A 55644-nucleotide genomic window follows, 5' to 3' on the forward strand; every position below is an offset into this window, starting at 1 on the left:
CCCGGCGGTTCTCGGCGATGATCTTGTAATTCGGGTCGGATTTCGTGGCCATGATGGGTTTCAGATAGGGCCGGGCGGCGCGTCTGTAAAGGTGCCAGGGTGGCTTCGTCGCGTGGCGCGCCGCGGCTTTTCTGGGGGCGCGCTACTTGCGGCGGCTCCACCAGACGCCAGTCAGGATCAGCGCGACGCCGGCAAGACGCATCACCGTGCTGCCCGGGGTGGCGCGCAAAAGATCCATCGCGACACCCGAGAGCATCTGGCCCGCGACCAGAAGCCCGCTGGTCAGCGCCGCGCCCAGACGCGGGATGACCCAGCTGCCCCCCGCGATGAAGGCCACGCCGACCATGCCGCCAAGCCAGGCATAAAGCGGCGCCTCAGACGCGCCCTCGGGCCAGAAACTGCCCGCAACCAGCGTATAGGCCGCGAGCACCACCAGCCCGACCGCATGGTTCCAGAAGGACGAGGTCAGCGCCGTGCTCGACAGCGCCAGCCTGCCGTTGAGCTGGCGCGATAGGCTGACCAGCATTCCGGCGGCGAAGGCAAAGAGGATGAACATGCCCATGGTCAGCCCCGCGCGAAGATGATGAGAAGCGTGCCCGCGACGATCAGCGCCAGCGCGACCAGCTCGTTTTTCGAGGGTCGGCGGCGGGCCAGACCCATCATGCCGGTGGCGTCGAAGATCAGCGCCAGCACCAATTGGCCGACCAGCCCCAAAGCGAGCGTCCCGGTCAGCGCCAGCGCCGAATTCGCCGCGGCCGAGGTCAGAACCACCGTGATCGCACCCGAAACCCCGCCGAGATAGGCCCAAAGAGGTGCGCGCCTGCGGCCGGGTTGCGGCGTGCTCGCCGGGCGCGCCAGCCTCAGCGCGATCAGGGCAAGAACGGCGGTCAGCGTGCCGACGGCATGGGCGGTCAGCGATGAGAAAAGCGGGCTCGTCGCCCGGGCCATAGCGCTGTTTGACAGCAGCATCACCGTCAGCAGCGCGCCGGTTGCCAAAGCGGCGGTCAGCTCGAGCGGGCGCGGCGCGCGTGCGGCGCGTGCCGGGGCAGGGCTTGTCAAAACGGGATCAGCCGGGCGCGGATCGCGATTGGTCATGGCACATCCTTCAATCAGCCGCATCTGAACGCGCAAACCGGGCGAGAGGCAAGGGCTCGCTGACGCGTCAGGCGTTGTCATCGCGGGGCAGAACCGGCTAGCCATGAGGCGAAGCAGGGAGAGGCGATCATGCGGCACGGCGGGCAGATTCTGGTTCAGGCGCTGAAAGACAATGGCGTCACGCGGGTCTTTTCGGTTCCGGGCGAAAGCTTTCTCGCGGTGCTCGACGGGCTTTATTCTTCGGGAATCGAGAATATCGTCTGCCGTCAGGAAGGCGGCGCGGCGATGATGGCCGAGGCGGCGGGCAAGCTGACCGGGCGTCCCGGCATTGCCTTTGTCACGCGCGGGCCGGGGGCCACCAATGCGAGCGCGGGTGTGCATGTCGCCAAGCAGGATTCGACGCCGATGATCCTCTTCGTCGGCCAGATCGCGCGCGGTGATCGCGACCGCGAAGCTTTCCAAGAGGTCGATTATCGCGCGTTTTTCGGCGGGATCGCGAAATGGGTGGCGGAGATCGACCAGACCGAGCGCATCCCCGAATATCTCGCCCGCGCCTTCCAGCTTGCGACCAGCGGGCGGTCCGGCCCGGTGGTGCTGGCTTTGCCCGAGGATATGCTCTCGGCCCGCGCCGAAGTCGCCGATCTTGCCCCGGCGCGCGCGCCTTTGCCCGCGGTGGCTGACAGTTCGGTCACCGCGATTGCCGAGGCTTTGGCCGGGGCCGAGCGCCCGCTGGTCGTGCCCGGAGGCTCGGTCTGGTCGCAGCAGGCGGCGGATGATCTGGCGGCTTTCGCGGCGAGATGGGGCCTGCCGGTCGCGGTGCCCTTCCGCCGCCAAGGCCATATGGACAATGACCACCCGAATTATGTCGGCGATCTTGGGGTGGGGATGAACCCGGCCTTGGGGCAGGCGCTCGCGCGTGCCGATTGCATCCTCTCGCTTGGCTCGCGCCTCGGCGATACGCTCACGCGCGGCTATGAGCTGATGACCCCCGCGCGCGCCCATGCCCGGGTCATCCATGTCCATCCCGCGCCAGACGAGCTTGGCCATCTCTGGCGGCCCGACCCCGGGCTGGTCGCCGATCCGCAGGCGGTCCTGCGCGCCTTGGCCACGCTGCCCGCGCCCGAGGCCCGGCGCTGGGACGGCTGGACCCGCGACCTTCGCGCCAATTACGAGGCCTGGCAAAAGCCCAAAGCCACCCCCGGCGCGGTGAAGATGGAAGAAATCGTGCTCTGGCTTTCGGCCAATCTGCCGCCCGATACGATCGTGACGAATGGCGCGGGCAATTATGCCGCGTTCCTGCACCGCTATTACCGCTTCCGCCGCTTCGGCACGCAGCTTGCGCCGACCTCGGGCTCGATGGGTTACGGTCTGCCCGCCGCGATTTCGGCCAAGATCGCCCATCCCGAGCGGGTCGTCGTCTGCCTTGCGGGCGATGGTTGTTTGCAGATGACGGTGAACGAGCTTTCGACCGCGGCGCAATATGGTGCGGCGGTGATCGTGATCGTTGCCAACAACGGGCGCTACGGCACGATCCGGATGCATCAGGAAAAGCACTATCCGGGCCGCGTCTCGGGGACCGATCTCGCCAATCCCGATTTCGCGGCGCTCGCCCGCGCCTATGGCGGGCATGGCGAGAGGGTCGAGAATGGCGCGGATTTCGAGGGCGCTTTCGCGCGGGCGCAGGCGGCGGGCACGCTCGCGCTGATCGAGCTGCGTCTCGATCCCGAGGCTCTGACCACCGGCGCGACGCTTGCCGAGACGCGCGCGCAGGGCGAGGCCGCGCAGAACCGCGCCTGAGCCTAGCCGATCACCCAGGCGAGGGCTGCGGCCAGCGCGGCTGCCGCTGGCACGGTGATCAGCCAAGCGCCGAAGACCGTGCGCATATGCGAGCGGCGCACCAGATTGCGGCGGCGGCTTTCCTCGAGCGGCAGCGGCGCGCGCAGCTTGGCCAAGCGGCGGTCGCGCCATTCGCGGTAAAAGCCGACGCCGAAGACGCCGCCAATCGCGACATGGGTGGTCGAGACTGGCAGCCCGGCCAAGGAGGCGCCCAGCACCGTGATCGCGGTCGCGACCGAGACGCAAAGCGCGCGGTTCGGGTTCAGCCGCGTGATGCTGCTGCCAACCATATGGACCAGCCTGCGCCCGAAGAGCACGGCGCCGGCGGCGATGCCAAGCCCGGCCAGCAGCGGCGTCCAGCTGGCGGCCTGCGCACCGGGCCCTTCGGCATTCGCGAGAATGGCGGTCAAGGGCGCGACGATATTCGAGGCATCGTTCGAGCCATGGGCAAAGCCCATCATCAGCGCGGCTGCGGCCAGCGGCAGGCCCAAAATGACCTTGAGCGCCACGCGAGAGCCGGTGTGCAGCGCGATCTGGCGCGCGACGGAATGGCGCGCATAGCCTGCCGCCACCAGCGCAATCGCGCCCGAAATCGTCAAGGCAATCGGCAGATCAAGCCGCAGCGGCAGCGTGATCATCAGCCCGAACAAAAGCCCCATGACCGCGAGAATACCCGGCAACCACAGCCGCGCGGCCTCTAGCCGGTCGGCGCGGTCGTAGATCACCGCCCGAAACAGCGCGAGCAGCAGCGCGGCGAGAACGCCCGACACCACCGGCGAGATGATCCAGCCCGCCGCAATCATCGCCATGCCCGACCAATGCACCGACTGCCAGCCATAGACCGTGATGCCCGCGCCCATGATCGCGCCGACGATCGAATGGGTCGTGCTGACCGGGGCATTGGCCCAGGTGGCAAGGCTGATCCAGGTCGCCGCCGCCAGAAGCGCGGCCAGCATGATATGGGCCGAGGCATTTCCATCCGGGCCAAGCGCGGGCAGGATGATGCCATCCGCCAGCCGATCCGTGACCGGCGCTCCGGCCAGCACGGCGCCGAGGATCTGCATCAGCCCGACCAGCAACAGGCCGGAGGTCATGCCGATCGCGCCCGCGCCCACGGCGGGGCCAAGCGAGTTCGCCACGTCATTCGCGCCGATCGACAGCGCAAGATAGGCCGCAACCGCAACTCCCGCGACGATCAGCCCAAGCGAGGGATGGTTGCCGAAGACCCCGAATGTGATGACGGCGGCCACCGCGATGAACAGCGCAGCCGCCCCCAGCCGGATCACCGGCCGCACCGAGACAAGGCTGGCGTGTTCCGCGTAGGTGACGCGGCCGAGGTCCTTGTCCAGAACACGGAATTCACGTTTCTCTTTCGTCATTCCAGGATGTTACCGCGACGGGCTGAAAACCGGGAGCGACAAAAGCAGCTTCTTGAGACCGGATTCATCGACGAGCGCCGCAGCATGTTCTGGCGTGAACCAGTCGCGATTGCGCTGATCGGCCTCGGGGAATTTGCGGCGGAGCGCGTCGACATCAATGCGGAAAACCTTGACCTCGACCGGAATGGCGAAGCCGCGATCTTGCAGCTTGTCATAGCGATACGAGCCGATTTCATCTGGGCTCAGCGTGCCGCGAACTCCGGCCTCTTCCCAGGCTTCCTGCGCCGCCGCTTCGCCAAGCGTGCGGCCCTCCATCGGCCAGCCCTTGGGGATGATCCAGCGCCCGGTCCCGCGCGAGGTGATGAGCAGGACCTTCCCGGTCGCGGGATCGACGCAAAGCGCCGCCACCTGCAACGAGGAGGGCCGCCGCCCCAGCATCCGCCCCAGCTTTTCGCGCAGCTGGTCCATCATTCGACCGGATCCCCCGAGGTCGGGATGCGGCCGCGCATGGATTTCACCTGTCCGCGAATCGTCTTGCCGTCGAGCCGGCGGCGCTGGCTGCCAAGCGTCGGGCGGGTGGCGATGCGGCGTTTCGGGGCTTTCAGCGCCTCGCGGATCAGCTCGGCCAGACGTTCACGCGCCAGCTCGCGGTTGCGGGTCTGCGAGCGGGTTTCCTGCGCCAGAATCACGATGGCCCCGTCCAGCGTCCAGCGCCGCCCGGCCAGACGGCGCAGGCGGGTCTTGACGGCGGGGCTCAGATGCGGCGAACGCTCGGCCTCGAACCGCAGCTCGACTGCGGTCTCGACCTTGTTCACATTCTGCCCGCCCGGTCCCTGAGACCGGGTGAACTGCTCGCTGAGCTCCCATTCCTGAATGGTGATCTGATCGTCGATGCGCAACATGAACCGAATATGTAGCGATTTTCCCTCAAGGAAAGGTTAAAGCGACATTGCACGCGTGTTTGATCGCTTAGTGAAGCCGGATTGCCGCGCTCGCCGAGGCTCCATCGGCGTCAATGACCGTCAGACGTGCAAAACCCGGCCCCGGATTCGCAATGCTTGCACTCGGTTGCATTTGCGCAACCGCAGCGGGTGCTCCGTTGACAAGGAACGTATAGGGCGCGCGTCCGCCCCGCGCCTTGGCGGTGATTGCAGCGGTCGTGTCCAGCTCGGCCCCGTCCGGCGGGAAGGTGAATTGCAGCGCATCGGGCGCCGAGGGCCGCGCGGCGGTGGCGCTGGCCTGACCGGCCTGCGCAAAGCGGCGCAGCGGCAGCGGCAAAGCGGCATTCGGCACAGTGAGCGTCTCGGGCGGCGGCGGGGGCAAAGCGATCACCGGCAGAATGTCGAAGAGATCGAAGAGCACCGGCGCGGCCAATTCGCCGCCAAAGGCACCCGGCACCGGCGTGCCATCGGGGCGCCCCATCCAGACCGCCGCGACATAGCCGCCGTTATAGCCCACCGCCAGCGCATCGCGGTTGCCGTAAGAGGTGCCGGTCTTCCAGGCGACGCGGCCTGAAGGCGTGCCGGTCGGCGGCAGGCCCTGCGACATGATATTCGTGACCTGCCAGGCGGCGACGCGACCAAACATCGGCGTCAGCATCGGCTGGGACTGGCCCGGCTGGACCGAGAGCGTGATCCCGGTGCCGCCGCGCGCCAGCGCCGCATAGCCGGTCGCGAGCTCTTCAAGCGTGACGCCCGCGCCGCCAAGCGTGATCGCAAGGCCCGGGGTCGCGCCCTGCATCCGCAGATGGATGCCGCCGCGTTCAAGCGTCTGGGCAATGCGGACCGGGCCGACCTCTTGCGCGAGCTTCACCACCGGAATGTTCAGCGACCAGATCAGCGCCTGACGCAGAGTGACCGTGCCGCGAAACTTGTTGTCGAAGTTCTGGGGCTGCCAGCTGCCGAAGGCGGTCGGGCGGTCTTCGATCAGGGTCTCGGGATGGGCAATGCCATCGTCAAAGGCCAGCCCATAGACGAAGGGCTTCAAGGTCGAGCCGGGCGAGCGCACCGCCTGAGTCATGTCGATGAAGCCCGCCGATTGCCCGGCGGTCCATTCGGCGGTGCCGACTTCGGCCAGAATCTCGCCGCTGCGGTGATCGGCCAGCACCAGCGCCGCCGAGACCTTCTGGCCCTGCGCGCGGGAGGCTTTCGCAATCAGCGCCTCGGCCCGGCGCTGGATGCGCGGATCAATCGTCGTCTCGATGCGAAGCGCGCCGGGATTGGCGCGCACCAGCCGCGCGGCCAGCAGCGGCGCGACCGAGGGGAAGGCACGCCGGATCGTCGGCACCGGCTCGGCCATCGCAGCCTCGGCATCGCCTTGGCTGATCACCCCCGCCTCGGCGGCCGTCGCCAGCACCCGGTCGCGTGCGATCTTGGCCAGCTCGGGGCGGCGGTCGGGGCGACGGCGCTCGGGCGATTGCGGCAGCGCGACCAGAAGCGCGGCCTGCGCCGGGGTCAGCCGTCGCGGCTCTTTGCCGAACCACAGAAGCGAGGCCGCGCGCACGCCTTCGACATTGGCACCATAGGGGGCGAGGCGCAGGTAAAGATCCATGATCTGCGCCTTCGACAGATGACGCTCCAGCGCCAAGGCCAGCCGCATCTGGCGCAGTTTGCCCTGCCATTCGCCGGTCGGGCCCTCTTCCAGCAGGCGCGCGACCTGCATGGTCAGGGTCGAGCCGCCCGAGACGATGCGGCCATGCGTCACCGCCTGCCCGGCGGCGCGCAGGATCGCCATGGGATCGACCCCGGCATGATCCTCGAAGCGGCGGTCCTCCCAGGCGGTCAGCATCTTGATGAGCAAGGGATCGACCGCGCCCGGCGCGAGCCGCCAGCGCCCATCCGCCACCTGAAACGCCCGCATGAGCGAGCCGTCGCGCGCCAGAACCTCGGTGCCGACCGCGACATCGAGCACCGGCAGCTCGGTCCGGTCGACCCAACCGTCAAAGGCATCGCGCAGCCCGCCCCCGAAAAACGCCACGGCGGCGAGGGCGAAAACGATGCGGGAAAAGCGGCGCGAATTGATCATATCCCCGCCGTGATAGCCCGAGCGGTCCGGGCAGGGTAGGGGCCTTTTGCGCCACCCCTTGCATCTCTTCGTGACCACGGGGCGGCGCGATGGGCCGCGCCCACAGCTTGGGGCTGCGGAGCTTATTCGTCGGGGCGGCGCGGGCGCGTGGGGGCGGGCGCGTCCTCGCCGAAAAGCCCCTTCAACCCGCGCGAAACCAGATTGCCGACGCGGGGCCGGGGCTGGTGGATGAAGGGCAGGGGACGGCAGACCTCCATCGCGGCGACGCCCACGCGCGCGGTCAGCGCGCCGTTCACCACGCCCTCGCCAAAGCGCTTGCTGACCTTGGCCAGCAGCCCGCCGCCGGCGACGGTATGGATCAGATCATCGCCCGCCGCGACCGCCCCTGTGGCAACCAGATGGGCCATGACCGTGCGCGCCAGACGCCAACTCCCGACCGCGCCGGCGCGCCCGCCATAGATCTCGGCCATGCGGCGGATCATGCGCAGGTTGGCCGCCAGCGCCGCGATCACATCGGCCAAAGCCAGCGGGATCAGCGCGGTGGCTGCGGCGACCGTGCGGGCGGCGGCCTCGATCTCGCGCCGGGCCTGCTGGTCGAGATCGGCGAGAAGCTGGGTCTCGGCCAGCGAAAGCAGGCTCTGGGCATCAAAGGATTCGCCCTGACGCTCGGCCAGATATTTGCGCCCGCCCGCGAGTTCGGGCCGGTTGACGTAAAGCGCCGAGAGATGGTTTGCCACCTTTTGCGCCGATTTCAGATCGCCGGTGGCGAGCGCCGCGACCGCCTCGCGGTTGACCTGATCGATGCGGGCAAAGCGGTGCCAGGCGCGGTATTCGCGCCAAGCCATCAGCAAGGCCGCCACGGCAAAGAGCGCAAACAGCGCGGTGCCGATCCAGCCGAGCAGCGGATAGGTGGTGAGCAGGTTCGAGATGAACCGCATCGCCGCGACCGAAAGGAGGAAGGTGAAGAGCGCGACCCCGGTGTTGAGGAAAAACCGCGTCAGCCGCGAGGGGCCGCCGCCGATGATCCGCGTCACCAGCTTCATCGTCTGGGGCTGAGGATGGTTATAGCCGCCATCGTCGATCTGGGGCGCGTCGGCGGGCGAGGGCAAGCTCGGCTCGGTTGGGCGCGGCGTGCGGCGGTGGCGCGTGTCGCGGTAATCGGCCCCCGGATCAGCGGGCTCGCCTGCGGCTGCCGGGGGCTCGGAGGCCTGCAAATGCGGCGCGCTGGTGGCGGGGCGGGGCGTGGGCTCGGCGGCGGGATGCTCGATCAGGACCGGGCCGCGCCGCTTGGGGGTGTCATCTGTCATCGCGCGGTCCTCAGATCCGGTCGCCAATCAGGAATTCCGCCGCCCGGTCCAGCCGGATATGCGGAGGCCCGTCGCCCGGGCGTAAGGTATTGGGGGCAGGCGCGAAATCCATGATCGCATAATCTGCATCCAGCCATTCCGAGGCGCCTTGCCGCGCCGGGGCGAGCAGCTCGGCGGGGTTGAGTGGCAGCTCGCCGGGATAGAAGGCGGCTTGGCGCCCGTCCATCAGCGTGCCGCGCACGGCGGGCAGCTCCTCGCCCGCTTGCGAGATCATCTCTTCGGTGGTGCAGCGCAGCGAGGCGATCGACATGGCCTCTGTCCGCGCGCCCGCGAAATCGGCGCGGTCACGGGCATCGCGCAGCATGGCCGAGGTGATATTCGTCAGGCGCGGGTGCTGGACATGGTTGAGATGGTCGGCCTTGGTCGCGGCAAAGAGAATGCGCTCGACCCGGCGCGTGCCCAGAAGCTGCGAGAGCCAGCCCGAGCGCCCAGGCCGGAAGGCCGAGAGGATATCGCCCATGACGCGGCGCATATCCTCGACCGCGCGCGGCCCGGCATGGATCGCGCCCAAGACATCCATCAACACCACCTGCCGGTCGAGCCGGGCGAAATGGTCGCGAAAGAAGGGCTTCACCACCCGCGCCTTATAGGCGGCATAGCGGCGCGCGAATTCGCGATAGACCGCGCCTTCCGCGAATTCATGGGGCAGGGGCGCAAAGGTCAGCGCGGGAGAGCCCACCATTTCGCCCGGCATGAGGAAGCGCCCCGGGGTGCAATCCGACCAGCCCGCCGCCCGCGCCGCGCGCAGATGATCGGTATAGCCGGTGGTCAGCCTCTGGGCGATCTCCTCGGAGAAGGGCACGCCCGGGCCGGTGGCGCGGACAAGGTCGAAGTAATCCTCGGCGCGGGGACGACCCTCCATCCGGTCGAGCACCTCGGCTGACCATTCGGGGAAGCTCTTGTCCATCAAGCGCAGATCCAGCAGCCATTCGCCGGGATAGTCGATGATGTCGAGATGCAGGTTCTGCTGGCCCCGCATCCCCGCGATCAGCCCGCGCGGCTGGACGCGCAGCGAGAGGCGCATCTCGCTGACATGGCGCGTGCCTTCCGGCCAATGCGGATCGGGGCCGGTCATCTCGGCGAGATGGCGCTCGAATTCGAAACGCGGGATGGTGTCATCGGGCTGGGGTTGCAGCCAAGCCGCCTTGATCGCGCCGTCCGAGGCCGCGCGCAGCCCCGGCATCCGCCCGCGGTCGAGCAGATTGGCGACGAGCGAGGTGATGAACACCGTCTTGCCCGCACGCGAGAGCCCCGTGACCCCCAGCCGCAGGACCGGATCGGAAAGGCCGAGGCCCTGCATCAGATCGTCGGCAATGCCCATCCTGTCCTCTCCGCTGTCCTGTGCCGCTAACTTACTGAGGAAACGCGGCTTGGGACAGATAGGTCCGGCGCGGGCAGAGTTTTAGGGGCTGCGCCGAACGAGACAGGGGAGCGCGCCTCAGGCGATGAAGCGCTCGAAGGGGTTGATGACGACATCCAGATCGCCCCGCGCCACCGGATTTCCGGCAAAGTCGGTGTAATACGTCTCGGTATCGCCTTGGAATTGGCTGACCTCGAGACCAAAGCGCAGGCCGGTCGCCCCTTCCAGACGCAGCACGGTTTCCCCGCCCAGCCGGATCTCGGTCGTGCCGTCCTGCTCGACGATGCCGAGATGGGCGAGGTCATTGGTGCCCGGCCCGGTGGTCGCGCCCAGATCCTCGGGACGGCAGTTGATGCGCAGCCAATCTTCGCCCGCAGTGAAGTCGGTCACGATGCTGGTGTGGCCCGCCTGCACGAAACCGTCGAGCGTATCCGCCCCCGCGCCGCCCGTGACCGTATCGGCCAGATCGAAGCGGATCAGATCATTGCCATCGCCGCCATCGAGGCGGTCATTGGTCGAGCCGATATGCCATTCAAAGCGATCCTGCGCGGTCATTGCCACATCCGCGACCGAGAAATTCCCGATCAGCGTGTCATTCCCAGCCCCGCCCAACAGGGTCGAGCCCTCTTCGCTATCGGTCCGATACAGGTTGGTGCGCAGATAATCATTGCCTGCGCCGCCATCCGCCCGCGTGCCGGGATCAACATAAAGCCGGTCCGCCCCGGCATTGCCGCGAAAATCCATGCCCGTGCCGAGATGGAAGGTGTTGCCGTCGTCGTCGTCGCCCCGGCCGAACAACCGGTCGTCGCGGTCGAGATGGATCATGCTATCGGTCACGCCATGCAGGACTATCCGATCCGCGCCCGCGCCGCCATCGACGTCGTAGTGCTGCCCGCTCAGATGGATGACGTCATCGCCATCGCCGCCCAGAAGATAGCCGCCATTGCCTTCGGCGCGCAGCGTGTCATCGCCCGCACCACCGCGCAGGACGGCGTCGCGCGGCCATGGATGCTGCGGCGCGCCGTCGGGATGCAGGATCAGCAGGTCATTGCCCTCATCGCCGCCAAGATCGAGGCCCTCGCCGTGACCGATCAACGTGTCATTGCCCGTACCGCCACGCCCGACGAAAAGACCATCGACTCCGCCCGGCGGATAGGGCCCGTACTCGGTGTTCCACGATCCACCTTGGTCATGGGATGGGCTCCAAAAATAGCCGCCGTCGCCGGTGAAAACCGTCGCGTGATCTTCGACGCCGGTCAGCTCGATCCGGTCATCGCCGCCCAACCCATCGACATAGCCCGAGCTGCCTTCGGGGTTGGTCAGCTGGTCATCGCCCTCGGTCGGCGCACTCGGTTCCGGCTCGGGCGTCGCGGGCGTGTCGTCATCGTCGCCTTGAAAGACAGAGGCGAGCGCGGCGGCGCCAAGCGGTATCAGAAAAAGCAGGAGAAATCCGTTCATTAGAGCCTCGGGCTGGCAGGTGGTGGGGTCGGTTCGCCGCGACGATGTCACGCTTTCGTGAGCCGCACAAAGGGTTCCGCTTCCCGCCGCGCCTGTCCTTTGCGATAAGGCCCTCATGACACAGTCCCTGCCCATCGAAGCCGTGATCCCCGACCTCTGCGCCGCTCTGGCCCAGCATGGCCGCGCCGTGCTGGTCGCGCCGCCCGGCGCGGGCAAGACGACGCGCGTGCCTCTGGCGCTGATGGCGCAGATCACGGGCAAGATCCTGATGCTCGAACCCCGCCGCCTTGCCGCCCGCGCCGCCGCCGAGCGGCTGGCCGAGCAATTGGGCGAGGCGCTTGGCCAAAGCGTCGGCTACCGCATTCGCGGCGAAAGCGTGGCGGGCGCGCGGATCGAGGTCGTGACCGAGGGCATTCTGACCCGGATGATCCAATCGGACGCGAGCCTCGACGGCATCGGCTGCGTGATCTTCGACGAATTCCACGAGCGCAGCCTCAACGCCGATCTGGGCCTTGCGCTGGCCTGGGAGGCGCGCGGCGCGCTGCGCCCGGATCTGGCGCTTCTGGTCATGTCGGCGACGCTTGATGCCGAGCCGGTGGCCGCTTTGCTTGACGACGCGCCGGTGATCCGCTCGGAAGGGCGCGCCTTCCCGGTCGAGACCCGCTGGCTGGCCCGCCCGCTGCCTGCAGGGGCGCGGATCGTGCCCGAGGCCGCGCGCCTGATCCGCGAGGCCGAGCTTGAGACCCGCGCCGATCCCGGCGGCACGATTCTGGCCTTTCTGCCGGGCGAGGGCGAGATCCACCGCGTTGCCGCCGCGCTAAGCGATCTGCCTGCCGAGATCCTGCCGTTGTTCGGCGCGATGGAGTTCAAGGCGCAACGCGCGGCCATGGCGCCGCCGGGGGCCAAGCGGCGCATCGTGCTCGCGACCTCGATCGCGGAAACCTCGCTGACGCTGCCGGGCGTCAAGGTCGTCGTGGATGCGGGCCGGGCGCGGCGCGCGCGCTTTGATCCCGGTTCGGGCATGTCGCGGCTGGTGACCGAACGCGTCAGCCGCGCCGAGGCCGAGCAGCGGCGCGGCCGCGCGGGTCGGGTCGCGCCGGGGATCTGCTATCGTCTCTGGGCCCGCGCCGAAGAGGGCGCGCTGCCCGCTTTCGCCCCGCCCGAAATCGCGGTGGCCGATCTGGCCGGGTTGGCGCTGGAGCTCGCCGCCTGGGGCTCGGACGGCAGCGATCTCGCTTTCCTGACCCCGCCGCCCGAAGGCGCCTTGGCCGAGGCGCGCGCGCTGTTGCAAGGCCTCGGCGCGCTGGATGCGGGGCTGCGCATTACCGCGCATGGCAAGGCCTTGGCGGCGCTACCGCTGCATCCACGCCTAGGCCATATGCTCTTGCGCGCAGGCAAGGGGGCCGCCGATCTCGCGGCGCTGCTGGCGGAACGCGATCCGTTGAAAGGCGCGCCCTCGGATCTCAGCCTGCGCCTTGCCGCGATCCGCGATCCCTCGGGCTACGGTGCGCGCCACCCCCATGAGGTCAACCGCGCCACGATCCAGCGCATCCGCGACGAGGCCAAGCGCCTGCGCAGCCTCGCGCCAGAGCGTGCCGCGCTGCCCCCCGGCGCGATGGCGGCTTTGGCTTATCCCGACCGCATCGGCCTGCGCCGCAAGGGCGACGAGCCGCGCTATGTCCTCTCGGGCGGCAAGGGCGCCTTTCTCGATCCCGGCGACGGGCTGGCGCGCGCGCGGCTGATCATCGCCACTGATCTCGACGGAGACCAACGCGAGGCCCGCATCCGCATGGCCGTGGCTCTCGACGAGGCCGATCTGCGCGCGCTCTTCGCCGATCAGATCGCGCTGGTCGAAAGCGTGGAATGGTCGAAACGCGAGGGCCGGGTGCTGGCGCGGCTTCAGGAACGTCTGGGCGCGCTGGTGCTGACCGACCGCGCGCTTGAAACGCCAAGCCCCGAGGCTTTGGCCCGCGCCGCTTTCGACGGGCTGCGCCAGACCGGCCTGAGCTGGAGCCCGGCCGCCGCCCGTCTGCGCGCCCGCATCGCCTTGATGCCGGAACTCGGCGCGGTTGACGACGAGAGCCTGCTCGCCGATCCCGACTGGCTGCTGCCCTATCTGGGGAAGGCGCGGACCCAAAGCGATCTGCGCAGCCTCGATTTGCTGGAAGCGCTGAAGGCGCGGATTGGCTGGGACGGTCAGCGTCGGCTGGATGAGGCCACGCCCGCCCATTTCACGACCCCGCTTGGGCGCAAGGTGCCGGTCGATTACGACCATGAAACCCCGAGCATCGAGCTGCGCCTGCAAGAGCTCTTCGGTCTGGCCCGCCATCCGATGATCGGCAATCGCCCGCTACGGATCACCATGCTCTCGCCCGGAGGCAAGCCCATCGCGGTGACGACCGATCTGCCGGGCTTTTGGAAGGGCGGTTACGCCGATGTCCGCCGCGATATGCGTGGGCGCTACCCGCGCCATCCCTGGCCCGAGGACCCGCTCGAGGCCGATCCGACGGTCAGGGCCAAGCCGCGCGGGACATAAACCCCGCGCGGGCGTTCAGGCTCAGGTACAACCTCAGGCTCAGGCAGTCTTGAACTTGCGCACGCGGAACGACAGCACGATCATCGTGATCCCGGCCAGCAAGGCGAAAATCCCGAAAAGCCAGGTCAGGCTGAGAATGCCGCTGACCGGCATGGCAAAGAGCAAGACCCCCCAGATCACCATCAGAATGCCGCTCAGACCCAGAGCCCATTCGCCCTCGATCTCGTGTCGCAGCTTGATGGCCGCGATCAGGCGCAGGATGCCGACAACCACTGCCCAGGCGCCGATCCAGAACAGAATGGCCAGCGCCGTCGCGATCGGCCAGAAGATCGCCATCAGACCGATGATGATCGAGAGCGCCCCATCAATCAGCCAGCTCCACCAGCGGTCATCGCTGCCCTTGCGGCGAAAGCCGACGATGATCGCCATGACCCCGTCGACCAGGGCGTAAATCCCGAAGGTCAGCAGCAGGACATAGGCGGTCAGACCGGGGTAAAACAGCGCGATCAGGCCGAAGATGACGGCGGCAATGCCGCGGATCAGCAACACCCACCAGTAATCGGCAAAGGCGCGCAATGCTTGATTTTCCATGGAAAAGACCTTTCGACAGCGAAATATCTCGGGTCAAGCGCAGGACGCGCGGAATGGTTCCCGATCTCAGCCGAGCCGTTCGGGCAAATCCAGACCGCGCAGGATTTCTGCAACACCCATCGGCTTCTTGCCCTCGCGCTGCGCCTGAAGGATCTCGACCGCGCCCGAGCCGCAGGCGATGGTGAACCCGTCCAGAACCGTGCCCGGCGCGCCCAGAACCGCGTCCGAACCCTCCGCCAACCGCGAGCGCAAAAGCTTCACCCGCTCGCCCGCAATCAACGTCCAGGCCCCGGGGAAGGGCGAGAGGCCACGGATCTGGCGATCGACCTCCTGCGCCGAGCGGCTCCAATCAATCGCAGCCTCGGCCTTGTCGATTTTGGCGGCATAGGTCACGCCCGCCTCGGCCTGCGCCACCGCCTGCCAGCGCTCGCCAGACGCCAGCCGGCCCAGCACATCGCCAATCAACGCCGCGCCCAGATCCGACAGCCGGTCATGCAGATCCGCCGTGGTCTCTTCGGCACCAATCGCCACCCGCGCCTCGGCCAGCACCGGCCCGGTATCGAGCCCCGCCTCCATTTGCATGATCGCAACCCCGGTCTCGGCATCGCCAGAGAGGATCGCGCGATGGATCGGCGCTGCCCCGCGCCAACGCGGCAAAAGCGAGGCATGGATGTTCAGGCAACCAAGCTTCGGCGCATCCAAAATCACCTGCGGCAGGATCAGCCCATAAGCCACGACCACCGCAATATTCGCCTGAAACGCCGCGAAATCGGCCTGATCTTCGGGTGATTTCAACCTTTCGGGATGCATGACCCGCAGCCCGAGCTCTTCCGCCGCCCGCTGAATCGCAGAGGGGCGCGGCTTCTGCCCGCGCCCGGCAGCGCGCGGCGGCTGGCTATAGACCGCGACGACCTCATGTTCGGCGGCAATGGCACGCAGCGCCGGGACCGAGAAATCCGGCGTTCCCATGAAAATCACGCGCATCCTGACCCCTTCGCCCTGATCCAAATACCTAACTGCCGACAGCGCGCCCGGACGCGGCCGCGCATGTCTCTCGCCGATCCGTCAGCGTTTCGCGAGCTTCGCCGATTTCGCGACCAGCATCTTGCGCCGCAAGGGCGAGAGATGATCGACATAAAGCTTGCCGTTCAGATGGTCGATCTGATGCTGAACCGAGGTCGCCCAAAGCCCGACGAAATCGCGCTCTTCGATCTCGCCCGTCTCGTTGAGGAAGCGCACCGTTACCGCGCGCGGACGCTCGATCCGGGCAAAGACGCCGGGCAGGTTCGGGCTCGCCTCGTCATGGGCGCGCAGCTGCACGCTGGCGTGGAGCACCTCGGGATTTGCCATTTTCACGGCTTGTCCGCGCTTCTCGGAGGCATCGACCACCGCGAGGCGTATCGCGATTCCGATCTGCGGCGCGGCAAGGCCGACGCCCGGCATGGCATCCATCGTATCGACCATATCGTCCCAGATCATGCGGATGGTCTCGGTCACGGCCTCGACCGGCTCGGCGGGTTTGTGCAGACGCGGGTCGGTATAGGGGATGAAGGCGCGGGTGGTCATGAGCCTCTAGTCGCTGAAGGGTCTTCAAGGAAATCGACGATCAGCCGCCCGTCGAGATGGTCGGCCTCGTGCTGGATGATGCGCGCCTCGATGCCTGCGAAATCGCGGCTCTCGCGCCGCCCGTCCAGATCGGTTGCGGTGACGCTAAGCCGCTCGGGACGCAGGACGACAACGGGCAGGTCGGGGATCGAGAGGCAGCCTTCGGTCATCTCGACCTCAAGCCCGCTCAGGAAGGTGATTTCGGGGTCGATCAGGACGCGCGGGGCTGAGGTTCCGGTCTTCCAGTCGTGATCCATCACGAAAAGCCGCAGACCGACGCCGATCTGGGGCGCGGCCAGACCGCGACCCTCGGCGTGATACATCGTGGCCAGCATATCGGCGACCAGTTGGCGCAGCGCGCCGGGCTCCATCGCGCCGACCGGAGCCGCGATTTGCCGCAAGACCGGATGGGGATGGATCAGGATCTCGCGCAACTGGCCGGTTTCGGCTAGCCCGCTCAAATCCGTCGTATCCAGATCCGTGGGGGCGCGCCCGGCAGCTTCAACCACGGGCGGTCTCGCGCTTCAGCTTGACCATCTTGCGGGTGATCATCTGACGCTTCATCGCGCTGAGATAGTCGATGAAGAGCTTGCCGTCCAAATGGTCGATCTCGTGCTGGGCGCAGGTCGCCCAGAGCCCGTCGAACTCACGCTCATGGCTTTTGCCGTCCAGACCCAGCCAAGCGACGCGGACCTCTGCCGGGCGGGTCACCTCGGCATATTGATCCGGGATCGAGAGGCAGCCCTCTTCGTAGGTGTTCAGCCCTTCCGAGGTCCAGGTGATCTCGGGGTTGAGCATCACCAAAGGCGCGCGCTCGGCCTCGGGATCCTTGGTGCAATCCATGACATACAGACGCACCAGCGCGCCCACCTGCGGCGCGGCGAGGCCGACACCGGGGGCGTCATACATGGTGGCCAGCATATCGGCGGCCAGAGTTTCGATCTCGGGCGTGATCTCGGCGACGGGTTCGCAGATCTTTTTCAGCCGGGGATCGGGGTGGATCAGAATGTTTCTCAGCGTCATGGTTGTGATCTAGGGCAAGGTTTTGCCCGGCGCAATAACGGGCTATGGTGCGGCGAGTAACAGGAGACGCAGATGACCGCGCCGAACTTCGACGAACTGATTGACCGCACCGGCACCTATAGCTCGAAATGGGACGATATGCCGACCTATTACGGGGTTTCCCCGCAGGATGGCATCTCGATGTGGGTCGCGGATATGGATTTCCGGCCCCCGGCTTCGGTTCAGCGCGTGGTCGAGCAGACGGCGGCGCATGGCATCTATGGCTATCCCGGCGCGCATCAGCCCTATCTCGACGCGATTCGCTGGTGGATGAAGACCCGCCACGACTGGGAGATCGAGACCGACTGGATCCTGACCGCGCATGGTCTGGTCAATGGCACCGCGCTTTGTCTTCAGGCCTTCACCCAGCCCGGTGATGGCGTGATCCTGATGACCCCGGTCTATCACGCGTTTGCCCGCATCATCAAAACCCTTGGCCGCGAGCTGGTCGAGCTGCCCCTGGCCGAGCGTGCCGGGGAATATCACCTCGACTGGAAGGCGTGGGAAGCGCAGCTCACGGGGCGCGAAAAAGTGCTGATCCTGTGCTCGCCGCATAACCCCGGCGGCCGGGTCTGGAGCCAGCATGAGCTGACCGAGATCGCCGCATTCTGCAAGGCGCGCGGCCTGATCCTGATCTCGGACGAGATTCACCACGATCTCGTCTTTGCTGGCCACAAGCATATCCCGATGGCCAATGCCGCCCCCGAGATCGCGGACCGGCTGGTGACGCTGACAGCGGCGACCAAGACCTTCAATATCGCGGGGGCCCATATCGGCAATATCATCGTGGCCGATCCCAAGCTGCGCCGCGCGATCGAGACCCAGATCAACGGGCTCGGGATCTCGCCGGGTCTCTTCGGCCTCGACATGGTCGCGGCGGCCTATTCGCCGGAAGGGGCGGCATGGGTCGATGCGCTTGTGCCCTATCTCGACGGCAACCGCCGCATCTTCGACGAGGGCATTGCCGCCATTCCGGGGCTGAAGTCGATGCCGCTCGAGGCGACCTATCTGGCTTGGGTCGATTTCTCGGGCACCGGCATGGAGGCGCGCGAGTTTATCCGCCGCGTGCAGGACGAGGCCCGGATCGCGGCCAATCACGGCACGAGCTTCGGGGCCGGGGGCGAGCATTTCCTGCGCTTCAATCTGGCCACCCCACGGGTGCGGGTCGTCGAGGCGGTCAAGCGGCTGCAAGCCGTTTTCGCCGATCTGCAGTAACCGGGCGCGATGAAGAAGCTGGCGCGGCTGTTTTCGGCTCTGACCATCGCCCTCCTGCTTTGGGCGGCGTGGTTGGTGCTGAGCCCGCGCCTGCTTGCGCCAGAGGGGCAGCCGAAGCCGCCGGTCATTTCGATGCCGGATCTGCGGCTGCCTGAGTTTGTTTGGCCTGATGTCACATGGCCCGATTTCCTGCGCCCCCGCACGGCGACCGGGCCGGATGCGCGCCCGCCGGGTCGACCCGAGCCGGGGCTTCCGGTGCCGCCGGTGGTGGGGGTTCAGCCGCCGCTGACCTCGCCGGTCGAGCGCATCCTGATCGAGAAAGCCGCGCGGCGCATGACCGTCTGGCAGGCTGACGGGCCCGAAAAAATCTACCGGATCGCGCTTGGCTTTGCGCCCGAGGGCGACAAGTCCCGGCAGGGCGACGGCAAGACCCCCGAGGGCGTCTTCAAGGTCGATCGCCGGAATGATGGCAGCGCCTTTCACCTGTCGCTCGGGATCAACTACCCGCAAAAGCGCCACCGCGAGGCCGCCCGCCGCGCCGGGCTCGATCCCGGCGGCGATATCATGATCCACGGCCAGCCGAACCAGATCCCCGATGGCTATAAGGTCAAGGGCGATTGGACGGCGGGTTGCATCGCGGTGACCAATCCCGAGATCGACGAGCTGTTTGCCCATGTGAAGGTCGGAACCGAGGTCGAAATCCGCCCCTGATTGGGAGGTGCTCGGGCGCGGGCGTTGGGCGCCGGTTCGGGCATTGCGCCTGTGGCCCAATTGCACATGCGAGACCTACAAAGATGAACACCTCGGGCGCGGGATCGTCTGACGTTCGTGCTGATCTGCCAGAGCGTTCTCCTTGCGCCTGTAGGCCGAGCCGCAGGACGTGCCGCGGGCGGAAACAGGCTAGCGAGCATTAGGCAAAGGTCGCTCTTTGCTGCCTCGCCACGGTGCCACGACAGGGCGCTTCCATCGCGCCCGAAGGTCAGGGCTGAGGGGGGGGGCCGCGTCGTCCTGCGGATTCCGCGCGCCACGAGAGGGCAGGACCGGAAACGGGCCTGTGGCGGGCGAAGGGTGGCTCTGCTGCAACCCTTGGCGGACGCAGGAGAAAACCCTCTCTGTGGCAGCTTGTCGCAGCAGGACTGTGCGGCTAGAGCTTGGCCATGTCGTTCAAAAATCTCGCCCCCCACCTCACCGCCACCCTCGGGTTGGCGCTGCCCCTGATCGGGTCACATCTGGCGCGTCAGGCCATCGGCGTGACCGATACGGTCATGGTCGGCTGGTATGGGGTCGATCCGCTGGCGGCGGTGGTGCTGGCGACCTCGAGCTTCTTCATCCTCTATATGCTGGGCTCGGGCTATGGCATCGGCGTGATGGGGGTGATCGCCACGGCGCTGGCGCGGGGCGATCGCACCGAGGTCCGGCGCGCGACGCGCATGGCGCTCTGGCTCTCGACGGTTCATGCCGTGCTGGTTCTGCCGCTGATGTGGTGGTCGGGCGCGATCCTGCTGGCATTGGGCCAAAGGCCCGAGGTCGCGGCCTACGGGCAGGAATATTTGAGGGTGATGTGCTGGGCGATGGCACCAACGCTCTGGGGGCTGACGCTGAACTCCTTTCTGGCGGCGCTCGGGCGGCCGAATATGGTGCTTTTGGTCACGGTCGCCGGGATCCCGGTGAATATGGCGCTGAATTACGCGCTGATCTTTGGTCATTATGGGATGCCCGAACTGGGCGTGGCGGGCTCGGCCTTGGCCTCGCTCATCACCAATATCGGCCAGATGGGGCTTCTGATCTATTTCGCGACGACCTTGCCCGAGGCGCGGCCCTTCCAGCTCTTCCGTCGTTTCTGGAACCCCGATCCCGAGACCCTGCGCGCGGTCTTTCTGCTGGGCCTGCCGATCGGGCTGACCATGGTGGCCGAAGTCGGCATGTTCACCGGCACCAATGTGATGATGGGCTGGTTCGGCTCTGATGTGCTCGCGGCGCATGGCATTGCGCTGCAACTCGGTTCGATCGCCTTCATGATCCCGCTTGGGCTCTCGAATGCCGTGACCATCCGGGTCGGCGGCTTTTACGGCGAGGGCGCGCGAAGCGAGATCCGGCGCGCGGGCTATGCCGGGATTCTGCTCTCGATCTTTTTCTCGCTGGTCACGATCACGATCTTCCTGACCCTGTCGCGGCAGATCGCCGCGCTTTATCTCGATGCCAGCGATCCGCGCACACCTGCGATCATCGCTCTGGTGGCGGGGCTGATCATCTATGCGGCGGCCTTCCAGCTGGCTGACGGGATGCAGGTGATTGCGCTTGGGATGCTGCGCGGCGTGCAGGATACGCGGATTCCCATGGTTTTGGCGATTGTGAGCTATTGGCTGATCGGTCTGCCGAGCGGCTGGTTCCTGTCGATGCGCGCGGGCTTCGGGCCGCCGGGGCTGTGGCTTGGATTGCTCGCGGGGCTCTCTTGCGCGGCGGTTCTTCTGATGGTGCGCTTCTGGCGGGGCTTTGCGCGGGGCTGGACCCCGGGCGCGGTCGCGCGCTAGGTTGGCGCGAGATTTCACTGAAAGGACCGCGCGATGCGTCCCGTCTTTGTTCAATTCCGCTGCACCCCCGGCAAGACCTATGAGGTCGCCGATGCGATCTATGAGCGCGAGGTGGTGAGCGAGCTTTACTCGACCTCGGGTGAATATGACCTGATGGCCAAGGTCTATATTCCCGAGGATCAGGATGTCGGGCGCTATCTGTCGGAGCAGCTTTTCGACATTCCGGGCATCAACCGGACGCTGACGACGATGACCTTCAAGGCCTTCTGAAGAGGCGGGAGGGGGCGCTGCCCCCGCCGCGCAAGGCGCGGCTCCCCCGGGATATTTCGGCATGAAAGACACGACCGTGCCGGGAGCCGTGGGGCGCTCGCGTGATCCTTTGACGGATGGGGGCCGGAGTTGGGGGCAAAAGTCAGGGCAGGGGGCAGGACAAGCGCCGCTTTGGCGCTGATCGGGCCGGAGCTGCCGGCCTTGCGGCGCGCGGCTTGGCTGTCGGTTCTGGCCGGTCTTTTGTGGCTGGGGCTTGCGGCTTTGATTGCGGCGGCCTTGGCCGGGTTGATCGCGGGGCGGGCGCCTGATTTTTGGCTGGTGGTGGCGGTTCTGGCTGTCGCGGGGCTGCGGGCCGGGCTGTTTCAGATCGCGGATGGGCTGGCGCAGCGCGCGGCCTTGGCGGCCTTGGGGCGGCTCCGCGCGGCGCGGCTGATGCGCGAGAGCCTGCGCGCGGCGCCCATGGCCGCCGGAGAGGTCGCCTCCTTCGCCGGGGATCAGCTGGAGCTGCTGCGGCCCTTTGCGGCGCGTTATTTTTCGGCGCGGGCGCGGGCGGTGGTTCAGCCTTTGGTCATTTTGGCGGTGAGTTTCTGGATCTCTTGGGCGGCGGGTCTGATCCTGCTGATCACCGGGCCGTTGATCCCGGTCTTCATGGCGCTGATCGGGCAGGCGGCGGAACGGGCGAGCCGGGCGCAGCTGGCGCGCATGGGCTCGCTTGGCGGCGAGCTGGCCGAGCGGATCGCGGCTTTGCCCGATCTGCGCTTGCTCGGCGCACGCGGCGCGGTGATAGCGGATTTCGAGGCGGCGGCCGGGGATCTGCGGGCGCGGACCATGCGGGTTCTGGGGATCGCCTTTCTGTCCTCGACCGTGCTCGAGCTTTTCGCGGCGATTGGCGTCGCGATGATGGCGATTTTCTGCGGCTTCTCGCTGCTTGGGCAGATCGGTTTCGGCGTCTGGGGCGCGGCTTTGACCCCGGCGCAGGGGGTGTTCCTGCTGCTGATCGCGCCCGAGTTTTTCCAGCCTTTGCGCGATCTTGCTGCGGATTGGCATGACCGCGCCGCCGCGGAGGCCGTGGCGGCAGAGGCCGCGGCGCGGGACGATGCTGAGGGGGCAGGCGAGGTCATGGCGGGCGCGGGCGCGCGGGCCTTGCCCTTGGCGGGCGCGATCGCCTGTGACGGTGTCACCCGCCATGGCATCCGCTATCCCGATTTGCGGTTTGCGCCCGGTGAGGCTCTGGCTTTGGTCGGGCCGAGCGGGGCGGGCAAGACGACTTTGCTGCGGCTTCTCGCCGGGCTGGAGATGCCGGATCGCGGCGAGATCCGGGTCGGGGGCGCGCTGCTTGGCCCGGATCTCGCGGACCGTTGGCGCGCGGGGCTGGGCTGGATGCCGCAATCGGTGCATTTTCTTGACGCAACGCTTCGCGACAATCTGGCGATGGGGCGGGCGGGCGATGCGGGTCTCGCTTTGCGGCTTGCGGCAGCCGAGGAGATCGTCGCGGCGTTGCCCGGCGGGCTTGGCCAGAGGTTGGGCGAGACCGGGGCCGGGGTCTCGGGGGGCGAGGCGCGGCGGCTGACGCTTGCGCGCGCGCTTTACGGGGCGCCGGGGCTGATCCTGGCCGACGAGCCGACCGCTGATCTTGACGCCGAGACGGCGGCTTTGGTGCGCGCGGGCTTGCTCGCCGCCCATCGCGCGGGGGCGGGGCTGATCGTTGCAACCCATGACCCGGAGCTTGCCGCGCTGATGCCGCGCGTGATCCGCATCGGTGCTGCGATATGAGCGCCCTGCGGCAGATCTGGCGCATCATGGCCGGGCGGCCGCGCCGGCGTGTCATGGGCTGGGCTTTGCTGCTGGCCGCGCTGGTGCTTTTGGGCGGGGCGGGGCTTTTGGCTTTGTCGGGCTGGTTCATCACGGCGGCGGCGGTCGCGGGTGCGGCCGGGGTCGGCGCGACCTTCGATGTCTTCCGCCCCGCCGCTGCCGTGCGCGGGCTTGCGGTCTTTCGCACGGCGGCGCGCTATGGCGAGCGCTGGTTCGGCCATGACGCGACGCTTCGCGGCGTTGTCGCGCTGCGCAGTGCGGTGCTGACCGGGCTGTCGCAGCTGGGCTGGCGCGAGATGGCGCGGCTGCGGCGCGGTCCGGCGCTGGCGCGGGTGATCGCCGATACCGATGTGCTCGATGGTTTGCCGCTGCGGCTGGTCCTGCCCTTCTGCGGCGCGGTCGTGACCTTTGGCGCGGCTTTCGCGCTGCTTTGGGCGCTGACCGGCTGGGTCTTTGCGCTGTGGATCGTCGGGGCGCATGTGCTCGGCGCGGGCGCAGCGGCGCTGTGGGGCCTGCCGCGCGCGGCGGCGCTGGCACCCGGGCAACTGGCCGCGAGCGAGGCGTTTCGCACGCGCACGCTCGATCTGGTGGCCGCGCGCGATGTGCTGGCGGTGCATGGGCTTTTGCCCGAGACCCGCGCAGCGGCGCTGGCCGCCGAGGCCGAGGCGCGGGCCCTGACAGCGGCGCTCGACCGGATTGAGCGCGGCGTCGGGCTGGCGCTTGAGGTGACGCGGGGCGTCGCTGTCGCGGGCGCGCTGGCGCTTGGCGGGATCGCGGTCGAGGCGGGTCATTTCAGCCCCGGGCTTGCGGCGATGGGGGTGTTTCTGGCGCTGGCTTTGGGCGAGGTCAGCGCGCCTTTGCGCCGCGCCACCGCCGATTTTGGCCGGATCCGCGATGCGGCGGGCCGGGTGGCGCCGGTGCTCTCTGTGCAGGCCAGTGATCCCGAACCCATAGCCGATCCCGGAACTGCCTTGCCGCTGAAGCTTGGGGCGCTGTCGCTGGGGCCGGGGCAGATGCTCGCGCTGCTTGGGCCAAGCGGGGTCGGAAAGTCGACGCTGCTCGCCCGGATCGCGGGGGTGCTTCCGCCGAAGACCGCGGACGAGATCCGGTTGGGCGGCGTCTGCGTCGCCGATTGGTCCGAGACCGCCTTGCGCCGCGAGCTGGTGTTGGTGCCGCAGCGTCCGGCGCTGATCGCGGGCAGCCTGCGCGACAATCTGAGGCTGGCCGCGCCCGAGGCTTCCGACGCCGAGCTTGCGCAGGCCATGGCGGTGGTCTGCCTCGACGGGCTGCGCGAGGGGCTCGATCTGCGGCTCGGTGACGGTGGTGCCGGACTGTCGGGCGGAGAGCGCCGCCGTCTGGCCCTCGCCCGCGCGATCTTGCGCCGGCCCGCGCTCTTGCTGCTCGACGAGCCGACCGAGGGGCTCGACCCCGAGACCGCGCATCTGGTCCTGCGCAATCTGCGCGACGCTCTGCCGCAGAGTGCGATTGTCACGGCGACGCATCGCCGCGGAGAAACTTTACGCGCTGATTTCGTGATGGAATTGCGCTAGAGTGGCCGGGAACTGACCCTGCACTGACCCTGCGTTGACAGGAGGCCTTTATGGAATTCGGCATTGTCGAGTTGTCGCGCCTGCAGTTTGCAGCCACCGCGCTTTTTCACTTTCTTTTCGTTCCCCTGACCATCGGTCTTTCGGTCATCATCGCGATCATGGAGACCGTCTATGTGATGACGGATCGCCCGATCTGGCGGCAGATGACCAAATTCTGGGGCTCGCTCTTCGGCATCAACTTCGCCCTTGGCGTCGCCACCGGAATCACGATGGAGTTCCAGTTCGGCATGAACTGGGCCTATTACTCGCATTACGTCGGCGATATTTTCGGCGCGCCTCTCGCGATGGAGGGCATGATGGCCTTCTTCATGGAGGCGACTTTCGTCGGGCTGTGGTTCTTTGGCTGGGAGCGGCTTTCGGCGCGCGCCCATCTGATCGTGGCGTGGCTGGTGGCGATCGCGACCAATTTCTCGGCTTTGTGGATCCTGATCGCGAATGGCTGGATGCAATATCCGGTCGGCGCCGAGTTCAACCCGCTGACCATGCGCATGGAGCTGGTGAGCTTTGCCGAGGTCATGTTCAACCCGGTCGCGCAGGCGAAGTTCGTCCATACTGCCTCGGCGGGCTATGTCGTGGCCTCGGTCTTCGTGCTGGGGGTCTCGTGCTGGTATCTGCTCAAGGATCGCCATGTCGAACTGGCACGGCGCTCGATTGCGGTCGCTTCGGCCTTCGGGCTGGCCTCGGCCTTGTCGGTGGTCGTGCTGGGTGACGAATCGGGCTATGACGCCGGGCAGAACCAGAAGATGAAAATGGCCGCGATCGAGGCCATGTGGAAAACCGAGCCCGCGCCCGCCAGTTTCACGCTCTTCGGTCTGCCAGACCGCGAGGCGCGCGAGACCCATTATGCCATCCATATCCCCTATGTCATGGGGCTGATCGGCACGCGCTCGCTCGACAAGGAAATCCCGGGCTTTGACGAGCTGGAAAAGGATTCCGAAGCGCGCATCCGCAACGGGCTGGTGGCCTATGACCTGCTGACGAAGATTCAGGACAGCAAGGCGGGCGAGGCCGATCCCGCGAGGATCGCGGCCTTCCACCAGCACAGCGCCGATCTGGGCTATGCGTTGCTGCTCAAACGCTATGTCGAGGACCCGCGTCAGGCGAGCGAGGCGCAGATCCTGCAAGCGGCCAATGACACGATCCCGACGGTCTGGCCGGTCTTCTGGGCCTTCCGCATCATGGTCGGGCTGGGCATGGCCTTCATCCTGACCATGGCCTTCTTCTTCTGGCGCGCCTCGTTCCGCCAGATGGATTTCCCGCGCTGGTCCTTGTGGCTGGGGGTGGTGATCATCCCCGCTCCGTGGATCGCGGCGGAAATGGGCTGGATCGTTGCCGAATACGGGCGCCAGCCCTGGACGGTGGCGGGAGTTTTGCCAACCGCGCTGTCGGTCAGCCAGCTTGGCTTTGGCGAGGTCGCGCTGACGCTTGCGGGCTTCTGCCTCTTTTACGCGACGCTTTTCGTCATCGAGATCCGGCTGATGGCCAAATATATCCGCAAGGGCCCGCAGGACGATCTGGCGCTGACCGAAGCCTGGATGGCCGAGCATCGCGCGCATCTTTCGGCCTCTGCTCCGACGGGGAGAATGTGACATGATCCTGCACGATCTCATCTCGCTCGAACTGCTGCGGGTGATCTGGTGGGGGCTGATGGGCTTTTTGCTGATCGCCTTCGCCGCAACCGATGGCTTTGACATGGGCACGGCCGCGCTGCTGCCCTTCGTCGCGAAAACCGATCTGGAACGGCGCGTCGTCATCAACACCGTCGGTCCGGTCTGGGAGGGCAATCAGGTCTGGTTCATCCTGGGCGGCGCGCTGATCTTTGCCGCTTGGCCCGCGCTTTATGCGATCAGCTTCTCGATGTTCTATTTCGCGATGTTTCTGGTGCTGGCGGCGCTGATCCTGCGACCTGTCGCCTTCAAATACCGCAGCAAACGCGAGGATCCACGCTGGCGCGCGCGCTGGGACTGGGCGCTCTTCATCGGCGGAGCCGCGCCCGCGCTGCTCTTTGGCGTCGCGGTTGGGAATGTGCTTCTGGGCGTGCCCTTCCATCTGACGCCCGATCTGATGGCGGTGCCCGATGTCGGAGCGCTGATGCGCTTTGTCGGGCTTTTGCATCCTTTCGCGCTGCTCTGCGGGCTGGTGTCGCTTGCGATGCTGGTCATGCATGGCGCGGGCTGGATCGTGCTCAAGACCGAGGGCGCGGTTCAGGCACGCGCGCGCCGCTTTGGCGAGCGGGCCGCGCTCATCGCCGTCGCGGGCTATCTGCTTGCAGGGCTTTGGATGTGGCTGGGCGTGACCGGCTATCACTATGCCGTGCCGCCGCCCCATGACGCGCCCTCGAACCCGCTGCTCTATCCGGTTGTGCGCGCGGGTTCCTGGCTTCACGCCTATGCCGAGCGGCCCTGGATCTGGATCGCGCCGGTGCTTGGCGTTTTGGGCGCGCTGATCTCTTGGGCCGCACTGCGGGCGGGGCGCGAGCTGTTGCCGATGGTCGGCTCGAAGCTTTCGATCTTCGGGGTGATCTCTTCGGTCGGGCTGGTGATGTTTCCTGTCATCCTGCCGTCCTCGACCGATCCGAAAAGCTCGCTCACGGTCTGGAACGCGTCGGGCTCGCATCTGTCGCTGTTCGTCATGCTGGTCGCGGCCTGTATCTTCCTGCCGCTGATCATCCTCTACACCGCTTGGGTCTACCGGGTGCTTTGGGGCAAGGTCACGCCCGAGGCGGTCGCGGACCCGAAAACCCATTCCTACTAGGAGACGCTCATGTGGTATTTCGCCTGGCTTCTCGGCCTGCCGCTCGCGGCGGCTTTCGCGGTCATCAATGCCATGTGGCTTGAGCTGCAAGAAGACCGCCGCCTGATCGCCAAGCGCCCGGGCCGCGCGCCGCGCTGAAAGACTTGCGCGGGGCAGGGCTTTGGGACAAGTCTGCGGGCATGACAGATCGCCTCCGCTTCGCCCCGATCCCCGCCTCGCTGCCCGCGACGGTCCCCTTCACCGGTCCCGAGACGCTTGAGCGTCGGGCCGGTCGGGCCTTTACCGCGCGGCTGGGCGCGAATGAAAACGGTTTTGGCCCCTCGCCGCGCGCGATCGAGGCCATGGCGCGGGCCGATGCCGAGATCTGGAAATACGGCGATCCCGACAATTACGAGCTGCGCCACGCTTTGGCCGCGCATAACGGGGTGCGTCCTGAAAACATCATCATCGGCGAAGGCATCGACGGGCTTTTGGGCCTTCTGGTGCGGCTGGTGCTGACGCCGGGCGAGGTGGTGGTGACCTCGGAAGGGGCCTATCCGACCTTCAATTACCATGTCGCGGGCTTTGGCGGGGTGCTCTCGAAAGTGCCCTATCTCGACGATGCCGAGGACCCGGATGCGCTGATCGAGCGGGCCGAGAAGACCGGCGCGCGGCTGATCTATTTCGCCAATCCCGACAATCCGATGGCAAGCTGGCACCCGGCCAGCCGCGTCGAGGCCATGGTCGCCGCCGTGCCCGAGGGCGCGCTTCTGGTGCTCGACGAGGCCTATTCCGAATTCGCCCCCGAGGGCACGATCCCCGAGATCGACCCCGAGGATGAGCGCGTCATCCGCTTTCGCACCTTCTCCAAGGCTTACGGCATGGCGGGCGCGCGCGTCGGCTATGCGATTGGCCCGGCGCGGCTGATCGCGGGCTTTGACCGCATCCGCAATCATTTCGGCATGAACCGCTCGGCGCAGATCGGGGCGCTGGCGGCGCTGACCGATCAGGACTGGCTGCGCCTGACCATCTCGAAGGTGCGCGAGGCGCGCGCGCAGATCAGCGCCATCGCCCGCAAGCATGGGCTGGTCGCTTTGCCCTCGGCCACGAATTTCGTCGCGATCGACTGCGGGCGCGACGGAGATTTCGCGCGCAGGCTGCTCGAGGGTTTGGCCGGGCAGGGCATCTTTGCGCGTATGCCCGGCGTCTCGCCGCAGGACCGTTGCATCCGGGTCAGCTGCGGCCCGACGGTCGAGCTCGACCGGCTTGACGCGGCGCTGGGGGTGGTCTTGGCTGCGATGGGTTCCGCCGCGGGCTAGGCTTGAGGGCGAAGCCCGGGGGGGAGCCGCGCGCCTCAGGCCTCGTTGTCGATCCGCGCCCGAAAATGCAGCCCGGGATTATTGCTTGGCAAGATGGTGATGTTCGGACTGTGCGCAGGCGAGGGGGCTGCGGTTGATCGCAGCCGGACCAATTTGGGATTGGCGGTAATGTCGGCCCCTCGCACAGGACCGGATGACATCATCGGGAAATACGGATCCCTTTTAAACTTGTAGAAACAATAGTCGATCTCGATGTGTGAGGCGACATAGCTATGGAAGTCGGCTGGGTCGGGGCGGTCGGCATATCGATCCGAGGACACAGTCACAGTGTAACGAACGCCATAGTAGAATGGGTACTGAGCTGCCGCTGCTGCAACCGATCTCGTTTGCTGGGTTGAGCTGAAATCAACTTCGATCTGGCGACATTCATTCAGCATGTTTTTGATATGTTGCTCAAAGGTGGAATGGGCTCGGTTTGCCGATGTGGTTAAGGGTGTCAGGTTTCGCGAATCCGTGCCGCTTCCCCCCAGATCTGCATTCAGCAGATGGCCTGCGATCCATTTCTTGGGCGAGCGCGACCCGTGCAGGCTTTGCATCAGCGGACCTAGACTCTTCTGTACGTTGGTCGGCGTGCCGAGGCCTGCTGCGACATCGGGGCCGAGATAGGCCATCATGCTGGTGCCGCCGATATCCGAGATCTGCCAGCCTGACTGGCCGGTCAGGGCCGCCATAGTAGTCTGAGCTCCAAGCACTGGCGCACTCACCAGCTTTATCGGAACGCTTCTCACGGTCGCGCGCTTTGCGCCCCTCGTCGTTACAAACCAAACCATAAAAACCTCGAAACCAAACGCAAGCGGCCAAACACGGGCGGCCAAACACAATGGGCAGGGCGCGGTTGCCCGCGATGCCGCATCAATATGCGCGTTTTGTCTGAGGTCGTGGGGCGGGTGTCAACCAAGGCTCGGTGGCTCGGCGATCCTTCGCCACAGGCTGCCTAACCCAAAGGCAGTGCGGTGGTTGCCTTGATCTCTTCCATCGACAGAAGTGCGGTGACGTTGTGGATCCGCACCTCGGAAATCAGCGCCTGATAGAAGCGGTCATAGGCGCGGGCGTTCCGGACGCGGACCTTGAGGATATAGTCGATATCGCCCGCCAGACGATGCGCCTCAAGCACTTCGGGGCGTTTGCGCACGGCCGAGAGGAAGCGCTGCGCCCATTCGGGATCATGCTCGGCGGTGCGGATCAGCACGAAGAAACAGGCCTCGAGCCCCAGCGAATCGGCATCGAGAATGGCGACCTCTGCCTTGATGACGCCCGCCTCGCGCAATTTGCGGATTCGGTTCCAGACCGGGGTTTTCGAGGCACCGACCCGCGCCGCGACTTCGTCAAGGGAAAGCGTCGCATCCTCTTGCAGGAGGGACAGGATTTTGCGGTCTGTATCGTCCAGCCGGACCTGAATCTGTTGATCTGCGCTCATCGCGGAATTCCGTCTTAACTCGGGGTTTAGCTGGGGAAGACATCCTTATTTCTTCCAGCCTCTCGTCAAAATACAGAACTTTTTTCTATATTGGGAGAGGTAATCCGAAAGGCTCCCATTATGTCGAAAACCTTTACGCCCTCGCCCGAAACTCCTGCCGTCATCACCGCGAATGACCTGCGCATGGGTCATTGCGTGTGGATGCTCGACGGGAGCTGGACCGCAGATCCGGGCAAGGCCCAGCTCTTCGAGGACGGTCCGCGCGCCGAACTGGCGCTGCTTGAGGCCGAAGCTCAGGGCCATATCGTCGTCGGCGCCTATCTCGCCGAGGCCAAGCGCGGCCCCAACGGTCCCGAAGCCACCCATTTCCGCGAGGAATTCCGCCGGCGCGGCCCCTCGAACTACTTTCACGGCAAGCAAGCCGAAACCGTGACCGCTTGACAGATCGAGGCCAGCCCATGTTCGACGCCCGCCCCAATACCAGCAGCAATCTCGACTATTACCGCCACCGCGCGGCCCAGTTCCGCTCGCAGGTGGCGCGCCGTCTGGACGGCAGCCTGACGGAAGAGGAATTTCGTCCCCTGCGCCTGATGAACGGCGTCTATCTGCAGCTTCACGCCTATATGCTGCGGGTCGCGATCCCTTACGGCACGATCAACCCCGACCAGATGCGCACGCTCGCGCTTCTGGCCCAGAAATGGGACAAGGGTTACGGCCATTTCACGACGCGCCAGAACATCCAGTTCAACTGGCCGAAGCTGGTCGATATCCCGGATATGCTCGACGCTCTGGCCGAAGCTGGGCTTCATGCGATCCAGACCTCGGGCAATACCATCCGCAACGTGACGACCGATGCCTTTGCCGGTGCGGCCGCCGACGAGGTCATGGACCCGCGCCCCTATGCCGAGCTGTTGCGTCTGTGGTCGACCGACCATGGCGAGTTCCAGTTCCTGCCGCGTAAGTTCAAGATCGCAATCTCGGCCGGAGCGAAAGAGCGCGCGGTGATCGCGGCCCATGACATTGGCCTGCGTATCGTCCGCAATGATGCCGGTGAAACCGGCTTCCAGGTCTGGATCGGTGGCGGTCTTGGCCGCACGCCGCTGCTCGGTCAGGTCGTCCGCGAGTTCCTGCCCGAAGCGGATCTGCTGCCGTATGTCGAAGCGATCCTGATGACCTATAACCTCGCCGGTCGTCGCGATAACAAATACAAGGCCCGCATCAAGATCACCGTCGCCGAGCGCGGCCTTGACGTGATGCGCGAAGAGATCGAGGCGGAATTCATCAACCGCCGCGCCGTCTTCACCGGCGTCGATCAGAAGCTGCTGGCCGATCTCAAAGCCCAATATGCCGCGCCGAATTTCCGCCACGAGCCGACCGGCGATTATGAGGCCGAGCGCGCGAAATCGGGCGCCTTCCGCAGCTGGACCGATACCAACCTCTCGGCTCACAAGGTCGAGGGCTATGCCAGCGTCACGCTGACGCTCAAGGCGCCGGGTGTGACGCCGGGCGATGCCTCGGACGAACAGATGCGTCTGGTCGCCTCGCTGGCCGAGCGTTATGGCCACAGCGATATCCGCATTGCGCATGATCAGAATATCGTCCTGCCGCATGTCCATAAATCGGACCTGCCCGCGATCTACCGTGAGCTGGTCGAGGCCGGACTGGCGACCGCCAATGCCGGGCTGATTTCCGACATCATCGCTTGCCCGGGCATGGATTATTGCGCTTTGGCGACCGCACGCTCGATCCCGATCGCGCAGGACATTGCCGATCACTTCCGCGCCCGTGGGCTGGAAGATGAAATCGGGCAGTTCAATATCCGGATCTCGGGCTGCATCAACGCCTGCGGCCATCACCATCTGGGCCACATCGGCATCCTCGGTCTCGACCGGGCAGGGGTCGAGAATTACCAGATCACGCTTGGCGGCGACGGTTACGAGATCCCGGCCATCGGTCAGCGCGCCGGTGCGGGCTTCCCCGGCGAAGAGGTCGTTCCGGCCATCGACCGCGTGGTCACTGCCTATCTCGCGCTGCGCGACGGCCCGCAGGAGCGGTTCATCGATGCCTATCGCCGTCTGGGGGCCGCGCCCTTCAAGGCGGCCCTGTATCCGGAAACGGCCAATGCTTGATGGAACACTCGACGATCGCGCCGCGAGGCTGAACAACCGCTACAAACATCACGCCGCCATCGAGGTGCTTCGCCGCGCCGTCAATGATCCCGATCTGGGCAAGGTCGCGCTGGTTTCGTCCTTCGGGTCGGAATCGGTCGTCCTGCTGCATATGATCTCTGTCGTCGCACCGGGCACGCCGGTGCTGTTCATCGACACGCAGATGCTGTTTCCCGAAACCGTCGACTATCAGCTCGAGGTGACGCGGAAACTGCAACTGACCGATGTTCGCGTCATTCAGGCGACCGAGAAAGAGGTCGCGCTGAACGATCCCGACGGCACTTTGCATCAGTTCAGCACCGACAGCTGCTGCAATTTCCGCAAGACCATTCCGCTCGAACGCGCTTTGTCCGAGTTTGACGGCTGGATCACCGGGCGCAAGCGGTTCCAAGGCGGGCAGCGCACCGAGCTGGAGTTCTTCGAGGCCGAGCCGCCGCTGCGGCTGCGGGTCAATCCGCTGGCGCATTGGCGTGCGGCGGATGTGCAGGATTATATGGCGGAAAACAATCTGCCGCGTCATCCTCTGGTCGCCAAGGGCTATGCCTCGATCGGCTGCGCGCCCTGCACCTCGCCGATCAAACCGGGCGAAGATCCGCGCGCCGGGCGCTGGCGCGGCAGCCAGAAGACCGAATGCGGTATCCATTATATCGGCGGCAAACTGGTCCGCACAGGAGCGAATGCATGAGCGAGTTTTTCCTTGTCCGCGACGATGGATTCCACGCCGATGACGGGGCCGAGCCGGTGGTTCTGGCCTCGGATGCCGAGGTCGAGGATCTGGTCGGGCTGCTCGGCCTTGATCTCGTCGCGATCGATTTTCCCTCGATGACCGACGGGCGCGGCTTTTCGCTGGCCCGCCGGTTGCGCGAGCTTGGCTATCAGGGCCGGTTGCGCGCGGTCGGCAAGCTCATCGCCGATCAATATGCGATGGCGCGCCGGGTCGGCTTTGACGAGGTTCGCATCCCGGCCGATCTCGCCCGCCGCCAGCCCGAGGAGCAATGGCTCTTCCGCGCCGATTGGCAGGATTTCGACCACCGCGCCCGTCTGGCGGGCTGATGGCTCTGGCGGATGGGGTGGCATACCCTTGCGCCGGCTGATCGCCCTTTCGGCGCAGGGGTTTTCTCTTGCGCCGAATTCGACTAGATAACTCAGGAATTCGACATGACGCTGGATGTTCCCGTGGCCGATACTGCTGCAGCTGCCCCGACCAAGACCCTTCCTGATGCGCAGACCGTGACCTCGGTCACGCATTGGAGCGAAAGTCTGTTTTCCTTCCGGGTCACGCGCCCGGCCAGCCTGCGCTTCCGCTCGGGCGAGTTCGTGATGATCGGGCTCATGGGCGACAACGGCAAACCCTTGCTGCGCGCCTATTCGATCGCCTCGCCCAATTGGGACGACGAGCTTGAATTCTATTCAATCAAGGTGCCGAACGGCCCGCTGACCTCGAAGCTGCAACATATCCAGCCGGGCGATGAGATCATCCTGCGCCCGAAGCCGGTCGGCACTTTGGTCCATGACGCGCTGCTTCCGGGCAAGCGCATGTGGTTCTTGGCCACCGGAACCGGCCTTGCGCCCTTCGCCAGCCTGATGCGCGATCCCGAGACCTATGAGCGCTGCGAGCAGGTCATTATGATGCACACCTGCCGCACCGCCGAAGAGCTGACCTATGGCCGCGAGCTGGTCGAGAACCTGCGCCATGACCCGCTTCTGGGCGAGCTTTACGGCGAAGATTTCGCGAGCCGTCTTCTGTATTACCCGACCACGACGCGCGAAGAGAGCCCGTTCATGGGCCGGATCACCGACAACCTGACCTCGGGCAAGGTCTTCGCCGATCTGAACCTGCCGCCGATGGATCCTGCGACCGACCGCGCGATGATCTGCGGCAGCCTTGCCTTCAACGTCGATGTGAAAGCGGTGCTCGAAGGCTTCGGCCTGCGCGAGGGTGCCAACAGCGATCCCAAGGAATTCGTGGTCGAAAAGGCCTTCGTCGGCGACGGGATCTGATCCTTTCGGTGGGCTTTTGCCTGCCAGACCGGGGGTGTCGCACCCCCGGACCCCCGCGGGATATTTCGACATGAAAGACGGGCAGCGTTGACAGTTGCCTGTCACATGCCCATTTTCCCGACCCGAATCATTGTTGAGGTAATTTCATGCCCGTCGTCGTCGTAGAGTCTCCGGCCAAGGCCAAGACGATCAACAAATATCTGGGCGATGACTATACCGTTCTGGCGTCTTTCGGCCATGTTCGCGACCTGCCTCCGAAGGATGGCAGCGTCGATACGGACAACGATTTCGCCATGAAATGGGAAGTGGCCGCGGACAGCAAGAAGCACATCAAGGCGATCAAGGATGCCCTGGCGAGCGATCCCAATCTGATCCTTGCCACCGACCCTGATCGCGAGGGCGAGGCGATTTCCTGGCATCTGCTGGAGACATTGGCTCCGGCCTTGAAGAAGGGTGCCGAGGTCAATCGCGTCACCTTCAACGCGATCACCAAGAGCGCGGTCACCGAGGCGATCGCCAATCCCCGCCGGATCGACCAGCCTCTGGTCGATGCCTATCTGGCGCGGCGCGCGCTGGATTATCTGGTGGGGTTCAATCTCTCGCCGGTCCTGTGGCGCAAGCTGCCCGGCGCAAAATCGGCGGGCCGGGTGCAATCGGTCGCTTTGCGCATCATCGTTGATCGCGAGATGGAGATCGAGGCCTTCAAGGCGCGGGAATATTGGTCGGTCCATGCGCGTCTGGCGACGGTGCGCGGCGATGAGTTCGATGCCCAGCTGACGGTTTATGGCGGCAAGAAGCTCGACCGCTACGATCTCGCGAATGAGGAGCAGGCGAAGCTCGCCGTTGCCGCCGTCGAGAGCCGCGATCTGACGGTTGCGAGCGTCGCGGCGAAGCCCGCGACCCGCAATCCATGGCCGCCCTTCATGACCTCGACGCTCCAGCAGGAGGCGAGCCGCAAGCTGGGGCTGGGCGCGCGGGCCTGTATGTCGGCGGCGCAGCGGCTCTATGAGGCGGGGCTCATCACCTATATGCGGACCGACGGCATCGATATGGCGCCCGAGGCGGTGATGGCGGCACGTGACGCGATCAAGGCGCGTTTTGGCGAGACCTATGTCCCGAAATCGCCGCGCATGTATAAGAACAAGGCCAAGAACGCGCAGGAAGCGCATGAATGTATCCGCCCGACGGATATGATGCTTTCGCCCGACAAGCTGAAGATCTCGGAAAAGGACCAGAAGGCGCTTTACGATCTGATCTGGAAGCGCACCATCGCGAGCCAGATGGAAGCGGCGCGGATGGAGCGCACCACGGTCGAGATCGCCTCGGCCGATGGTCAGGTCGGCTTGCGCGCCAATGGCCAGGTCATGCTCTTTGACGGCTTCCTCAAGGTCTATGATCAGGGGCTCGATGACGACGAGGGCGAAGACAGCGCCCGTCTGCCGCAGATCCATGAGGGCGAGGCGACGCCCAAGCGCAAGGTCACGCCCGAGCAGCATTTCACCCAAGCGCCGCCGCGCTATACCGAGGCGACGCTGGTCAAGCGCATGGAGGAGCTCGGGATCGGGCGGCCCTCGACCTATGCCTCGATCGTGACGACGATTCAGGACCGCGATTATGTGCGCAAGGACAAGAACCGGCTGATCCCTGAGGACAAGGGGCGTCTGGTCACGGTCTTCCTGACCAAGTATTTCCCGCGCTATGTCAGCTATGATTTCACCGCCGATCTTGAGGGCGAGCTCGATGAGATCAGCGCGGGCGATCTGGCCTACCGCGATGTGCTGCGCCGCTTCTGGCGCGATTTCTCGGCCTCGCTTGAGGATACGAGCGAGCTGCGCATTTCCGAGGTCCTGACCGCGATCGACGAGGCTTTGGCGCCCGCGCTTTATCCGCCCCGCGCCGATGGTGGCGATCCGCGTGAATGCCCGCTGTGTCATGCCGGGCGTCTGCATCTGAAGACGGCGCGCTCGGGTGGGGCTTTTATCGGCTGCACCAACTATCCCGAATGCCGCTTCACCCGGCCGATTTCCGGCCCCGAGGGGGAGGCGATCGGCGATACCGTGCTCGGCCATGACGGCGAGGATGCGATCAGCCTCAAGAACGGACGGTTCGGGCCCTATGTCCAGCGCGGCGAGGCGACGGCCGAGGTGCCGAAGCCGCCGCGCGCCTCGGTCCCGAAAGGCTGGGAGCTGGCGTCGGTCGATCTGCAACGGGCGCTCGATCTGCTGGGGCTGCCGCGTTTTGTCGGCAATCACCCCGAGGATGGCGAGCCGGTTCAAGCGGGGCTTGGGCGTTTCGGGCCCTTCGTGAAGCATGGCTCGAAATACGCCAATCTGCCCGATGCCGATGAGGTCTTCACGATCGGCATGAACCGGGCGGTCGAGGTTCTTGCCGCCAAGGTCACCCGTGGCCGCGCCGCTCCGGCCGCGCCCTTGAAAGAGCTGGGCGAGCATCCCGAAGGTGGCGCGATCCAGGTGCTTTCGGGGCGCTACGGGCCTTATGTCAAATGGGGCAAAGTCAACGCGACGCTGCCGCGTGATCTGGAGGCCGCCGATGTCACCGTCGAACGCGCGTTGGAGCTGATCGAGGCCAAGGCTTCGAAGGGCGGCAAGAAGCCTGCCGCCAAGAAGGCCACGAAGACGGCAACGGCAAAGGCGCCGGCCGAGAAAAAGACGGCGGCGAAAAAGACGGCGACTGGCAAGGCTACAGCTGCCAAAGCGGCGACGGGCAAGGCTACGGCGGGCAAGGCGGCAGCGAAGAAACCTGCCGCCCGGAAATCGACAACCAAGGCTGAGCCTTCGAAGGAGGCGGCTGACGACGCGAGCTAATTCAGGCTGGCGGCAGGTTCAGGGAGGAGGGGGCTTTCCGCCCCCTCTTGCGGCTTCGCCGCAATTCACCCCGGAGGATATTTTGGCATGAAAGACGTGGAAAGGCGGAAGTCGACATGACGCAAGATGAGATCGAAGCGTTTTTCTCGGCCAAGGGGCGCTATCTCTGCGCGCGCTGGTCAAGACCGGTGGCGCCGGTGATCTTCGGGCTCGCCGATGAAAGCCTCGCGATTTTTCGTGCGGCAATCACTGCTGTCTTGCGTGACATCCGTCATCCCCTGACCGAGACCGATCCCGAGATGGGCGCCAACCTCATGGTTTTCTTCGTGCGAGACTGGGTAGAGCTTGATGATGTCCCCGATCTTGCCACCCTGACCGGCCTGCCGGATTTGTCTCGACGCCTGATCGCCGACAAGGCCGAACAGTACCGGCTGTTCCGCTTCGATCCTGACGGGAGCATTCGGGCCTGTCTGGTCTTTATCAAGATGAGCGGGGCGCTTGCCGACACCCACCCGGGCCAGCTTGCCGAGACGATTGCCGTCGGTGCCATGCTGACTTTTGCCCGCGAAGTCCGACCATCTGAGGGTGTCGCGGCACTGCTCCGCGCCGCTTATGATCCCATCATGCCAGCCGTTGCCCAAGATCCCTCTCATGCGCTGCGCCTTGCGGCGCGGCTCGCGATGTCTTCGCCCCGTCTTTCATGACCAAATATCCTCCGGGGGAGTCGCCGGAACGGCGGCGGGGGTGGAAACCCCCCTCTGCGACAGTGAGGAAAGGAGAGGGCATGCACCGCTTTCAGGTCCGCGTCTATTACGAGGACACCGATCTTGCCGGGATCGTTTATTATGCCAACTATCTGAAATTCATTGAGCGGGCGCGATCCGAGTGGATCCGCGATCTCGGGATCGATCAGGCGGGGTTGCGGGACTCCTTGGGGATCGTCTTTGCCGTCCGCCATCTCGAGGCTGATTATCTGGCACCGGCGCGCTACGATGATCTGCTCGTGGTCGAGAGCGCGCTTCATGCCCTGACCCCCGCGCGGCTGGTGCTTGATCAGCGCGTCAGCTGCGGCGAGCGTGTCCTATTTGCCGCGCGTGTCACTCTTGTTTGCCTCAATGAGCTTGGCCGCCCCGCGCGTCTGCCACAGGCCCTTGTCGCCGCGATGCAGGCGAATTAACGGAGCGGGCAGACGACCAAGCTCAAGCCCCGTTCAAGGCATTGTGTAAGGCAGGAAGACTGACGCTCTGGTAAAGCCCTGCTAACAAGCCGCGAATGGCATGATAACGCCCAAGACAGGCAGCCCAAGACAGGCAGGCAGTGATATGGAACCTACACTCGGCGCGGCGGCGCAGCTCGATTTCTCGCTGCTCGGGCTTTTTGCGCGCGCATCCTTCATCGTTCAGATCGTCATGGTGCTTCTTGTGCTCGCCTCGGTCTGGTCCTGGGCGATCATTATCCAGAAGCTGATTTCTTATACCGCGGTTCGTCGCGAATCCGACAAGTTCGACCGTGCCTTCTGGTCGGGCCAGCCGCTCGACGATCTGTATGACCGGATCGGCGACAATCCGAAGACCGCGCCCGAGCGCATCTTTGCCGCGGGCATGACCGAATGGCGCCGCAGCCATCGCAGCGACGGCGGGTTGATCGCCGGGGCTCATGCCCGCATCGACCGCGCCATGGGTGTCGCGGTTGGCCGCGAAGAGGACCGTCTGACCCGGCGTCTCGGTGTGCTGGCGACCGTGGGCTCGACCGCGCCCTTCATCGGTCTTTTCGGCACGGTCTGGGGCATCAAGGTCGCCTTCGAAGAGATCGCGATTTCCCAAAACACCAGCCTCGCTGTCGTGGCTCCGGGGATCGCCGAGGCGCTGATTGCCACCGCACTTGGCCTTCTGGCCGCTATTCCGGCGGTGGTTTTCTACAACAAGCTTTCGGGCGATGCTGATCGGATTGTCGGCGGCTACGAGGCCTTTACCGACGAATTCTCGACGATCCTGTCGCGTCAGCTGGACGAGGACTGAGCCATGGGCGCGGGCGTGGTCAAGAAAAGCGGCGGGCGGCGGGGATCGCGCAGAGGGCGCAGCCAACCGATGGCCGAAATCAACGTCACGCCCTTCGTGGACGTGATGCTGGTCTTGCTGATCGTGTTCATGGTCGCAGCCCCCATGCTGACCGTGGGCGTGCCGCTGGAACTCCCGAAAACCGCCGCGACGGCTGTGCCTTCCGAGCAGGAAGAGCCGCTCACTGTCTCGATCACCCCTGAGGGGCCGCTCGTGCTGATGACGAGCGAGGTCGCTGAAGAAGAGCTGATCTCGCGTCTCGCCGCGGTTGCCGCCGAGCGTCAGAGCAACAAGATCTATCTGCGTGCCGATGGCTCGATCCCTTACGCGCGCGTCATGCAGGTCATGGGCGCTTTGAATGCGGCGGGTTACAACAATATCGTGCTGGTGACAGAAACCGGCGGACCGCGGATGGGCGGCTAAGGCGATGGATCGCTCTGAGCGCATCGGTGCCTGGGTCTCTGGCGCAGCCCATGCCGGGCTGATCGGCTTTGCGCTGTTCGGCGGCGCGTTCTCGCGCCCCGAGCCGCTCGACGCGGTGCAGATGACCGAAGCCTCGACCATGACCGAGGCCGAATTTCAGGCGCTTGCGGCAGCAGCAGCAGGGGCGGGGCCGGTTTCGACCAGCTCGGCTTCGGTGCCCGCACAGCCCAAACCGCCCTCGGATGACAATGTGCTGGGCGCGCCCGAGGCGATGTCGCCGCCTTCGGCTCAGCCCGAGGCCACGACCTTGCCCTCGCCGACCGACAGCCCCGAGACCCAACCCGATCTGAGCGATCTCGCGCAGGCCACGCGTCCCGACAATGTCGCAACGGCGGCGCCGCAGCCGCAGCAACCGGATCAGAGTTCGGAAACCGCCTCTGTGCCGGATGCGGGCTCGCCGCCGAATACGCCGGACCGCCCCGAATCCGTCGAGCCGCCGCGCTCGTCGATTGCGCCCACGCAATCGGCCCGTCCGAATGCCCGCCCGACCGGGTTGGCCGAAGCGGCTTTGGCCCGTCAGCTCGCCGCCGCTCAGGCCGCCGCTGAAGCCGAGCAGATTCTGGCGCAGGAAACGGAAGCTGCGGCTGAACGTCTGGCTGCCGAGAAGCGCGAAAAGGATCGTGCGGCGGCTGCGGCTGAAAAGGCCGATCGCGATGCCGCGGCCAAGGCCGAGAAGGCCGCAGCCGAGAAAGCGGCGGCGGACAAGGCTGCGAAAGACAAAGCCGCGAAAGATCAGGCCGCCAAGGATCAGGCGGCGAAAGACAAAAAGGCTGCGGACGCGAAAGCCGCCGCCGACAAGGCTGCTGACGACAAGAAGGCGGCTGACAAGAAAGCCGCAGACAAGAAGGCAGCCGATAAGGCGTCAGCGGATCAGAAAGCCGCTGACGCCAAGGCCGAGGCTGACAAGGCGGCTGCCGAGAAGAAAGCAGCCGACAAAGCTGCAGCGGATAAAGCGGCCAAGGAAAAGGCCGCGGCCGAAAAAGCGGCGGCCGAAAAGGCTGCGAAAGAACTCGCCGCGAAAGCTGCTGCCGAAAAGGCCGCCGCCGAGAAGCGCGAGGCCGATGCCAAGGCCAAGAAAGAGGCTGACAAGGCCGCAGCCGAGGCCAAGGCCAAAGAGCAGGCCGCCGCCGAGAAGAAGGCGAAAGCCGCCGCCGAGGCCAAGGCCGCCAAAGAGGCTGCCGAGAAGGACAAGGGCTCTGCCGGTTCGGGCGGGGGTGGAACGGCTGTCAACGGTCCGCCGCTCAGCCAGGGCGAGAAGGACGGGTTCCGCGTTGCCGTCGAGGCTTGCTGGAACCGCGGCTCGCTTTCGACCGAGGCCAGCGAAACCAAGGTCTCGATCGGCTTCTCGATGGATCAGAACGGCAAAGTCGATAAGAGTTCGATGAAGCTTGCGGGCAGCTCGGGCGGGTCGGATGCGGCAGTCAAGCAGGCATATGAGGCTGGACGTCGGGCGATCTTGATGTGCGAAAAGGGCGGCTATCAGCTTCCCGCCGACAAATACAACCGCTGGAAAGATGTCATTATCGACTTCAATCCCTCGGGCTCTGCGAAGATCCACTAAGGGCATGGAACAGATGCCCGCAACCTCGTAACCTGTGATTCAGACCGCAAGAGAGACGATTCATGTTCCGTAAACTGCTTGTCACCACCGCTGTTTCCGTCGTCGCGGCTCTGGCCGCCTTGCCTGCCCTGCCAGCCATGGCGCAGGACGGCCCGCTGCGGATCGAGATCACCGATGGCGTCGTTGAACCGATGCCGATCGCCATTGCGCCCTTTCAGGATGAAGGCGGCGCCGGGCAATATCTTGAGCAGGTCCAGCGCCTGATCGCCGCCGATCTGACCGGCACCGGGCTCTTCCGCGAGATCCCGCAAAGCGCCTATATCTCGCGCCCGGCGAGCTTCGACGCGCCGATCGCCTATGAGGACTGGAAGGCGATCAATGCGCAGGCGCTGGTCACCGGCGCGGTCAGCGTCAAGGGCGGCAAGGTCGTGGTGAAGTTCCGCCTCTTTGACGTGTTCTCGGGCCAGCCGCTTGGCGATGGGATGCAGTTCGACGCGGGCACCGGCAACTGGCGCCGCGCCGCGCATAAGGCCGCCGACCAAGTCTATGCCCGCCTGACCGGCGAAAAGCCCTATTTCGACAGCCGCGTCGTCTTTGTCTCGGAATCCGGGCCGAAAAACGCGCGTCTGAAGCGGATCGGCATCATGGATTATGACGGCGCCAATCCGAAATGGATGACGGATACCTCGGCTCTGGTGCTCGCGCCGCGCTTTTCGCCCGACGGCAACCGCATCCTTTATACCTCTTATGCCTCGGGCTTCCCGCAGGTCGTGCTGATGGATGTGAACTCGCTCGCGACCCGCGCGCTGGGTGAGCAGCAGGGCACGATGAGCTTCTCGCCGCGCTTCTCGCCGGATGGACGCTGGATCGTCTATTCGCTCGAGCAGAACGGCAACACGGATATCTATCAGATGGATGCCGCGACCGGCGCGAAACGCGCGCTGACCAATGCGCCCTCGATCGAGACCTCGCCGAGCTATAGCCCCGACGGCAAGCAGATCGTCTTTGAAAGCGACCGCTCGGGCAAGCCGCAGCTTTACGTCATGTCGGCAGGCGGCGGCGAGCCGAAGCGGATCAGCTTTGGCGACGGCAGCTACGGCACGCCGGTCTGGTCGCCGCGCGGCGACTATATCGCTTTCACGCGCAAAGTGGGTGGCAAGTTCCATATCGGCGTCATGCGCACGGACGGTTCGGGCGAAAAAATGCTGACAGAATCGTTCCTTGACGAAGGCCCGACTTGGTCCCCCAATGGGCGCGTCGTGATGTTCACGCGTTCGAGCGCCGGGGACTCCGGGCAGTCGACGCTGAATTCCGTGGATATCACCGGGCGCAATATGCGTCCCGTTCAGTTCAATGGCGCGGCTTCGGACCCGGATTGGGGTCCGCTGCTGCCGTAAGGGACACATAGGTTAGGAATGTCGATGAAGAATATCACGAAACTGGCGGTGGTCTGCATGGTGCTGGGCCTTGCGGCTTGCTCGAAGCCGCAGGGTGCAGGCGGCATCAACGACCCCTATGCCAATGGCATGGGTGGAGCAGGGGCCGGCGGCGTCGGCACCGGCGTGATCGGCGCCCCGGGCAGCCCGGAATATTTCCGCTCGACCGTGGGTGACACGATCCACTTCATGCTCGACCAGTCGACGCTGTCGCCCGATGCGCGCACGACGCTGGCCAATCAGGCGAGCTGGCTGAACCAGAACCCGAACTATTCGGCCGTGATCGAAGGTCACGCCGATGAGCAGGGGACGCGCGAATACAACATCGCTCTGGGCGCACGCCGCGCCAATTCGGTTCAGGAATACCTGATCTCGCAAGGCGTTCAGGCCGGTCGTCTGCGCACGGTGAGCTATGGCAAAGAGCGTCCGCTGGCGATCTGCTCGACGGAAGATTGCTACACCAAGAACCGCCGTGCGGTGACGGTGGTCAAACCGCGGGCGGGCAGCTGATGCGCAGGCTGCTCCTCGCGGCAGGTCTTGCTCTGGTCGCCTTTGGCGCCCAGGCGCAGGACAAGCAGACGCTGGCCGACATCCGCTCGGAGCTCGGCCAGCTCTCGTCGGATCTGCAATCCCTGCGCGCCGAGCTCGCTGCTTCGGGGCAGGCGGGCTATGCGGCGGCCGGGGGCGAAAGCGCCATCGACCGCATGAATGCGATGGAGGCCGAGCTTCAGCAACTGACCGGCCAGACCGAGCAGCTGCAAAACCGCATCGACCGCGTCGTCAAGGACGGCACCACCCGCATTGGCGATATCGAGTTTCGTCTCTGCGAGATGGAGGACGGCTGCGATCTGGGCACGCTGACGACGCCTCAGCTTGGCCAGCAGCACGGCTCGGCCAATCTGCCGCCGTCGAGCCAGACCGGCATGCTTAATGGGGGGGCGACGCGCCCCTCCAAACCCTCGGCCAGCGCCGCAACCACCGCAGAGAAAGCCGATTTCGACCGGGCCCGGGGGGTGCTCGGTCAAGGTGACTTTCGTCGTGCTGCGGACCTCTTCGCGGCCGTCGCCGAAACCCATGCGGGCGGTCCACTAACCGCCGAGGCGCTGTTCCTGCGGGGGGCGGCGCTTGATTCGGCAGGCGATCTGCATGGCGCAGGTGTCGCCTGGCTCGACAGTTTTGCCGCAGATCCAATGAGCCCTCAGGCGCCCGACGCGCTGCTTGGCCTGTCCCGTGCCGAAGCCGGCACCGGAGATGCCAGGAATGGCTGCCCTTTCCTTCAGGAAATCCTCGTCCGCTTTCCCGACGTGCCTCAGGCCGAAGAGGCCGAGAAGCGCATTACGGCCTTGGGCTGCGATGCGATGGATACCGAGGTGATCGAGGATGCCGATCCCGCCGCCAATCTGCCGAGTCTGGACGATCCAGAGGCCGCGGCGGATTTCGGTTTGACCCAAGATATGCCTGATCTGCCCCTCACGGACGCGCCGCAGACTGATGCGCCCCAGCCCGATCTCCCGGCAGGTTCCGCCGCGCGGCCATGAGCGAGGCCGTCACCCTTTCCGTCACGCGAGAGCTCGACCGACTGGCCGGAGATCTGACCGCGATCGGCATCGCTCTGTCGGGTGGGGGTGATTCGACGGCGCTCATGCATCTGACCGCAGGCTGGGCGGCGGGGCGGCGGATCTGCGCGGCCACCGTCGATCACGGGCTGCGCGTCGATTCGGCGATCGAGGCGCGCGCGGCGGGGCGCGCTGCGGCCAAGCTCGGCATTCCCCATCAGATCCTGCGTTGGCACCGCGATGACGACAGCGGCAATCTTATGGCCGAGGCGCGTGCGGCGCGGCTGCGATTGCTCGCCGATTGGGCCGCAGCCGAGGGGCTCGAAGCGGTGCTTCTGGGCCATACTTTGGACGATCAGGCGGAAACCCTGCTGATGCGGCTTTGCCGGGGCGCGGGGGTCGATGGGCTTTCTGGCATGGCGCCTGCGCGTCGCGCCTGCGGCACGGTCTGGCTGCGCCCGATGCTCGGGACCAGCCGGGCGAGCTTGCGCGACTGGCTCAACAGCCACGGCCATGACTGGATCGAGGATCCCTCGAACGACAACCCGGATTTCGAGCGCGTGCGCATCCGTCAGGCGATGGAGGTGCTGGGCATTCCGGCCGCGAGCCTTGCGCAAAGCGCGGGCAATCTGGCGGTGGCGCGGCGCGCGCTTCAGGAATTCGCCTGGCAAATCGCTGGCGATCTCGAGGCAGAGCGCGGCACGCTGGTCCTGCCTTTCAACAGTTTTCTCGGCGCGCCCGAAGAGGTGCGGCGCAGGCTGGTGGTGACCGGGCTGCGCTGGATGACCGGCGCGGATTATCCGCCGCGCGGCGAAAAGGTCGCCCATGTTCTGCGCGCGCTGGAACTGGGCAGCCGCATCACGCTTGAAGGGGTGATTCTGCACCCGCAGGCCGGGCGGCTTTACCTCATCCGCGAACCGGCAGCGGCTTTGCGCGCCGCGCCGGGCCTGCCCGATGCCTCGGGCTATGCGGAATGGGACGGGCGCTGGCAGGCCTCGGGTCTCGCGCCGGGTCTCGAGCTGCGCGCGCTTGGCTATGAGGCGCTTTCATCGCTCGATTGGCGCCGCGCCGGGCTTTTGCGCGACGAGGCCGCAGCCTCTCCTGCGCTGTGGAAAGGCGAGCGACGGATCGCCGCACCCTTGCTCGAACCGGCCAGTCTGGCGGGTTTTGGCCCGCTTCGTGCCATGAGGGATTTCCGCGCAATGCTCTTCTCGCATTGAACCTTGCGCCGGAATCCCTATTTTCAGGTCTAAGCACTCAATCCCGCGGAGGATCTGCCTTTGGGCAACGCGCGTAATATCGCCTTCTGGGTGGTTCTGTTTCTGATGATCTTGGCGCTGTTCAATCTGTTCAGCGACGGCGGCAGCCAAACCAGCGGCCGTCAGATCAGCTATTCCGATTTCATTCAGCGTGTCGACAAAGACCAGATCTCTGGCGTGACGATCGACGGCGAAAAGATCGGCATGACGACGAAGGACGGCTCCCAGTTCACCACCATCCGCCCACAGGGCGAAGAGGTGGCCGACCGGCTGATCTCCAAGGGCGTCGATGTCCGGGTCCAGCCGCAACAGCAATCGGGCTTCCTGTCGCTTCTCGGCGTCTGGCTGCCCTTCATCCTGCTGATCGGCGTCTGGATCTTCTTCATGAACCGGATGCAGGGCGGCGGCAAAGGCGGGGCGATGGGCTTTGGCAAATCGCGCGCAAAGCTGCTGACCGAAAAGCATGGCCGCGTGACCTTTGACGATGTCGCTGGCATCGACGAGGCCAAGGAAGAGCTGGAAGAGATCGTCGAATTCCTGCGCAACCCGCAGAAGTTCAGCCGTCTCGGCGGCAAGATCCCGAAAGGCGCGCTGCTGGTCGGCCCTCCGGGCACCGGTAAGACGCTGCTCGCTCGCGCGATTGCGGGTGAGGCGGGCGTGCCCTTCTTCACCATCTCGGGTTCGGATTTCGTCGAAATGTTCGTCGGTGTCGGCGCAAGCCGCGTCCGCGACATGTTCGAGCAAGCCAAGAAATCGGCGCCCTGTATCGTCTTCATCGACGAGATCGACGCGGTCGGTCGCGCACGCGGCGTCGGCATCGGCGGCGGCAATGACGAACGCGAGCAGACGCTGAACCAGCTTCTGGTCGAGATGGATGGTTTCGAGGCCAATGAGGGCATCATCATCGTTGCTGCGACCAACCGCAAAGACGTGCTCGACCCCGCGCTGCTGCGTCCGGGCCGCTTCGACCGCCAGATCTATGTCGGCAACCCAGACATCAAGGGCCGCGAGAAGATCCTGAACGTCCATGCGCGCAAGGTTCCGCTGGGGCCGGATGTCGATCTGCGCATTATCGCGCGCGGCACGCCGGGGTTCTCGGGCGCCGATCTGATGAACCTCGTGAACGAGGCCGCTCTGATGGCGGCTCGGATCGGGCGTCGCTTTGTCGCGATGGAAGATTTCGAGAATGCCAAGGACAAGGTCATGCTGGGGGTCGAGCGTCGCTCGATGGTGCTGACGCCCGAGCAGAAGGAAAAGACCGCCTATCACGAGGCTGGCCACGCCGTTGTCGGTCTCTCGCTGCCGAAATGTGACCCGGTCTATAAAGCCACGATCATTCCGCGCGGCGGTGCCCTTGGCATGGTCGTCAGCCTGCCCGAGATGGACAAGCTGAACTACCACAAGGATGAGGCCAAGCAGAAGATCACCATGACCATGGCCGGCAAGGCCGCCGAAATCATCAAATATGGTGAAGAAGGCGTCTCGAACGGTCCGGCGGGCGATATCCAGCAAGCCTCGGCCTTGGCGCGCGCCATGGTGATGCGCTGGGGCATGTCCGACAAGGTCGGCGCGGTCGACTATGCCGAAGCGCATGAGGGCTATCAGGGCAATACCGGCGGCTTCTCGGTGTCGGCTTCGACCAAAGAGCTGATCGAGCAGGAAGTGCGCGATCTGATCGAGGACGGCTATCAGGAAGCCCGCCGCATCCTGATCGAGAAAGAGGTCGAATTCGAGCGTATGGCCAAGGGTCTGCTGGAATACGAGACCCTGACCGGCGAAGAGATCGGCCGCATCCTGCGCGGCGAGGCTCTGGGCGGGGATGACGACAATACGCCGAATTCAACGGTGCCCGTTGTCGCCTCGGTCCCGAAGATCGAGCCGCAGCGCCCGGCAAGCGATGCCACGCCGCAGCCGCAGGGCTGAATGATCGGCTGAACGCACAGCAAAACCACCAGAACCCCGGCCAAAGCGCCGGGGTTTTTCTTTGGCTAAAGCATCAGGATCATCCCCGCGCAAAGGCCCAAGCCAAGGCCGAAGCCGATCGAGATCACCAGTGTCGCCGCGTTCATGCGCCCTCCGTCACGCTGCATTGACCTCAGTCTGGCGCATGGACCTTTCGCAAAGATTGACGCGCAGGCAGATCGCGTGGGTCTTGCGTGATTTTGGCGCAGATTGCGTGAAATCCGATCTGCGGGGCTTGCTCCCAAGGCGGGGCGCGTGCATTTCAGACGCATGAGCATCGACACGCCCCTCCCGCCCGAGTCTCGGATGCACGATCTGCGCAAACGGATCGATGCTTTGGACAGCCGTCTGGTCGCCCTTCTGGCCGAACGCTCGCGTCTGATCGACGAGGCGGCGGCGATCAAGCTTCAGGAAAACCTGCCCGCGCGCATCTCGACCCGGGTCGAGGAGGTCGCGCTGAACGCCCGCCGTCGGGCCGAGGTCGAGGGGTTGAATCCCGAACTCGCCGAGCGCCTTTGGCGGCTGATGATGGAGTATTTCATCGCGCAGGAAGACGCCGTTCTCTCGCCCGATCCGTAGGGCGCAGATTTCGCGCCGTCCCTGATCAATCGTCGAACAGCGTTTCCTGCTGGCTGCGTGGCATGTCCAGCCCAAGATGACGCCAGCCCTTATGCGCCAGCATCCGCCCGCGCGGCGTGCGCGCAATCAGGCCCTGCTGCATCAGATAGGGCTCGATCACCTCTTCGATGGCATCACGGCTTTCCGACATCGCGGCGGATAAAGTTTCGACGCCGACCGGCCCCCCGCCATAGTTTTCCGCCATCAGCGCCATATAGCGCCGGTCGGCGGCATCGAGCCCCAGATCATCGACGCCCAGCCGGGTCAGCGCCGAATCGGCGATCTCTCGTGTCAGACGGCCATCGCCTTCGACCAAGGCAAAGTCGATCACCCGGCGCAACAGCCGCCCGGCGATGCGGGGTGTGCCACGGGCGCGGCGGGCGATTTCCAGCGTGCCCGCGGGCTCTGACGGGATGCCCATCAGCCGCGCGCCGCGGCGCACGATCTCGTCCAGCTCGGGGATGGTGTAGAATTGCAGCCGGGTCGGAATGCCGAAACGGTCGCGCAAGGGCGTGGTCAGCATCCCAAGCCGCGTTGTCGCGCCGACCAGCGTGAAGGGCTGCAGCTCGATCCGCACGGTCCGCGCGGCAGGGCCTTCGCCGATGACCAGATCCAGCTCGAAATCCTCGAGTGCGGGATAAAGCACCTCTTCGACCGAGGGGTTCATCCGGTGGATTTCGTCGATGAACAGAACGTCGCGCGCTTCCAGATTGGTCAGGATCGCCGCGAGATCGCCCGCCCGCGCCAGAACCGGGCCCGAGGTCATCTTGAAGTTCACGCCCAATTCGCGCGCCATGATCTGCGCCAATGTCGTCTTGCCCAACCCCGGCGGGCCGTGAAAGAGCGTGTGATCCATCGCCTTGCCGCGCATCCGCGCGCTTTCGATGAAGACGCGCAGATTGGCGCGGGCCTCGGCCTGACCGATGAAATCCTCGAGCATCTGCGGGCGCAGCGCGCGATCCTCGCTGTCGCCGTCCATCGGTTCGGGGCGAAGGGTCGGGTCGGGTTTGCTCATCGCGCCATGGCCTGCAATCTGGCGATCCGGTCTTCGGTCGCGGGGTGGGTCGAGAAAAGCCGGTCGGCGCGCAGCGCGTGCAGCGGATTGATGATGAACATCGGCGCCGAGGCCGGGTTGCGTTCGGCGGGCACGTTGACGGTGCGCCCCGCCGCATTGGCGATCTTGGCCAAAGCCGAGGCGAGCGCCAGCGGACGCCCGGTGATCTCGGCCGCGCCGCGATCCGCCTCATATTCGCGGCTGCGCGAGATCGCCATCTGGACAAGCCCCGCCGCAATCGGCGCCAGCACCATCGCGATGATCCCGCCAAAGCCGCTGCCCTGATTGTCGCGGTTGTTGCCGCCCATCATCGAGGAAAACATCAGCATATTGCCAAGCATCGAGATCGCGCCCGCAAGCGTTGCCGTGACCGTCATGGTCAGGGTGTCGCGGTGCTTGATATGGGCGAGCTCATGGGCGATGACGCCCGCCAATTCGTCGCGGGTGAGGGCGCGCAGAATGCCCTCGGTCACGGCGACGGCGGCGTTTTGGGGGTCGCGGCCGGTGGCAAAGGCATTCGGCTGCTCGGTTTGCAGGATGTAAAGCGCGGGCATCGGCAGCTCGGCGCGGCGCGCCAGATCCGCGACCAGATCAAAGAGATCGGGGGCCTGTTCGCGCGAGATCTGGACCGCGCCTTGCTGATTCAGCACCGCCTTGTCGCTGTTCCACCACGCCCAGAGATTGGTCCCGCCCGCAAAGAGCAGCGCGATGATCATGCCGCCCTGACCGCCGATCAACCCGCCGATCGCCATCAGAATGGCCGTCATCACGGCCATCAGGATGAAGGTGCGCAGGTTCCCGAGGTTCAGATAGCCCATGCTCATTCCTTGGGCGCCAGCGCCCGCAAGGCCGCCCGGATCAGGGCCGGCGTGGTGGCAGACGGATCATTGGCCGAGGCTTCGGCGACGGCAGAGGCCGCCTCGGAGGGCGCATAGCCAAGGTTCGAGAGCGCCGAAAGCGCCTCGGCGCTGGCAATCGCGGCCAGATCGGGACCGGGGGCCGCGCGGGGCTTTCTGGGCTTCGGCGCGGGGGCGTCGGCATCGGTATTGGCCTCGATCACCTCATCGCTCTCGAGCGCGGGCGAGCCGCCAAGCGTTGCGCCGAGCGCCATGATCGCCGGGGCCTTGTCCTTCAACTCCAGCACCACGCGTTGCGCGAGCTTGGGGCCAACGCCCGGCGCGCGGCGCACCGCCGCGCCATCGCCAAGCGCAATCGCGCGCGCAACGCCATCGGTGCCAAGCGTGCCCAGAATCGCCAGCGAGACCTTGGCCCCCACGCCCTGCACCGAGGTCAGAAGCTTGTGCCATTCCTTTTCGAGCAGGCTGGTGAAGCCGTAAAGTTGCAGCAGATCCTCGCGCACCACCAATTCGGTAAACAGCGCCACCGCCTCGCCGACGCGGGGCAGGCTGGCGGCGGTGCGCTCGCTGACATGGACGATATAGCCCACGCCGCGCACGTCGATCAGCGCCTGATCGAGCCCTTTGTGGATGATGATTCCGGCAATCCGTCCGATCATGAAGCAACCTTGATCCGCAAAGCGCGGCCTTGAAGATGATGGGCGTGGCAAATCGCCACGGCAAGGGCATCCGCCGCATCCGGCCCGGCAAGCTGCACGCCGGGAAGCTGGAAGCGGACCATATGCTGGATCTGCTCCTTGGCGGCATGGCCCACACCGACCACGGTTTTCTTCACCGCATTCGGGGCATATTCGCCAATCGGAATGCCGGATTCGGCGGGCGCGAGCAAAGCGATGCCGCGCGCTTGGCCAAGCTTCAGCGTGCCGACGGCGTCTTTGTTAACAAAGGTTTGCTCGACCGCTGCCGCATCGGGATTGTGCTGGGCGATGACCTCGCGCAGGCCGCGATAAAGCACCACCAGACGCTCGCCCAATTCGCCCTGTTCGGAATGGACGATGCCATTCGCGATATGGCGCAGCCGAGGGCCGTCAACCGAGATCACGCCCCATCCCATGTTGCGAAGTCCCGGGTCGATGCCAAGGATGATCATGCCTGTACCCTTTTTCCCCAGAACTAGCACGAAAGGCGAACATCGCCTAGCGCCTTTTCCGGTTTCGGTTGACAAGTCTTTGCCCCCCCGAGAAAACCCCTGCAACCGAAAGAGGTGATATGTCTCCTGCCCTCATCGCCGTGCTGCCGTTCCTCGGAGCGCTTTTGCCGGGTTTGCTGATCCGATCGGGTCGAGATGTCGCGGCATTGGCTTGCGGTCTGGTCACGCTGGTGGCGCTGATCGGGCTGTGCCAACACATCCCCGCCATCATGGCCGGAGAGGTCGTGACCACGCGGCTCGACTGGCTGCCGCGCCTTGGGCTGAATGCGAATTTCCGGCTGGATGGATTGGGGCTTTTGTTCGGCATCCTGATCCTTGGCATCGGGCTTTTGATCATCGCCTATGCGCGGTTTTACCTGTCGCGGCAGGATGCGGCGGGGCCGTTCTACAGCTATCTGATGCTCTTCCAAGGCGCGATGATGGGGATCGTGCTTTCCGACAATATCCTGCTTTTGCTGGTTTTCTGGGAGCTGACCTCGCTCTCGTCCTTCCTGCTCATCGGCTTTTGGAGCCATCTGCCCGAGGGGCGGCAGGGCGCGCGCATGGCGCTGACGGTGACCGGGCTTGGCGGGCTGGCGATGATCGCGGGGATGCTGATCTTGGGCCAGATCGCGGGCAGCTATGATCTCTCGCAGATCCTGACCCAGCGCGAGGCCATTCAGGCCAGCCCGCTTTACCTGCCCGCGCTGATCCTGATCCTCTTGGGCGCTTTCACCAAATCCGCGCAATTCCCGTTCCATTTCTGGCTGCCGCGCGCCATGGCCGCGCCGACTCCGGTTTCGGCCTATCTGCATTCGGCGACGATGGTGAAGGCCGGGATCTTCCTGATGGCGCGGCTTTGGCCGGCGCTGTCCGGGACCGATGCCTGGTTCTGGCTGGTCGGCGGCGCGGGGATGGTCACCATGCTGGTCGGCGCCTTCATCGCGATCTTCCGCGACGATCTGAAATCGCTGCTCGCCTATTCGACCGTCTCGCATCTTGGCCTCATCACCATGCTGCTCGGCTTTGGCACGATCGACGCGGCGACGGCGGCGGTTTTGCACATCATCAACCATGCGACCTTCAAGGCGGCGCTCTTCATGGTGGCGGGGATCATCGACCACGAGACCGGCACGCGCCGCATCTCGCGCTTGGGCGGTCTGGCGCGGTTGATGCCCCTGACCTTCGCGATTGCGCTGATTGCGGGGCTGTCGATGGCGGGGATCCCGCCGTTGAACGGGTTCCTCTCGAAAGAGATGATGCTGGATCAGGCGGTCCAGACCGGGCCGGTGGCGCTGGTGCTGGCAACCTTGGGCGCGGCTTTGTCGGTCTGCTATGCGCTGCGGCTGATCTGGGCGGTCTTTATGGGGCCAGAGCGGCACGATTATCCTCAGCATCCGCATGATCCGGGCATCGGCCTTTGGGGCGCGCCCGCGCTGCTGGCCGTTCTGGTGGTGGGGATCGGGCTTTTCTCGAACCGGATGGTCGGCTGGCTGGTTGAGGCGGCGGGCTCAAGCGTTACCGGCCAAGCGATCCATCCGCATTTCGCGCTGTGGCATGGGGTGAATACCGCGCTGATCCTCTCGGTTCTGGCGGTCATCGCGGGGGCGCTGTTGCTGCGCGCCTATCCGGGCGTTGCACGCTTTCACGCGAGCCTGCCCCATCCCGATGCAAAGCGCGCCTTTGATGGCGTGATGGCGGGGGCGGCGGGGCTGGCGGGTTTTGTCACCGACCGGCTGACCAATGGCGCGATGAGCCGCGCGCTCGCCGTTTTCACCCTGACCGTGGTGGCGGCTGGGCTTTGGGCATGGAGCAGCGGGCAAGCGGGGCCTGCCACCCGCCCGATGCTTCCCGTGCCGCCGGTCGCGCTGATCGGCTGGCTTTTGCTGGTGACGGCAAGTCTTGCGCTGGTCTGGCTGCACCACAACCGCCTGCTCGCCTTGGTGGTGATCTCGATCGTCGGGCTGATCGCCTCGGGCGCGTTCATCTATCTCTCTGCCCCGGATCTCGCGCTGACCCAGATCTCGGTCGAGGTGGTGACGGTCATTCTGATGCTTTTGGCGCTGAACTTTCTGCCCAAAGCGACGCCGCGCGAAACCAGCGCGCGCAAACGCGGGGGGGACGCCGTCATCGCGGCGCTGGCAGGTCTGGGCCTTGGCGGGCTCGCCTATGCGATCCTGCGCGGCGATTTCGCCTTCCCGAGCATCGCGGGCTATATGGTCGAGAACAGCTATAAAGAGGGCGGCGGCACCAATGTGGTGAACGTGATCCTCGTCGATTTCCGCGGCTATGATACCTTCGGCGAGATCACCGTGCTGGGGATTGCCGCGCTGGTGATCTTTGCGCTGACCGAGACGCTGATGCGCGGCGAGGCTTCGCGGCGTCTGCGGGCGCGTCTGCCCGAGCCCGGTCGCTCGGGCGATGTTCACCCCCTGATGCTGACCGTCGTCACCCGCATCATCCTGCCGCTGACCCTGGTCGCCGCGCTTTACATCTTCCTGCGCGGCCATAACGAGCCGGGCGGCGGTTTCGTCGCGGCCTTGGTCACCTCCGTCGCGCTGATCATGCAATATATGGCTTCGGGCTATACTTGGGCGCAGAGCCGCCAGCGCATCCCCTATCACAGCCTGATCGGCCTTGGCATCGCGGCCGCCGCGATCACCGGGATCGGCGCTTGGTTCGCGGGGCGGCCCTTCCTGACCTCGGCTTACGGCTATTTCAAACTGCCCTTCCTCGAGAAGTTCGAGCTTGCGACCGCGATGGGCTTTGACCTCGGTGTCTATCTTTGCGTCGTCGGTGCGGTCATGCTGGCGCTGAATTCGCTGAGCCGGATCGCGCGGCTTTCGGCCGGGGCGCGGGTCGCGAGCGCCGAGACCCTTCCCGCTAACCTTGACCATAAAGCGGGAGACCACTGATGGAGCTTCTTCTGGCCAGCGCCATCGGCGTGCTTTCGGCGGTCGGCATCTATCTGATCCTGCGCCGCCGCGCCTTTCCGGTGATCTTGGGCACGACCATGCTCAGCTATGCGATCAACCTTTTTCTGTTCGGGACCGGGCGGCTGATGGTCAATGCGCCCGCCGTGCTGGGGCAGGGGGGCACGATGAGCGATCCTTTGCCGCAGGCGCTCGTGCTGACCGCGATCGTGATTTCCTTCGGGATGACGGCGGTGACGGTGATGATCGCACTTGGCGCTTATGTCACCGGCGGCGATGACGGCATCGACATGCCCGCAAGCGATCTGAGCCCCGATCCGGGGTCCTCCCCGGACGCGCGCCTGAAGGAGCCGCGCGCATGAGCCATCTCATCATTGCCCCCGTCGTGCTGCCCGCCTGCCTTGGCGCGGTGATCCTGCTGGCGATGCGGACCGATCTGGTCTTGCAGCGCGTCTTCTCGATTGCCGGGACCACCGCGCTCTTGGGTATCGCGCTTTATCTCAACTGGCTGGCCTCGGGCGGCGAGATCACCGTCTACCGCCTTGGAAATTGGCCCGCGCCCTTCGGCATTGTCCTGATGCTCGACCGGCTCGCGGCCTTGATGCTGTTGTTGACGGCGGTGCTGGCGCTCGCGGTGCAGCTTTACGCCTTGGGCTCGGGCTGGGACCGCAAGGGCTGGCATTTCCACGCGCTCTGGCAGTTCCAGCTGATGGGCGTTTCGGGCGCCTTCCTGACCGGAGACGCCTTCAACCTCTTCGTCTTTTTCGAGGTGCTGCTCATCGCCTCTTACGGGTTGATGCTGCATGGCGGCGGCGCGCTCCGACTGCGCGCGGGGATGCAATATGTCGTCTATAACCTCGCGGGATCGACGCTGTTTCTGATCGCGCTTGGCACGCTTTACGCGGTGACGGGCACGCTCAACATGGCCGATATGGCGGTGCGCGTCGCGGCTTTGCCGCCCGAGCACAGCGCGATGCTGCGCGCCGGGGCGGTGCTCTTGATGCTGGTCTTTGCCGTTAAGGCCGCGCTGGTGCCGCTGCATTTCTGGCTGCCCGCGACCTATGCCAATGCGCCCGGCCCGGTCGCGGCTTTTTTCGCGATCATGACCAAGGTCGGCGTCTATGCGATCTTGCGCTTTTTCACGCTGGTCTTTCCGCAAGGGGGCACGATCGGCACGCTGGCGGTCGACCTCTTGCTGCCCGCCGCGCTTTTGACGCTGCTGATCGGCCAGATCGGCGTCTTGGGCGCGCGCAATCTGAACCGGATGGCGGCTTTCGCGGCGATCGGCTCGATCGGAACGCTGGTGATTGCGCTGTCGCAATTTACGCAAAGCGGCCTTGCGGCGGGGATCTATTACCTGATCCATTCGACGCTGGCGGCGGGTGCGCTCTTCCTGATCGTCGAT

53 protein-coding genes (2 of these 53 only partly in view) are annotated in these 55644 nt (G+C 65.7%); 32 read left to right on the forward strand and 21 right to left on the reverse strand.

Going from position 1 to position 55644, the window contains the following annotated elements; all coding sequences use genetic code 11:
• From smpB to JCM7686_RS01965, 3 genes are all read right to left on the reverse strand, one after another.
• A protein-coding gene (gene smpB, locus JCM7686_RS01955; protein ID WP_020949185.1) for an SsrA-binding protein SmpB crosses the window boundary here: on the reverse strand, positions 1-52 show its 5' end (the start). 419 nt of this gene lie to the left of the window's left edge; the window shows 52 of its 471 coding nt (coding positions 1-52); the start codon lies at positions 50-52; the stop codon falls past the left edge of the window.
• 90 nt (positions 53-142) lie between these two features.
• The gene (locus JCM7686_RS01960) at positions 143-562 is read right to left on the reverse strand and encodes a DMT family transporter (protein WP_020949186.1); all 420 of its coding nucleotides are present in this window, start codon (positions 560-562) and stop codon (positions 143-145) included.
• Positions 563-564: 2 nt separating this feature from the next.
• Positions 565-1095, reverse strand: coding sequence for a DMT family transporter (locus JCM7686_RS01965; RefSeq protein ID WP_051201499.1), 531 nt, complete (start codon positions 1093-1095; stop codon positions 565-567).
• A 129-nt stretch (positions 1096-1224) separates the two neighbouring features.
• On the opposite strand from JCM7686_RS01965, the gene JCM7686_RS01970 reads away from it, so the two are divergent.
• Positions 1225-2892 carry a thiamine pyrophosphate-binding protein gene (locus JCM7686_RS01970; protein ID WP_020949187.1) on the forward strand — a complete coding sequence of 556 codons (1668 nt, stop codon included), beginning with the start codon at positions 1225-1227 and terminating at the stop codon, positions 2890-2892.
• Between the two features lie 2 nt (positions 2893-2894).
• Here the strand turns inward: JCM7686_RS01970 and JCM7686_RS01975 are convergent, their stop codons facing one another.
• The 7 genes from JCM7686_RS01975 to JCM7686_RS02005 form a co-directional block, all read right to left on the reverse strand.
• A complete protein-coding gene (locus JCM7686_RS01975; RefSeq protein ID WP_020949188.1) occupies positions 2895-4310 on the reverse strand; it encodes an inorganic phosphate transporter in 1416 nt (471 codons plus the stop codon).
• A gap of 9 nt (positions 4311-4319) precedes the next feature.
• Positions 4320-4781 (reverse strand): NUDIX hydrolase, encoded by a 462-nt coding sequence (locus tag JCM7686_RS01980; RefSeq protein ID WP_148292565.1) that lies wholly within the window; start codon positions 4779-4781, stop codon positions 4320-4322.
• Positions 4778-5212 carry an alternative ribosome rescue aminoacyl-tRNA hydrolase ArfB gene (gene arfB, locus JCM7686_RS01985; RefSeq protein WP_020949190.1) on the reverse strand — a complete coding sequence of 145 codons (435 nt, stop codon included), beginning with the start codon at positions 5210-5212 and terminating at the stop codon, positions 4778-4780. The genes JCM7686_RS01980 and arfB overlap by 4 nt, the downstream gene beginning before the upstream one ends.
• A gap of 67 nt (positions 5213-5279) precedes the next feature.
• Positions 5280-7334, reverse strand: a complete 2055-nt coding sequence (gene pbpC / locus JCM7686_RS01990) for a penicillin-binding protein 1C (protein ID WP_041527068.1) — start codon at positions 7332-7334, stop codon at positions 5280-5282.
• A gap of 122 nt (positions 7335-7456) precedes the next feature.
• Positions 7457-8641: a YcjF family protein gene (locus JCM7686_RS01995; RefSeq protein WP_020949192.1), complete on the reverse strand. Its 1185-nt coding sequence runs from the start codon at positions 8639-8641 to the stop codon at positions 7457-7459.
• Positions 8642-8651: 10 nt separating this feature from the next.
• On the reverse strand, positions 8652-10022 hold the full coding sequence (locus JCM7686_RS02000) for a YcjX family GTP-binding protein (protein WP_020949193.1): 1371 nt from the start codon (positions 10020-10022) through the stop codon (positions 8652-8654).
• A 117-nt stretch (positions 10023-10139) separates the two neighbouring features.
• A complete protein-coding gene (locus JCM7686_RS02005; RefSeq protein ID WP_041527069.1) occupies positions 10140-11519 on the reverse strand; it encodes a calcium-binding protein in 1380 nt (459 codons plus the stop codon).
• A 115-nt stretch (positions 11520-11634) separates the two neighbouring features.
• Here JCM7686_RS02005 and hrpB point away from each other — a divergent pair, with 115 nt between their 5' ends.
• Complete coding sequence (hrpB, locus tag JCM7686_RS02010; protein WP_020949194.1) at positions 11635-14055, forward strand: ATP-dependent helicase HrpB; 2421 nt, start codon at positions 11635-11637, stop codon at positions 14053-14055.
• Positions 14056-14094: 39 nt separating this feature from the next.
• On the opposite strand, the gene JCM7686_RS02015 is transcribed toward hrpB, so the two are convergent.
• The 5 genes from JCM7686_RS02015 to def (JCM7686_RS02035) form a co-directional block, all read right to left on the reverse strand.
• Positions 14095-14646, reverse strand: coding sequence for an HdeD family acid-resistance protein (locus tag JCM7686_RS02015; RefSeq protein ID WP_020949196.1), 552 nt, complete (start codon positions 14644-14646; stop codon positions 14095-14097).
• 66 nt (positions 14647-14712) lie between these two features.
• A complete protein-coding gene (fmt, locus tag JCM7686_RS02020; RefSeq protein ID WP_020949197.1) occupies positions 14713-15630 on the reverse strand; it encodes a methionyl-tRNA formyltransferase in 918 nt (305 codons plus the stop codon).
• Between the two features lie 81 nt (positions 15631-15711).
• Entirely contained in the window at positions 15712-16212 is a 501-nt protein-coding gene (gene def, locus JCM7686_RS02025) for a peptide deformylase (protein ID WP_020949198.1), read from the reverse strand.
• The gene (gene def / locus JCM7686_RS02030) at positions 16209-16760 is read right to left on the reverse strand and encodes a peptide deformylase (RefSeq protein ID WP_020949199.1); all 552 of its coding nucleotides are present in this window, start codon (positions 16758-16760) and stop codon (positions 16209-16211) included. Before def (JCM7686_RS02030) ends, def (JCM7686_RS02025) begins: the two co-directional genes overlap by 4 nt.
• Positions 16753-17274, reverse strand: coding sequence for a peptide deformylase (gene def / locus JCM7686_RS02035; protein WP_020949200.1), 522 nt, complete (start codon positions 17272-17274; stop codon positions 16753-16755). The genes def (JCM7686_RS02030) and def (JCM7686_RS02035) overlap by 8 nt, the downstream gene beginning before the upstream one ends.
• A 72-nt stretch (positions 17275-17346) precedes the next feature.
• On the opposite strand from def (JCM7686_RS02035), the gene JCM7686_RS02040 reads away from it, so the two are divergent.
• The 10 genes from JCM7686_RS02040 (at position 17347) to JCM7686_RS02080 (ending at position 28803) form a co-directional block, all read left to right on the forward strand.
• On the forward strand, positions 17347-18528 hold the full coding sequence (locus JCM7686_RS02040; RefSeq protein ID WP_020949201.1) for a MalY/PatB family protein: 1182 nt from the start codon (positions 17347-17349) through the stop codon (positions 18526-18528).
• A gap of 9 nt (positions 18529-18537) precedes the next feature.
• Positions 18538-19239: a L,D-transpeptidase family protein gene (locus JCM7686_RS02045; RefSeq protein WP_020949202.1), complete on the forward strand. Its 702-nt coding sequence runs from the start codon at positions 18538-18540 to the stop codon at positions 19237-19239.
• A gap of 446 nt (positions 19240-19685) precedes the next feature.
• Positions 19686-21059 (forward strand): MATE family efflux transporter, encoded by a 1374-nt coding sequence (locus JCM7686_RS02050; protein ID WP_020949203.1) that lies wholly within the window; start codon positions 19686-19688, stop codon positions 21057-21059.
• 33 nt (positions 21060-21092) lie between these two features.
• On the forward strand, positions 21093-21329 hold the full coding sequence (locus tag JCM7686_RS02055) for an Lrp/AsnC family transcriptional regulator (protein WP_020949204.1): 237 nt from the start codon (positions 21093-21095) through the stop codon (positions 21327-21329).
• Between the two features lie 171 nt (positions 21330-21500).
• Complete coding sequence (locus JCM7686_RS02060; protein ID WP_041527070.1) at positions 21501-23102, forward strand: ABC transporter ATP-binding protein/permease; 1602 nt, start codon at positions 21501-21503, stop codon at positions 23100-23102.
• Positions 23099-24691, forward strand: a complete 1593-nt coding sequence (locus JCM7686_RS02065) for an amino acid ABC transporter ATP-binding/permease protein (protein ID WP_020949206.1) — start codon at positions 23099-23101, stop codon at positions 24689-24691. The genes JCM7686_RS02060 and JCM7686_RS02065 overlap by 4 nt, the downstream gene beginning before the upstream one ends.
• Before the next feature lie 50 nt (positions 24692-24741).
• Entirely contained in the window at positions 24742-26340 is a 1599-nt protein-coding gene (locus tag JCM7686_RS02070; RefSeq protein ID WP_020949207.1) for a cytochrome ubiquinol oxidase subunit I, read from the forward strand.
• A gap of 1 nt (position 26341) precedes the next feature.
• Entirely contained in the window at positions 26342-27505 is a 1164-nt protein-coding gene (cydB, locus tag JCM7686_RS02075) for a cytochrome d ubiquinol oxidase subunit II (protein ID WP_020949208.1), read from the forward strand.
• A 9-nt stretch (positions 27506-27514) separates the two neighbouring features.
• Complete coding sequence (cydX, locus tag JCM7686_RS23800; protein ID WP_084621013.1) at positions 27515-27643, forward strand: cytochrome bd-I oxidase subunit CydX; 129 nt, start codon at positions 27515-27517, stop codon at positions 27641-27643.
• A gap of 41 nt (positions 27644-27684) precedes the next feature.
• A complete protein-coding gene (locus JCM7686_RS02080; RefSeq protein WP_020949209.1) occupies positions 27685-28803 on the forward strand; it encodes a pyridoxal phosphate-dependent aminotransferase in 1119 nt (372 codons plus the stop codon).
• Positions 28804-28838: 35 nt separating this feature from the next.
• Here the strand turns inward: JCM7686_RS02080 and JCM7686_RS02085 are convergent, their stop codons facing one another.
• Together JCM7686_RS02085 and JCM7686_RS02090 are read right to left on the reverse strand one after the other, a co-directional pair.
• A complete protein-coding gene (locus tag JCM7686_RS02085; RefSeq protein ID WP_020949210.1) occupies positions 28839-29534 on the reverse strand; it encodes a hypothetical protein in 696 nt (231 codons plus the stop codon).
• Between the two features lie 263 nt (positions 29535-29797).
• Positions 29798-30262 carry an Lrp/AsnC family transcriptional regulator gene (locus JCM7686_RS02090; protein WP_041527511.1) on the reverse strand — a complete coding sequence of 155 codons (465 nt, stop codon included), beginning with the start codon at positions 30260-30262 and terminating at the stop codon, positions 29798-29800.
• Positions 30263-30400: 138 nt separating this feature from the next.
• Here JCM7686_RS02090 and JCM7686_RS02095 point away from each other — a divergent pair, with 138 nt between their 5' ends.
• The 17 genes from JCM7686_RS02095 (at position 30401) to JCM7686_RS02175 (ending at position 48167) form a co-directional block, all read left to right on the forward strand.
• Positions 30401-30721, forward strand: coding sequence for a DUF2849 domain-containing protein (locus JCM7686_RS02095; RefSeq protein WP_041527071.1), 321 nt, complete (start codon positions 30401-30403; stop codon positions 30719-30721).
• A 17-nt stretch (positions 30722-30738) separates the two neighbouring features.
• Positions 30739-32409 (forward strand): nitrite/sulfite reductase, encoded by a 1671-nt coding sequence (locus JCM7686_RS02100; protein WP_020949213.1) that lies wholly within the window; start codon positions 30739-30741, stop codon positions 32407-32409.
• Positions 32402-33133, forward strand: a complete 732-nt coding sequence (locus JCM7686_RS02105; protein ID WP_041527072.1) for a phosphoadenylyl-sulfate reductase — start codon at positions 32402-32404, stop codon at positions 33131-33133. Before JCM7686_RS02100 ends, JCM7686_RS02105 begins: the two co-directional genes overlap by 8 nt.
• Positions 33130-33501, forward strand: coding sequence for a DUF934 domain-containing protein (locus JCM7686_RS02110; RefSeq protein WP_020949215.1), 372 nt, complete (start codon positions 33130-33132; stop codon positions 33499-33501). The genes JCM7686_RS02105 and JCM7686_RS02110 overlap by 4 nt, the downstream gene beginning before the upstream one ends.
• A gap of 105 nt (positions 33502-33606) precedes the next feature.
• Entirely contained in the window at positions 33607-34449 is an 843-nt protein-coding gene (locus tag JCM7686_RS02115; protein WP_020949216.1) for a ferredoxin--NADP reductase, read from the forward strand.
• Positions 34450-34595: 146 nt separating this feature from the next.
• Positions 34596-37274 (forward strand): type I DNA topoisomerase, encoded by a 2679-nt coding sequence (gene topA, locus JCM7686_RS02120; protein WP_020949217.1) that lies wholly within the window; start codon positions 34596-34598, stop codon positions 37272-37274.
• 47 nt (positions 37275-37321) lie between these two features.
• Complete coding sequence (locus JCM7686_RS02125; RefSeq protein ID WP_328286676.1) at positions 37322-37978, forward strand: hypothetical protein; 657 nt, start codon at positions 37322-37324, stop codon at positions 37976-37978.
• Between the two features lie 80 nt (positions 37979-38058).
• Entirely contained in the window at positions 38059-38451 is a 393-nt protein-coding gene (gene ybgC / locus JCM7686_RS02130; protein ID WP_020949219.1) for a tol-pal system-associated acyl-CoA thioesterase, read from the forward strand.
• A 145-nt stretch (positions 38452-38596) separates the two neighbouring features.
• On the forward strand, positions 38597-39292 hold the full coding sequence (gene tolQ / locus JCM7686_RS02135) for a protein TolQ (protein WP_041527073.1): 696 nt from the start codon (positions 38597-38599) through the stop codon (positions 39290-39292).
• A gap of 3 nt (positions 39293-39295) precedes the next feature.
• Complete coding sequence (locus tag JCM7686_RS02140; protein ID WP_020949221.1) at positions 39296-39754, forward strand: ExbD/TolR family protein; 459 nt, start codon at positions 39296-39298, stop codon at positions 39752-39754.
• A 4-nt stretch (positions 39755-39758) separates the two neighbouring features.
• Positions 39759-41375 (forward strand): hypothetical protein, encoded by a 1617-nt coding sequence (locus JCM7686_RS02145; protein ID WP_020949222.1) that lies wholly within the window; start codon positions 39759-39761, stop codon positions 41373-41375.
• Positions 41376-41437: 62 nt separating this feature from the next.
• Positions 41438-42772, forward strand: a complete 1335-nt coding sequence (tolB, locus tag JCM7686_RS02150; RefSeq protein WP_020949223.1) for a Tol-Pal system beta propeller repeat protein TolB — start codon at positions 41438-41440, stop codon at positions 42770-42772.
• A gap of 24 nt (positions 42773-42796) precedes the next feature.
• A complete protein-coding gene (gene pal / locus JCM7686_RS02155; RefSeq protein WP_020949224.1) occupies positions 42797-43321 on the forward strand; it encodes a peptidoglycan-associated lipoprotein Pal in 525 nt (174 codons plus the stop codon).
• Positions 43321-44349, forward strand: coding sequence for a tetratricopeptide repeat protein (locus JCM7686_RS02160; RefSeq protein WP_020949225.1), 1029 nt, complete (start codon positions 43321-43323; stop codon positions 44347-44349). The genes pal and JCM7686_RS02160 overlap by 1 nt, the downstream gene beginning before the upstream one ends.
• Positions 44346-45587 carry a tRNA lysidine(34) synthetase TilS gene (tilS, locus tag JCM7686_RS02165; RefSeq protein WP_020949226.1) on the forward strand — a complete coding sequence of 414 codons (1242 nt, stop codon included), beginning with the start codon at positions 44346-44348 and terminating at the stop codon, positions 45585-45587. Before JCM7686_RS02160 ends, tilS begins: the two co-directional genes overlap by 4 nt.
• Before the next feature lie 60 nt (positions 45588-45647).
• Positions 45648-47549: an ATP-dependent zinc metalloprotease FtsH gene (ftsH, locus tag JCM7686_RS02170; protein WP_020949227.1), complete on the forward strand. Its 1902-nt coding sequence runs from the start codon at positions 45648-45650 to the stop codon at positions 47547-47549.
• Between the two features lie 345 nt (positions 47550-47894).
• Complete coding sequence (locus JCM7686_RS02175; protein WP_041527074.1) at positions 47895-48167, forward strand: chorismate mutase; 273 nt, start codon at positions 47895-47897, stop codon at positions 48165-48167.
• 25 nt (positions 48168-48192) lie between these two features.
• On the opposite strand, the gene ruvB is transcribed toward JCM7686_RS02175, so the two are convergent.
• Genes ruvB through ruvC form a run of 4 tightly spaced genes read right to left on the reverse strand, consistent with a single transcriptional unit; the run spans position 48193 to position 51267 of the window.
• Positions 48193-49221 carry a Holliday junction branch migration DNA helicase RuvB gene (gene ruvB, locus JCM7686_RS02180; protein WP_020949229.1) on the reverse strand — a complete coding sequence of 343 codons (1029 nt, stop codon included), beginning with the start codon at positions 49219-49221 and terminating at the stop codon, positions 48193-48195.
• Positions 49218-50078 (reverse strand): zinc metalloprotease HtpX, encoded by an 861-nt coding sequence (gene htpX, locus JCM7686_RS02185; protein WP_020949230.1) that lies wholly within the window; start codon positions 50076-50078, stop codon positions 49218-49220. Before htpX ends, ruvB begins: the two co-directional genes overlap by 4 nt.
• 2 nt (positions 50079-50080) lie before the next feature.
• Positions 50081-50776 carry a Holliday junction branch migration protein RuvA gene (gene ruvA, locus JCM7686_RS02190; protein WP_020949231.1) on the reverse strand — a complete coding sequence of 232 codons (696 nt, stop codon included), beginning with the start codon at positions 50774-50776 and terminating at the stop codon, positions 50081-50083.
• Entirely contained in the window at positions 50773-51267 is a 495-nt protein-coding gene (ruvC, locus tag JCM7686_RS02195) for a crossover junction endodeoxyribonuclease RuvC (protein WP_041527075.1), read from the reverse strand. Before ruvC ends, ruvA begins: the two co-directional genes overlap by 4 nt.
• Positions 51268-51386: 119 nt before the next feature.
• Here ruvC and JCM7686_RS02200 point away from each other — a divergent pair, with 119 nt between their 5' ends.
• The 3 genes in view from JCM7686_RS02200 to JCM7686_RS02210 are tightly spaced (each overlapping or abutting the next) and all read left to right on the forward strand, a layout consistent with a single transcriptional unit that may run on beyond the window.
• Positions 51387-54221: a monovalent cation/H+ antiporter subunit A gene (locus JCM7686_RS02200; protein WP_020949233.1), complete on the forward strand. Its 2835-nt coding sequence runs from the start codon at positions 51387-51389 to the stop codon at positions 54219-54221.
• Positions 54221-54601 carry a Na+/H+ antiporter subunit C gene (locus JCM7686_RS02205; RefSeq protein ID WP_020949234.1) on the forward strand — a complete coding sequence of 127 codons (381 nt, stop codon included), beginning with the start codon at positions 54221-54223 and terminating at the stop codon, positions 54599-54601. Before JCM7686_RS02200 ends, JCM7686_RS02205 begins: the two co-directional genes overlap by 1 nt.
• Positions 54598-55644, forward strand: partial view of a monovalent cation/H+ antiporter subunit D gene (locus tag JCM7686_RS02210; protein WP_020949235.1) — the 5' portion only. Its footprint extends 528 nt past the window's final position; only the first 1047 of its 1575 coding nucleotides appear in the window; it begins with the start codon at positions 54598-54600; its stop codon lies off the right edge, out of view. Before JCM7686_RS02205 ends, JCM7686_RS02210 begins: the two co-directional genes overlap by 4 nt.

The sequence above is a fragment of the Paracoccus aminophilus JCM 7686 genome, assembly GCF_000444995.1.
GTDB lineage: Bacteria > Pseudomonadota > Alphaproteobacteria > Rhodobacterales > Rhodobacteraceae > Paracoccus > Paracoccus aminophilus.

Excerpts from the sequence above, each read along its gene's own strand:
- ruvA (WP_020949231.1), bottom strand. The coding sequence starts at position 50,776 with ATGATCGGACGGATTGCCGGAATCATCATCCACAAAGGGCTCGATCAG.
- pbpC (WP_041527068.1), bottom strand. The coding sequence starts at position 7,334 with ATGATCAATTCGCGCCGCTTTTCCCGCATCGTTTTCGCCCTCGCCGCC.
- JCM7686_RS02085 (WP_020949210.1), bottom strand. The coding sequence starts at position 29,534 with ATGGCGGCCCTGACCGGCCAGTCAGGCTGGCAGATCTCGGATATCGGC.
- def (WP_020949200.1), bottom strand. The coding sequence starts at position 17,274 with ATGACGCTGAGAAACATTCTGATCCACCCCGATCCCCGGCTGAAAAAG.
- JCM7686_RS02160 (WP_020949225.1), top strand. The coding sequence starts at position 43,321 with ATGCGCAGGCTGCTCCTCGCGGCAGGTCTTGCTCTGGTCGCCTTTGGC.
- htpX (WP_020949230.1), bottom strand. The coding sequence starts at position 50,078 with ATGGGCTATCTGAACCTCGGGAACCTGCGCACCTTCATCCTGATGGCC.
- ruvB (WP_020949229.1), bottom strand. The coding sequence starts at position 49,221 with ATGAGCAAACCCGACCCGACCCTTCGCCCCGAACCGATGGACGGCGAC.
- JCM7686_RS02050 (WP_020949203.1), top strand. The coding sequence starts at position 19,686 with ATGTCGTTCAAAAATCTCGCCCCCCACCTCACCGCCACCCTCGGGTTG.
- JCM7686_RS01965 (WP_051201499.1), bottom strand. The coding sequence starts at position 1,095 with ATGACCAATCGCGATCCGCGCCCGGCTGATCCCGTTTTGACAAGCCCT.
- hrpB (WP_020949194.1), top strand. The coding sequence starts at position 11,635 with ATGACACAGTCCCTGCCCATCGAAGCCGTGATCCCCGACCTCTGCGCC.
- def (WP_020949198.1), bottom strand. The coding sequence starts at position 16,212 with ATGACCACCCGCGCCTTCATCCCCTATACCGACCCGCGTCTGCACAAA.
- cydB (WP_020949208.1), top strand. The coding sequence starts at position 26,342 with ATGATCCTGCACGATCTCATCTCGCTCGAACTGCTGCGGGTGATCTGG.
- JCM7686_RS02105 (WP_041527072.1), top strand. The coding sequence starts at position 32,402 with ATGCTTGATGGAACACTCGACGATCGCGCCGCGAGGCTGAACAACCGC.
- JCM7686_RS02140 (WP_020949221.1), top strand. The coding sequence starts at position 39,296 with ATGGGCGCGGGCGTGGTCAAGAAAAGCGGCGGGCGGCGGGGATCGCGC.
- cydX (WP_084621013.1), top strand. The coding sequence starts at position 27,515 with ATGTGGTATTTCGCCTGGCTTCTCGGCCTGCCGCTCGCGGCGGCTTTC.
- JCM7686_RS02015 (WP_020949196.1), bottom strand. The coding sequence starts at position 14,646 with ATGGAAAATCAAGCATTGCGCGCCTTTGCCGATTACTGGTGGGTGTTG.
- JCM7686_RS02145 (WP_020949222.1), top strand. The coding sequence starts at position 39,759 with ATGGATCGCTCTGAGCGCATCGGTGCCTGGGTCTCTGGCGCAGCCCAT.
- JCM7686_RS02095 (WP_041527071.1), top strand. The coding sequence starts at position 30,401 with ATGTCGAAAACCTTTACGCCCTCGCCCGAAACTCCTGCCGTCATCACC.
- ybgC (WP_020949219.1), top strand. The coding sequence starts at position 38,059 with ATGCACCGCTTTCAGGTCCGCGTCTATTACGAGGACACCGATCTTGCC.
- tilS (WP_020949226.1), top strand. The coding sequence starts at position 44,346 with ATGAGCGAGGCCGTCACCCTTTCCGTCACGCGAGAGCTCGACCGACTG.
- JCM7686_RS02115 (WP_020949216.1), top strand. The coding sequence starts at position 33,607 with ATGACGCTGGATGTTCCCGTGGCCGATACTGCTGCAGCTGCCCCGACC.
- JCM7686_RS02000 (WP_020949193.1), bottom strand. The coding sequence starts at position 10,022 with ATGGGCATTGCCGACGATCTGATGCAGGGCCTCGGCCTTTCCGATCCG.
- arfB (WP_020949190.1), bottom strand. The coding sequence starts at position 5,212 with ATGTTGCGCATCGACGATCAGATCACCATTCAGGAATGGGAGCTCAGC.
- JCM7686_RS01975 (WP_020949188.1), bottom strand. The coding sequence starts at position 4,310 with ATGACGAAAGAGAAACGTGAATTCCGTGTTCTGGACAAGGACCTCGGC.
- pal (WP_020949224.1), top strand. The coding sequence starts at position 42,797 with ATGAAGAATATCACGAAACTGGCGGTGGTCTGCATGGTGCTGGGCCTT.
- JCM7686_RS02205 (WP_020949234.1), top strand. The coding sequence starts at position 54,221 with ATGGAGCTTCTTCTGGCCAGCGCCATCGGCGTGCTTTCGGCGGTCGGC.
- JCM7686_RS01995 (WP_020949192.1), bottom strand. The coding sequence starts at position 8,641 with ATGACAGATGACACCCCCAAGCGGCGCGGCCCGGTCCTGATCGAGCAT.
- JCM7686_RS02080 (WP_020949209.1), top strand. The coding sequence starts at position 27,685 with ATGACAGATCGCCTCCGCTTCGCCCCGATCCCCGCCTCGCTGCCCGCG.
- JCM7686_RS02040 (WP_020949201.1), top strand. The coding sequence starts at position 17,347 with ATGACCGCGCCGAACTTCGACGAACTGATTGACCGCACCGGCACCTAT.
- JCM7686_RS02100 (WP_020949213.1), top strand. The coding sequence starts at position 30,739 with ATGTTCGACGCCCGCCCCAATACCAGCAGCAATCTCGACTATTACCGC.
- tolQ (WP_041527073.1), top strand. The coding sequence starts at position 38,597 with ATGGAACCTACACTCGGCGCGGCGGCGCAGCTCGATTTCTCGCTGCTC.
- JCM7686_RS02175 (WP_041527074.1), top strand. The coding sequence starts at position 47,895 with ATGCACGATCTGCGCAAACGGATCGATGCTTTGGACAGCCGTCTGGTC.
- JCM7686_RS02045 (WP_020949202.1), top strand. The coding sequence starts at position 18,538 with ATGAAGAAGCTGGCGCGGCTGTTTTCGGCTCTGACCATCGCCCTCCTG.
- fmt (WP_020949197.1), bottom strand. The coding sequence starts at position 15,630 with ATGCGCGTGATTTTCATGGGAACGCCGGATTTCTCGGTCCCGGCGCTG.
- JCM7686_RS01970 (WP_020949187.1), top strand. The coding sequence starts at position 1,225 with ATGCGGCACGGCGGGCAGATTCTGGTTCAGGCGCTGAAAGACAATGGC.
- JCM7686_RS02065 (WP_020949206.1), top strand. The coding sequence starts at position 23,099 with ATGAGCGCCCTGCGGCAGATCTGGCGCATCATGGCCGGGCGGCCGCGC.
- JCM7686_RS02110 (WP_020949215.1), top strand. The coding sequence starts at position 33,130 with ATGAGCGAGTTTTTCCTTGTCCGCGACGATGGATTCCACGCCGATGAC.
- ruvC (WP_041527075.1), bottom strand. The coding sequence starts at position 51,267 with ATGATCATCCTTGGCATCGACCCGGGACTTCGCAACATGGGATGGGGC.
- JCM7686_RS02070 (WP_020949207.1), top strand. The coding sequence starts at position 24,742 with ATGGAATTCGGCATTGTCGAGTTGTCGCGCCTGCAGTTTGCAGCCACC.
- topA (WP_020949217.1), top strand. The coding sequence starts at position 34,596 with ATGCCCGTCGTCGTCGTAGAGTCTCCGGCCAAGGCCAAGACGATCAAC.
- JCM7686_RS01980 (WP_148292565.1), bottom strand. The coding sequence starts at position 4,781 with ATGATGGACCAGCTGCGCGAAAAGCTGGGGCGGATGCTGGGGCGGCGG.
- tolB (WP_020949223.1), top strand. The coding sequence starts at position 41,438 with ATGTTCCGTAAACTGCTTGTCACCACCGCTGTTTCCGTCGTCGCGGCT.
- JCM7686_RS02200 (WP_020949233.1), top strand. The coding sequence starts at position 51,387 with ATGTCTCCTGCCCTCATCGCCGTGCTGCCGTTCCTCGGAGCGCTTTTG.
- JCM7686_RS02005 (WP_041527069.1), bottom strand. The coding sequence starts at position 11,519 with ATGAACGGATTTCTCCTGCTTTTTCTGATACCGCTTGGCGCCGCCGCG.
- JCM7686_RS01960 (WP_020949186.1), bottom strand. The coding sequence starts at position 562 with ATGGGCATGTTCATCCTCTTTGCCTTCGCCGCCGGAATGCTGGTCAGC.
- JCM7686_RS02055 (WP_020949204.1), top strand. The coding sequence starts at position 21,093 with ATGCGTCCCGTCTTTGTTCAATTCCGCTGCACCCCCGGCAAGACCTAT.